Annotated in this window: 56 protein-coding genes (2 of these 56 running past the window's edge); 35 read left to right on the forward strand and 21 right to left on the reverse strand. The window is 55.2% G+C overall.

From position 1 onward, the window contains the following. The 3 genes in view from dapF to WA318_RS17120 are tightly spaced (at most 10 nt apart) and all read right to left on the reverse strand, a layout consistent with a single transcriptional unit that may run on beyond the window. On the reverse strand, positions 1–512 hold the 5' portion of the coding sequence (gene dapF, locus WA318_RS17110; protein WP_336083087.1) for a diaminopimelate epimerase. 370 nt of this gene lie to the left of the window's left edge; 512 of the gene's 882 nt are visible here — the first part of the coding sequence; it begins with the start codon at positions 510–512; the stop codon falls past the left edge of the window. A gap of 7 nt (positions 513–519) precedes the next feature. Further along, positions 520–1,212, reverse strand: a complete 693-nt coding sequence (locus WA318_RS17115; RefSeq protein ID WP_336083089.1) for a TVP38/TMEM64 family protein — start codon at positions 1,210–1,212, stop codon at positions 520–522. 10 nt (positions 1,213–1,222) lie between these two features. Then, entirely contained in the window at positions 1,223–1,993 is a 771-nt protein-coding gene (locus WA318_RS17120; RefSeq protein WP_336083091.1) for an SDR family oxidoreductase, read from the reverse strand. 92 nt (positions 1,994–2,085) lie between these two features. On the opposite strand from WA318_RS17120, the gene WA318_RS17125 reads away from it, so the two are divergent. Next, positions 2,086–2,670: a Crp/Fnr family transcriptional regulator gene (locus WA318_RS17125; RefSeq protein WP_336083093.1), complete on the forward strand. Its 585-nt coding sequence runs from the start codon at positions 2,086–2,088 to the stop codon at positions 2,668–2,670. Here WA318_RS17125 and WA318_RS17130 read toward each other — a convergent pair. Further along, positions 2,634–3,152: a hypothetical protein gene (locus tag WA318_RS17130; protein WP_114097081.1), complete on the reverse strand. Its 519-nt coding sequence runs from the start codon at positions 3,150–3,152 to the stop codon at positions 2,634–2,636. The genes WA318_RS17125 and WA318_RS17130 overlap by 37 nt on opposite strands. Positions 3,153–3,572: 420 nt before the next feature. Between WA318_RS17130 and ccoN the strand changes: the two genes are divergently transcribed. The 4 genes from ccoN to ccoP are packed head-to-tail and all read left to right on the forward strand — an operon-like array spanning position 3,573 to position 6,843. Further along, a complete protein-coding gene (gene ccoN / locus WA318_RS17135) occupies positions 3,573–5,030 on the forward strand; it encodes a cytochrome-c oxidase, cbb3-type subunit I (RefSeq protein WP_336083328.1) in 1,458 nt (485 codons plus the stop codon). A 14-nt stretch (positions 5,031–5,044) separates the two neighbouring features. Next, positions 5,045–5,776, forward strand: a complete 732-nt coding sequence (ccoO, locus tag WA318_RS17140) for a cytochrome-c oxidase, cbb3-type subunit II (RefSeq protein ID WP_336083096.1) — start codon at positions 5,045–5,047, stop codon at positions 5,774–5,776. Between the two features lie 17 nt (positions 5,777–5,793). Next, positions 5,794–5,955, forward strand: a complete 162-nt coding sequence (locus WA318_RS17145) for a cbb3-type cytochrome c oxidase subunit 3 (RefSeq protein WP_114097078.1) — start codon at positions 5,794–5,796, stop codon at positions 5,953–5,955. A 15-nt stretch (positions 5,956–5,970) separates the two neighbouring features. After that, complete coding sequence (gene ccoP, locus WA318_RS17150) at positions 5,971–6,843, forward strand: cytochrome-c oxidase, cbb3-type subunit III (RefSeq protein ID WP_114097077.1); 873 nt, start codon at positions 5,971–5,973, stop codon at positions 6,841–6,843. A gap of 100 nt (positions 6,844–6,943) precedes the next feature. Here the strand turns inward: ccoP and WA318_RS17155 are convergent, their stop codons facing one another. Continuing rightward, positions 6,944–7,453 carry an SRPBCC family protein gene (locus WA318_RS17155; RefSeq protein WP_336083100.1) on the reverse strand — a complete coding sequence of 170 codons (510 nt, stop codon included), beginning with the start codon at positions 7,451–7,453 and terminating at the stop codon, positions 6,944–6,946. Next, a complete protein-coding gene (locus tag WA318_RS17160) occupies positions 7,446–7,790 on the reverse strand; it encodes an ArsR/SmtB family transcription factor (protein ID WP_336083102.1) in 345 nt (114 codons plus the stop codon). Before WA318_RS17160 ends, WA318_RS17155 begins: the two co-directional genes overlap by 8 nt. Positions 7,791–8,079: 289 nt before the next feature. Between WA318_RS17160 and ccoG the strand changes: the two genes are divergently transcribed. From ccoG to leuB, 16 genes are all read left to right on the forward strand, one after another. Continuing rightward, the gene (ccoG, locus tag WA318_RS17165; RefSeq protein ID WP_336083104.1) at positions 8,080–9,567 is read left to right on the forward strand and encodes a cytochrome c oxidase accessory protein CcoG; all 1,488 of its coding nucleotides are present in this window, start codon (positions 8,080–8,082) and stop codon (positions 9,565–9,567) included. A gap of 34 nt (positions 9,568–9,601) precedes the next feature. Beyond that, positions 9,602–10,120 carry a FixH family protein gene (locus tag WA318_RS17170; protein ID WP_336083107.1) on the forward strand — a complete coding sequence of 173 codons (519 nt, stop codon included), beginning with the start codon at positions 9,602–9,604 and terminating at the stop codon, positions 10,118–10,120. Next, positions 10,117–12,537: a heavy metal translocating P-type ATPase metal-binding domain-containing protein gene (locus WA318_RS17175; RefSeq protein ID WP_336083110.1), complete on the forward strand. Its 2,421-nt coding sequence runs from the start codon at positions 10,117–10,119 to the stop codon at positions 12,535–12,537. The genes WA318_RS17170 and WA318_RS17175 overlap by 4 nt, the downstream gene beginning before the upstream one ends. A 4-nt stretch (positions 12,538–12,541) precedes the next feature. Next, positions 12,542–12,730 (forward strand): cbb3-type cytochrome oxidase assembly protein CcoS, encoded by a 189-nt coding sequence (gene ccoS / locus WA318_RS17180; RefSeq protein ID WP_114097073.1) that lies wholly within the window; start codon positions 12,542–12,544, stop codon positions 12,728–12,730. A gap of 78 nt (positions 12,731–12,808) precedes the next feature. After that, on the forward strand, positions 12,809–13,507 hold the full coding sequence (locus WA318_RS17185; protein ID WP_114097072.1) for a cyclic nucleotide-binding domain-containing protein: 699 nt from the start codon (positions 12,809–12,811) through the stop codon (positions 13,505–13,507). 214 nt (positions 13,508–13,721) lie between these two features. Then, entirely contained in the window at positions 13,722–14,567 is an 846-nt protein-coding gene (panB, locus tag WA318_RS17190; protein WP_114097071.1) for a 3-methyl-2-oxobutanoate hydroxymethyltransferase, read from the forward strand. 54 nt (positions 14,568–14,621) lie between these two features. Continuing rightward, a complete protein-coding gene (panC, locus tag WA318_RS17195) occupies positions 14,622–15,491 on the forward strand; it encodes a pantoate--beta-alanine ligase (protein WP_336083113.1) in 870 nt (289 codons plus the stop codon). A gap of 244 nt (positions 15,492–15,735) precedes the next feature. Then, positions 15,736–17,223 carry a signal recognition particle protein gene (gene ffh, locus WA318_RS17200; RefSeq protein ID WP_336083115.1) on the forward strand — a complete coding sequence of 496 codons (1,488 nt, stop codon included), beginning with the start codon at positions 15,736–15,738 and terminating at the stop codon, positions 17,221–17,223. A gap of 149 nt (positions 17,224–17,372) precedes the next feature. Beyond that, positions 17,373–17,783 carry a 30S ribosomal protein S16 gene (gene rpsP / locus WA318_RS17205; protein WP_114097069.1) on the forward strand — a complete coding sequence of 137 codons (411 nt, stop codon included), beginning with the start codon at positions 17,373–17,375 and terminating at the stop codon, positions 17,781–17,783. Between the two features lie 48 nt (positions 17,784–17,831). Beyond that, on the forward strand, positions 17,832–18,506 hold the full coding sequence (gene rimM, locus WA318_RS17210; protein WP_114097068.1) for a ribosome maturation factor RimM: 675 nt from the start codon (positions 17,832–17,834) through the stop codon (positions 18,504–18,506). A gap of 3 nt (positions 18,507–18,509) precedes the next feature. Then, a complete protein-coding gene (gene trmD, locus WA318_RS17215; protein ID WP_114097067.1) occupies positions 18,510–19,226 on the forward strand; it encodes a tRNA (guanosine(37)-N1)-methyltransferase TrmD in 717 nt (238 codons plus the stop codon). 3 nt (positions 19,227–19,229) lie between these two features. Further along, complete coding sequence (rplS, locus tag WA318_RS17220; protein ID WP_068519851.1) at positions 19,230–19,634, forward strand: 50S ribosomal protein L19; 405 nt, start codon at positions 19,230–19,232, stop codon at positions 19,632–19,634. A gap of 553 nt (positions 19,635–20,187) precedes the next feature. Further along, on the forward strand, positions 20,188–21,594 hold the full coding sequence (gene leuC, locus WA318_RS17225; protein WP_114097204.1) for a 3-isopropylmalate dehydratase large subunit: 1,407 nt from the start codon (positions 20,188–20,190) through the stop codon (positions 21,592–21,594). 11 nt (positions 21,595–21,605) lie between these two features. Continuing rightward, positions 21,606–21,794 (forward strand): hypothetical protein, encoded by a 189-nt coding sequence (locus WA318_RS17230; protein ID WP_114097066.1) that lies wholly within the window; start codon positions 21,606–21,608, stop codon positions 21,792–21,794. 4 nt (positions 21,795–21,798) lie between these two features. Beyond that, on the forward strand, positions 21,799–22,410 hold the full coding sequence (gene leuD / locus WA318_RS17235) for a 3-isopropylmalate dehydratase small subunit (RefSeq protein WP_114097065.1): 612 nt from the start codon (positions 21,799–21,801) through the stop codon (positions 22,408–22,410). Positions 22,411–22,502: 92 nt separating this feature from the next. Then, on the forward strand, positions 22,503–23,606 hold the full coding sequence (leuB, locus tag WA318_RS17240; RefSeq protein WP_336083124.1) for a 3-isopropylmalate dehydrogenase: 1,104 nt from the start codon (positions 22,503–22,505) through the stop codon (positions 23,604–23,606). 37 nt (positions 23,607–23,643) lie between these two features. On the opposite strand, the gene sigJ is transcribed toward leuB, so the two are convergent. The 4 genes from sigJ to WA318_RS17260 all read right to left on the reverse strand — a co-directional run bounded on the left by sigJ (position 23,644) and on the right by WA318_RS17260 (position 27,064). Beyond that, entirely contained in the window at positions 23,644–24,567 is a 924-nt protein-coding gene (sigJ, locus tag WA318_RS17245) for an RNA polymerase sigma factor SigJ (RefSeq protein ID WP_336083126.1), read from the reverse strand. A 146-nt stretch (positions 24,568–24,713) separates the two neighbouring features. Beyond that, positions 24,714–25,148 carry a carboxymuconolactone decarboxylase family protein gene (locus WA318_RS17250; RefSeq protein WP_336083128.1) on the reverse strand — a complete coding sequence of 145 codons (435 nt, stop codon included), beginning with the start codon at positions 25,146–25,148 and terminating at the stop codon, positions 24,714–24,716. Positions 25,149–25,279: 131 nt separating this feature from the next. Then, positions 25,280–25,702, reverse strand: coding sequence for a hypothetical protein (locus WA318_RS17255; RefSeq protein ID WP_336083130.1), 423 nt, complete (start codon positions 25,700–25,702; stop codon positions 25,280–25,282). Between the two features lie 138 nt (positions 25,703–25,840). Continuing rightward, positions 25,841–27,064 (reverse strand): SAM-dependent methyltransferase, encoded by a 1,224-nt coding sequence (locus tag WA318_RS17260; protein ID WP_114097202.1) that lies wholly within the window; start codon positions 27,062–27,064, stop codon positions 25,841–25,843. A gap of 446 nt (positions 27,065–27,510) precedes the next feature. On the opposite strand from WA318_RS17260, the gene WA318_RS17265 reads away from it, so the two are divergent. The 7 genes from WA318_RS17265 to WA318_RS17295 all read left to right on the forward strand — a co-directional run bounded on the left by WA318_RS17265 (position 27,511) and on the right by WA318_RS17295 (position 34,951). Further along, the gene (locus tag WA318_RS17265; RefSeq protein ID WP_114097061.1) at positions 27,511–28,533 is read left to right on the forward strand and encodes an aspartate-semialdehyde dehydrogenase; all 1,023 of its coding nucleotides are present in this window, start codon (positions 27,511–27,513) and stop codon (positions 28,531–28,533) included. Between the two features lie 193 nt (positions 28,534–28,726). Next, positions 28,727–29,677 carry a sugar-binding transcriptional regulator gene (locus tag WA318_RS17270; protein WP_114097060.1) on the forward strand — a complete coding sequence of 317 codons (951 nt, stop codon included), beginning with the start codon at positions 28,727–28,729 and terminating at the stop codon, positions 29,675–29,677. A gap of 199 nt (positions 29,678–29,876) precedes the next feature. Next, positions 29,877–31,187, forward strand: coding sequence for an ABC transporter substrate-binding protein (locus WA318_RS17275; protein ID WP_114097059.1), 1,311 nt, complete (start codon positions 29,877–29,879; stop codon positions 31,185–31,187). 154 nt (positions 31,188–31,341) lie between these two features. Then, positions 31,342–32,214 (forward strand): carbohydrate ABC transporter permease, encoded by an 873-nt coding sequence (locus WA318_RS17280; protein ID WP_114097058.1) that lies wholly within the window; start codon positions 31,342–31,344, stop codon positions 32,212–32,214. 10 nt (positions 32,215–32,224) lie between these two features. After that, on the forward strand, positions 32,225–33,055 hold the full coding sequence (locus tag WA318_RS17285) for a carbohydrate ABC transporter permease (RefSeq protein WP_114097057.1): 831 nt from the start codon (positions 32,225–32,227) through the stop codon (positions 33,053–33,055). Between the two features lie 39 nt (positions 33,056–33,094). After that, the gene (locus WA318_RS17290; protein ID WP_336083138.1) at positions 33,095–34,102 is read left to right on the forward strand and encodes an ABC transporter ATP-binding protein; all 1,008 of its coding nucleotides are present in this window, start codon (positions 33,095–33,097) and stop codon (positions 34,100–34,102) included. A gap of 78 nt (positions 34,103–34,180) precedes the next feature. Next, entirely contained in the window at positions 34,181–34,951 is a 771-nt protein-coding gene (locus WA318_RS17295; RefSeq protein WP_068519864.1) for an SDR family NAD(P)-dependent oxidoreductase, read from the forward strand. Positions 34,952–35,057: 106 nt separating this feature from the next. On the opposite strand, the gene WA318_RS17300 is transcribed toward WA318_RS17295, so the two are convergent. Further along, positions 35,058–36,299 carry a winged helix-turn-helix domain-containing protein gene (locus WA318_RS17300; RefSeq protein ID WP_336083140.1) on the reverse strand — a complete coding sequence of 414 codons (1,242 nt, stop codon included), beginning with the start codon at positions 36,297–36,299 and terminating at the stop codon, positions 35,058–35,060. Between the two features lie 203 nt (positions 36,300–36,502). Between WA318_RS17300 and WA318_RS17305 the strand changes: the two genes are divergently transcribed. Continuing rightward, entirely contained in the window at positions 36,503–38,497 is a 1,995-nt protein-coding gene (locus WA318_RS17305) for an SLC13 family permease (RefSeq protein ID WP_443082647.1), read from the forward strand. 64 nt (positions 38,498–38,561) lie between these two features. Next, positions 38,562–39,368 (forward strand): hypothetical protein, encoded by an 807-nt coding sequence (locus tag WA318_RS17310; protein ID WP_336083142.1) that lies wholly within the window; start codon positions 38,562–38,564, stop codon positions 39,366–39,368. Positions 39,369–39,421: 53 nt separating this feature from the next. Here WA318_RS17310 and folD read toward each other — a convergent pair whose 3' ends face one another. The 3 genes from folD to WA318_RS17325 are packed head-to-tail and all read right to left on the reverse strand — an operon-like array spanning position 39,422 to position 40,962. Next, positions 39,422–40,321, reverse strand: a complete 900-nt coding sequence (gene folD, locus WA318_RS17315; protein WP_336083144.1) for a bifunctional methylenetetrahydrofolate dehydrogenase/methenyltetrahydrofolate cyclohydrolase FolD — start codon at positions 40,319–40,321, stop codon at positions 39,422–39,424. After that, positions 40,314–40,649 carry a DUF167 family protein gene (locus WA318_RS17320; RefSeq protein ID WP_336083146.1) on the reverse strand — a complete coding sequence of 112 codons (336 nt, stop codon included), beginning with the start codon at positions 40,647–40,649 and terminating at the stop codon, positions 40,314–40,316. The genes folD and WA318_RS17320 overlap by 8 nt, the downstream gene beginning before the upstream one ends. Before the next feature lie 16 nt (positions 40,650–40,665). Further along, positions 40,666–40,962 (reverse strand): YggT family protein, encoded by a 297-nt coding sequence (locus WA318_RS17325; protein WP_114097051.1) that lies wholly within the window; start codon positions 40,960–40,962, stop codon positions 40,666–40,668. Between the two features lie 327 nt (positions 40,963–41,289). Between WA318_RS17325 and WA318_RS17330 the strand changes: the two genes are divergently transcribed. Together WA318_RS17330 and WA318_RS17335 are read left to right on the forward strand one after the other, a co-directional pair. Continuing rightward, the gene (locus WA318_RS17330) at positions 41,290–41,877 is read left to right on the forward strand and encodes a DNA-3-methyladenine glycosylase I (protein WP_336083148.1); all 588 of its coding nucleotides are present in this window, start codon (positions 41,290–41,292) and stop codon (positions 41,875–41,877) included. Positions 41,878–41,929: 52 nt separating this feature from the next. Then, the gene (locus tag WA318_RS17335) at positions 41,930–43,090 is read left to right on the forward strand and encodes a glycosyltransferase (protein ID WP_336083150.1); all 1,161 of its coding nucleotides are present in this window, start codon (positions 41,930–41,932) and stop codon (positions 43,088–43,090) included. A gap of 3 nt (positions 43,091–43,093) precedes the next feature. On the opposite strand, the gene WA318_RS17340 is transcribed toward WA318_RS17335, so the two are convergent. The 6 genes from WA318_RS17340 to WA318_RS17365 form a co-directional block, all read right to left on the reverse strand. Then, on the reverse strand, positions 43,094–44,140 hold the full coding sequence (locus tag WA318_RS17340; protein WP_336083152.1) for a LacI family DNA-binding transcriptional regulator: 1,047 nt from the start codon (positions 44,138–44,140) through the stop codon (positions 43,094–43,096). A gap of 110 nt (positions 44,141–44,250) precedes the next feature. Next, positions 44,251–44,862, reverse strand: coding sequence for an alpha-ketoglutarate-dependent dioxygenase AlkB family protein (locus tag WA318_RS17345; RefSeq protein WP_336083154.1), 612 nt, complete (start codon positions 44,860–44,862; stop codon positions 44,251–44,253). 103 nt (positions 44,863–44,965) lie between these two features. Next, complete coding sequence (locus WA318_RS17350; protein WP_336083156.1) at positions 44,966–46,417, reverse strand: TolC family protein; 1,452 nt, start codon at positions 46,415–46,417, stop codon at positions 44,966–44,968. 1 nt (position 46,418) lies between these two features. Beyond that, a complete protein-coding gene (locus WA318_RS17355) occupies positions 46,419–49,613 on the reverse strand; it encodes an efflux RND transporter permease subunit (RefSeq protein ID WP_336083158.1) in 3,195 nt (1,064 codons plus the stop codon). 2 nt (positions 49,614–49,615) lie between these two features. Beyond that, positions 49,616–50,776: an efflux RND transporter periplasmic adaptor subunit gene (locus tag WA318_RS17360; RefSeq protein WP_336083160.1), complete on the reverse strand. Its 1,161-nt coding sequence runs from the start codon at positions 50,774–50,776 to the stop codon at positions 49,616–49,618. 339 nt (positions 50,777–51,115) lie between these two features. Beyond that, positions 51,116–53,236, reverse strand: a complete 2,121-nt coding sequence (locus WA318_RS17365) for a methyl-accepting chemotaxis protein (RefSeq protein WP_336083162.1) — start codon at positions 53,234–53,236, stop codon at positions 51,116–51,118. A 359-nt stretch (positions 53,237–53,595) separates the two neighbouring features. Here WA318_RS17365 and WA318_RS17370 point away from each other — a divergent pair, with 359 nt between their 5' ends. Continuing rightward, on the forward strand, positions 53,596–54,489 hold the full coding sequence (locus tag WA318_RS17370; protein WP_336083164.1) for an AraC family transcriptional regulator: 894 nt from the start codon (positions 53,596–53,598) through the stop codon (positions 54,487–54,489). 71 nt (positions 54,490–54,560) lie between these two features. On the opposite strand, the gene speB is transcribed toward WA318_RS17370, so the two are convergent. Next, positions 54,561–55,613 (reverse strand): agmatinase, encoded by a 1,053-nt coding sequence (gene speB, locus WA318_RS17375; RefSeq protein ID WP_114097042.1) that lies wholly within the window; start codon positions 55,611–55,613, stop codon positions 54,561–54,563. 288 nt (positions 55,614–55,901) lie between these two features. Between speB and WA318_RS17380 the strand changes: the two genes are divergently transcribed. Both WA318_RS17380 and WA318_RS17385 read left to right on the forward strand, forming a co-directional pair. Next, complete coding sequence (locus WA318_RS17380; protein WP_336083166.1) at positions 55,902–56,810, forward strand: LysR family transcriptional regulator; 909 nt, start codon at positions 55,902–55,904, stop codon at positions 56,808–56,810. A 143-nt stretch (positions 56,811–56,953) separates the two neighbouring features. After that, on the forward strand, positions 56,954–57,671 hold the 5' portion of the coding sequence (locus WA318_RS17385; RefSeq protein ID WP_114097199.1) for an AzlC family ABC transporter permease. It continues 95 nt past the right edge of the window; the window shows 718 of its 813 coding nt (coding positions 1–718); the start codon lies at positions 56,954–56,956; its stop codon lies beyond the right edge, outside the window.

The raw sequence follows: 57,671 nt of genomic DNA on the forward strand, positions 1-57,671 counted from the left end.
TTGCCAACATTGACCCCGACCGCATCGGAAAGCGGGCCAAGCGACAGCGGAATGTGGTTGGTATCAACTGCCTCGGCAAGCGGGATATCGCGCCAGTCAAGTTTGACCTGCCCCATATCGACCGTCACCAGACCATTGGTTGACGCATTGGCATCAAGCAATCCGACAACGGTTTCAATGATCGCATCATTGCGGCCAAGCTCGCCCATCACGATGCTGGCAACACAGCGCGCAGCATTGCCACATGCCTCGACTTCGCCGCCGTCATTATTGCGGATACGCATAAAGGCGTCCGCCATATCATCGCGGGCGGGTTCAATAACGATCAGCTGATCACAGCCAACACCGGTCTTGCGATCTGCAATCCGGGCGGCTGTTTCATCATCAAGATCAAGCACGGCGGGATCGCGTCGTCCGTCAAAGACAACGAAATCATTTCCCAGACCATGCATTTTGACAAAAGGAATACCGTTCATACCCGCCTTATAGTCCTGTTTCCAAAGCCAGTCCATATGTCGCTTACCCGGATGTAGCACGCCCGGAGCTTTGTGCAAGCTTGCGTTTTTGACGACGGTGATGACCGATCAGAACAAACCAGGAAATCCACAGCACGGCCGACACAGCCCCGGCTCCCCAGATTGCAGGCATCGGATCGACAAGTGAACTTTGTGCGCCGATCCAGGCACACACGATCACATATGGCACGGTGCCAACAAGATAGGCCGAAACGAAATGGACTAACCGCATACGGGTCACACCGGCAAGACAGCATGATACCTCGGGCAGGATCGGCATTGCCCGGCAAATCATCAGAACAACCACGCCATATCGGGCGAAGACGTCCTCCATCTCGCTCAACCGTGCTTCATCGGAAATGACTCGCCCCAGCACAGGTCGACCGAATTTCCGGCTCAGGACATATCCCGTACCGCCCGCCAGTATCATACCTGTTGCGGCCGCACATGCGCCAGCCACCGGCCCCAGAAAATATCCCGCCAGTATGGTGATGGTCATGGTCGGTACCGCGACAAACAGATCAGCAACCAGCAAAACAATCACAAGCCCCGCGACGAATGCCGGATCAATCTGTTGCGCGACTTCAAGCCAGTTTGTCACGTCCTCGCGCTGCAAAACGCCCAGAGCAACCAGAACAAAGAATGTAAGAGCAAAGCAGCTCGCCAGAATCAGGGCGATTTTCAAAAGGTCTTTCATGATTCTCGCCCTAGCCCCTGCGCAGGATTGATTTCATCAAGGCAGGCGACACCCGGTTCAGAACGGGAATCCATCGCGCCTTGCCGACAAAGATTTCGTCCCTGTTTTCGGTGATACCATCCCAAATCTCGCTGGCAGCCTGCAGCGCAGATATTTTGCGCATATCGCGGCCCTTGGTCATCGGCGTATCCACGACAGGCAGGAACACTTCGCTGATAGCAATGGGAAGACCGGCCTCTGAAATCTGGTAGCGCAGGCTTTGCGACAGGCTGCGCAGGGCGGCCTTGCTGGCGCAATAGACGGCACTTCCAGTCTTGGGAAAAAACGCCAGTCCGGACGATACGTTTACAATCCGAATCCGGTCTTTTGCAGTTCCGCCTGCCAACATTCCGTGCTGCTTCGCCAAACGGGACATCACCGCGTGACAAATGCAAAGCGGTGCAAGAAAGTTGATCGCCATTTCCCGATCCGCATCACATGGATCGCACGCGCTCTGCGTGATCATGCCCGGCATCTGAACCGCTGCGTTATTGATCACAAGGCTGATAGCTGGATGTGTCGCCAAAACACCATCCATCATCTGCTCGACAGCACCAAGGTCTGCCAGATCACAGAGCACGGTTTGCACGCCCGGAAACTGATCGACAAGGGTTGAAAGTTTTAGCTCTGATCGCCCGTGGGCAATGACCTGAAAGCCCTGATCGTAACAAAGACCGAGAAGTTCCCGCCCGATTCCCGATGTTGCACCGGTAATCAGGACAGATGACGTCCGATTGGTCATAATGATGGTTCCTTGCGCTTTCTGTTAATGACAGATCAGCGTTCAGTTGCCACCTTGCGGCACCCTTTTGCATTAACCCGGGTTTATCAGGCATGGATTTTTGCGGACTGATCAAGCGGCTCGAAAACGATCCGCATCTTGATGGACAAATACGAATTGCCCGTCATGCCAAAGGCACCCGGATCATTCAGCAGGGTGATATCTGTCGCGACGTGATTTTCCTGCGCAAGGGGCTGGCCCAGATGTCCTATGTCACGTTCGAGGGCAAGGAATGGATCAAAAGCTTCTTTGCCGAAAATTCAGTGATGGGATCACGACGCTGTCAGATCATGAACGCGCCAAGCCATTTTGCCATCACCTGTCTGGAAGACTGTGACATCACGGCATTTCCCTATGACGGGATCAGAAAGGCTGCGGCGGCTTCGCCGGAATTGATGGCGCAGTTTTTTGATTTCAACGAGCAGGTCAGCCTTCGCAAGGAAAAGCGCGAATACGAGTTCCTGTGTCTGTCAGCTCAGGATCGTTATTTGGGGTTTCTGGAAGACTACGCCGCCATCGTACCCCGCCTGACACAGGCCCAGATCGCAAGCTTTATCGGCATTACACCAATCGCGCTTTCACGTATCCGCAAACGTCTTGCTCAGGCAGAAATTTTGGGCGTGGCAGGCGCACAATAACGCACTTTGCTTGGCACGAAACCCGCCTTGGCAAAGTAATCGCGCAAACGCCCGTCAAGTTCGCCGATGGAAACATAGACATTTGCGCATTTGTGAACCTGTGCAAGCCGGGTCATGGCATCGCGCATGGCATCAAGAACATAGGCCCCGGCAACAATTTCAACCGCCATCACATTGTCCACATGCAAGACGAGGCCGTCTTTCATGTCATCACGGACATAATAGGAAAACAGGCCGTGGATATATCCGCGTTCGTTTGAAATCACGATAATGCCACGCTGTCGCTGCCACAGAATCTGGTCGGCATCCGATTTCCTGCCGGTTCCGGGAACCTTTTCGCAGTCTCCAACCGGCAGGCAGTATCTGCCAACAAATGCCCTCCAGTGATCAAAGGACATATCGACCTGCATCATCTGCACCAGCGGATAAGTCATATCCGCAGTATGTGATGTAAGGGGATGTGCCTGATAGGCTTCTGACATGATTGTTGTCCTCTGGAATTTACCTGATCATGCCGCAAATAAATCCGGTCAACCTTGATGTGCATCAACACCTTCGGGTGAGTTGAAGCGCATATATTGCCGCAACACTTGAGGCATCACTTTGCCACCTGTAAGGTTTTCCTTGATTGAATTTCTGCCGCGAATTGCGCGCCGATATTGACGTACATCAATGGCTTTTGGCCCGTCAAACCGCATACTCGCGACTATGATTGGAAAACCTCACCGGCATTGATGTGCTTCTGCTGATTTCAGAAGAAGCACCATGGGGTGAGGCTTCAAGTGCAGGTGAATAACCATTCCAATATCCGGTTATTCATGGGGACGGATGAGACTGTCCGAGAGGGTCTGGACAGTTGCCCCGAACACCTTGAACGGGAGTCAAGCATGGGCCAAGGGAGCATGGCACAGACAGCATCACCTTCTGTTGCTGTTAATTATAATATGGACGTTGTGCGCTGGGCCGCACTCGCGACCGTATTTTGGGGAGTAGTCGGATTTCTGGTGGGCGATGTCATTGCCTGGCAGCTCGCATTTCCGGTACTCAATTTCGATACCGAGTTTCTGAACTTTGGGCGTTTGCGCCCATTGCACACCTCGGCAGTTATTTTTGCCTTCGGCGGGAACGCCTTGTTGGCGACTTCCTTCTATGTGGTTCAACGCACCTGTCGCACCCCGCTTTATGGTGGCACGGCGTTGCCTGCATTTGTCTTCTGGGGGTATCAGCTTTTCATCGTGATGGCCGCAATCGGCTATGTCACCGGTGTTACGCAGGGCCGCGAATATGCTGAACCGGAATGGTTCGTTGACCTTTGGCTGACGATTGTCTGGGTCGGCTATCTCGCGATGTTTGTCGGCACCCTGCTGAAACGTCAGGAACCGCACATCTATGTTGCAAACTGGTTCTATCTGGCGTTCATCGTCACGATTGCGATGCTCCATCTTGGCAACAACCTTGCCATTCCGGTTTCATTGACCGGCGCAAAGTCCTATTCGCTGTTCTCGGGTGTTCAGGATGCCCTGACCCAGTGGTGGTACGGACATAACGCTGTTGGCTTCTTCCTGACAGCAGGCTTCCTCGGCATGATGTATTACTTCATTCCGAAACGTGCCGAACGCCCGGTCTATTCCTATCGCCTGTCGATCATTCACTTCTGGGCGCTGATCTTCCTCTATATCTGGGCTGGTCCGCACCATCTGCATTACACCTCGCTTCCTGACTGGGCGCAGACTCTGGGCATGACCTTCTCGATCATGCTGTGGATGCCGTCCTGGGGCGGGATGATCAACGGCCTGATGACCCTTTCGGGGGCATGGGACAAGCTGCGTACCGATCCGGTTCTGCGTTTCATGGTTGCCGCTGTCGGTTTCTATGGCATGTCGACCTTCGAAGGTCCGGTCATGTCAATCAAGGCGGTGAACGGTCTTTCGCACTATACCGACTGGACCATTGGTCACGTGCATTCCGGTGCGCTTGGCTGGGTTGCCTTCGTGTCGTTCGGTGCGATCTACTTCCTGATCCCGGTTCTGTGGAACCGCGAGCGCCTTTATTCGATGCGTCTGGTTTCCCACCACTTCTGGTTGGCAACCATCGGGATTGTTCTGTACATCACCTCGATGTGGGTTTCGGGGATCATGCAGGGCCTGATGTGGCGTGCCTATGACGAGTTGGGCTTCCTGCAATATTCCTTCATCGAAACCGTTGAGGCGATGCATCCCTACTACATCATTCGTGCAACCGGCGGCCTGCTGTTTGTTCTTGGTTCGCTGCTGATGGTCTGGAACGTCTACAAGACGATCAAGGGCGATCTGCGTAACGAAGCTCCGATCGGCACACCTGCCACCGTTGCAGCCGAATAAGGGGGGAACGAGATATGCTTCTTAAAAAACACCATATCGTTGAAAAGAACGTCTTTGTTCTGATCCTCGGCATTTTCCTGACCATCATTATCGGTGGTATTGTTGAAATCGTGCCTTTGTTCACGATGGAACAGACCATCGAGAAGGTTCAGGGGGTACGTCCCTATTCGCCGCTCGAACAGGCCGGCCGTAACATCTATATCCGTGAAGGGTGCTATAACTGCCATTCCCAGCAGATCCGTCCGTTCCGAGACGAGGTCGAACGTTATGGCCATTACAGCCTTGCTGCGGAATCGATGTATGACCATCCGTTCCAGTGGGGTTCGAAACGTACCGGTCCGGATCTGGCGCGTGTTGGCGGCAAATATTCCAACGCCTGGCACGTCGCCCATATGATTGACCCGCGCGCTGTTGTGCCGGAATCGATCATGCCGGGTTATCCGTTCCTTGCTGAACGCAAACTGAACTTTGACGATGCCCAGGCCCATCTCGAAACTCTCAAAATGGTTGGGGTTCCCTATACCGACGAGATGATCGAGGCCGCCAAGGCAGACCTTTACCTGCAGGCCAGCGAGGATGCGGCCTATGACGATGACTTCCTTGCACGTTACCCGAATGCGGCAACGGGTGATTTTGACGGCAAACCTGAACAGCTTACCGAAATGGATGCGTTGATTGCGTATCTGCAGGTGCTGGGCCGGATGGTCGACTTCACCACCTACAATCCGCAGATGAACCTGCGCTAGTCGCAAAGGGGAACGTCATGGAATTCTTTACGCAACTCGCTGACTTTTTCCGCCCGCTATGGGGTTTGTGGCTGATGCTGTTGTTCAGCGCGATTATTGCCTGGGTCATGTGGCCAAGCAAAAAGCGCAATCAGGACATGGAAGCACACGCCCGAATTCCGTTGCAGGATCAGGATTAAGGGGAGAACTGAGCAATGTCGACAAAAGTCGAGAAAGATCAAGTGTCCGGGCGTGAGACCACCGGCCACGAATGGGATGGCATCAAGGAGCTCAATACGCCTTTGCCATCATGGTGGGTCTATGTCTTCTGGGTCACCGTCATCTGGTCGATCGGTTACTGGGTAGTTTACCCGTCCTGGCCGACCGCCAACGACTATCTCAAGGGGATGTTTGGTACCACCAACCGTACCCAGCTGCATGAAACCATGAACAATGTTGCCGCAGAGCGCGCACCATACATGGAACGCCTTGCAGCACTGGATGTTTCGGAAGTCGTCAATGACGCCGAACTCCTGAATTTCTCCATGGCAGGCGGCAAGGCAATCTTTGCTGACAACTGCGCACCGTGTCACGGCACGGGTGGTTCGGGCAATCCGGGCTTCCCGTCCCTTCAGGATGATGCATGGCTTTGGGGTGGCTCGCTTGAAGCGATCAACGAAACCATCCATGTTGGTGTCCGCTGGGACGCCAATGAAGACACCCGCATCAATGACATGCCGGCTTTCGGACGTGACGAACTGCTTGAACGGGATCAGATTGACGATGTTGTTCAATATGTTCTGAACTTGACCAACAGTGCGACCGACAGTGCAGCTGCCCGTCGCGGTGCCGTTGTCTTCGAAGAAAACTGCGCATCTTGCCATGGTGATGATGCCAAAGGCATTCAGGAACTTGGTGCTCCGAACCTGACCGATGCGATCTGGCTGTATGGCGGCGACAAGGCCACCATCACCGAAACCGTAACCAATTCTCGTCGCGGCGTCATGCCCGCATGGGAAGGGCGTCTTGACGAAGAAACCATTAAGATGCTGACGGTTTATGTCCACTCACTGGGTGGCGGCCAGTAAGCCGATAAATATCTGCGAAAAAGGCCCGTGATCATTGATCACGGGCCTTTTTTCTTTCGTAATTGCAGCGGTAACCGCCCGGAATCGTCGGGAACAGAGGTTACACCGTCGCCTTTTGGCTCCTGGCCGCATGCACCGCCAGCTTTTGCAGCGTCTGCGCCCCGTATTCGACAGCGCCAAAGCCGATGACAATGGCTCTGCGCGATGCACTTGGATGAAGTTGCCGCAAAGTGACAACCGTTTTCCCGTTGTCCTGTTCATCAAACGTGGCAAGCAGCCGGAAACGATCCGGATCATCATCAATATCCGAACCATGGATCGCCTCGATCATGAATGGGGGCTCAATCCGTACAAATTCCATCCGGTTCGAATATCGCGTGCCATCCGGTGCAACCATGTCAAATCGCCAGACACCACCGCTTCGAATGTCGATTTCATGTGTTTCAAGGCGCATTCCATCCGGCCCGAACCATTTCACGATTTGCGCAGCATCAGACCATGCGCGAAAGGCAAGCTCCATTGAAGCATCAACAACCCGGGCCAGCACGATCTCCCGATCCAGAGGCCATCCTTGCCAGTCCGAAACGTCATCGGTTCTGCGTTCAGTCATCGGTCTGCTCCTTTTTCATTGTTTCAAGATGCGTCTCGAACCTGTCAAGCCGGGCTTCCCATTCCTTGCGATGTGAAGACAGCCAGTCCTCTGCCTCACGCAGCGTCGTCGGGTTGAGTGCGCAAATACGACTACGTCCCTCACGGTGCGACACAATCAATCTGGCATTTTCCAGAATCCCGAGATGCTGGGTAAAGGACGGCAAAGCCATTTCAAATGGTTTGGCGAGCTCCGACACAGATGCAGGTCCCTGACTAAGCGCCTGAATAACCGCACGCCTTGTTGGATCCGCAAGTGCATTGAAAGTTGTTTCGATAGCTGGATTGTCGTTCATCATGTCGCACACCATAGGAGAGTTCATTACTTAGGTAAATACCTAAGTAATGAACTCTCCACGCACACCCTGCCGGGACGACATTTCATCTAATATCGGAGCGCAAATTGATATGTGTCATGGTGTGATTTCCAAGCGTCTCGTATTTTTTTGCCTGAGATTTGAATAATTAGAGTTTGCTCTGCAAAGTTGCCGGAAACTGAAAACATCCTGACAACGGGAACAACTGGCGGCTCGCCGCACCGAGAGCAGTTGTCCAGGCACGAGCAATAACCAGGTAGCGAACGTGGCCATGTCCAATTTGCAGCATCCCGATGTCGATCCGGCCTATGTCATTGAAGACGATGATCGCGATCAACCGCTTTATAAAACACGCGACAAGGTCTATCCGAAACGCGTCTCCGGCCGGTTCAGAAACCTGAAATGGTTTGCGCTGGTCACCTTGCTGGCAATTTATTGGCTGATCCCCTGGATCCGCTGGGATCGTGGTCCGAGTGCCCCGGATCAGGCTGTGCTGATCGACATGGATCTTGGCCGTGCCTATTTCTTCTTCATCGAAATCTGGCCGCAGGAAGTCTATTACATCACCGGCATTCTGATCATGGCCGCCATCGGGCTGTTCTTGGCAACATCCCTGTTCGGACGTATCTGGTGCGGATATGGCTGTCCGCAAACCGTCTGGACCGACCTTTTCATGCTGGTCGAACGTTACATTCAGGGTGACCGCAATGCGCGCATGCGTCTTGATCAGTCAAAATGGACGTTCGAAAAACTCTGGAAAATCGGCGCAACCCATCTGGCCTGGATTGCCATTGCCATGGCAACCGGTGGTGCCTTTGTTCTTTATTTCAACGATGCCCCGACCGTGATCACCGACGTCTTTACCGGTCAGGCAAGCCTTGGCGTTTATGTCACCATCGCGTTTCTGACCGGCTCGACCTACCTTCTTGCCGGTTGGGCCCGCGAACAGGTTTGCACCTATATGTGCCCCTGGCCGCGTTTCCAGTCCGCTATGCTTGATGATGAAAGCATGATCGTCACATATGAAGGATGGCGCGGTGAAACCCGAGGCCCGCTCAAGCGTAAAAACCTGACCCGTGGGGAAGTTCCCGAGACAGGCCACTGCGTTGACTGCCATGCCTGTGTCAATGTCTGCCCGACAGGTATTGATATCCGCGACGGTTTGCAGATGGAATGCATTGGCTGCGGCCTGTGTATTGATGCCTGTAACGACATCATGGACAAGGTCGGGTTCCCGCGTGATCTGGTGCGGTTTGACTCGGTTCAGAACACCCAGCTTCGCGCCCAGGGCAAAGCCACCCGCGTTCGCATCATTCGCCCGCGCACCATTTTCTATACGATCATTCTGGCTCTGGTCGCATCGGTGATGGCCTTCGGGTTACTGAACCGCTCGGTTCTTGAACTCAATGTTCTGCGTGACCGCAACCCGCTTTATGTACCCTTGTCTGATGGCGATGTTCGCAACGGCTATACCGTCAAAGTGCTGAACAAGGAACAGGCCACCAAAACCTACCGGTTGACCGTGACCGGCCTTGATGTATCTGATTTCCAGGTCATTGGTCAGACACCCAATCAGCAGGGTACTTTCGATCTTGAAGTCGCCCCTGACCGGGTCGGCAGTTTCCGTGTGTTTCTTGCCGCGAGCCCGTCAGCCCTTGACGGCGAGGCCACACCGTTTGAATTCACCGTGACCGATCAGGAAACCGGAAATTCGGAAACATATGATACAGTATTCGCTGGCCCCAAAACCGGCCACTGATCGTGCAAATGCTTTGGCACAGGAAAGACACGCAATGGCAACGCATATGACCACGCCTTCTTCCACCCGGAATGGCCCGCGCAAGTCGGACCGCTGGATCCCATGGTATTTTGTTGGCGGCTTTGCCGTCATGCTGATTGCCAATATCTCGCTGATCACCTTTTCAATGACCAGCTGGAACGGACTTGTGACCAAGCATGCCTTTGAAGAAGGCAACAATTACAATGCCGCCATTTCCGGCGCAGCCCGTCAGGCCGAACTTGGCTGGCGGAGCAAACTGACCGTTGGTGGCGTCATCAATCAGGCGGGTACCGTCACAGTCCTTTTCCGCGACAAGGAATCCCGACCGATCAGCGGGGCCAGGATGTCGGTGGTCATGACCCGTCAGGATCGCGACGATTTGGACCAGACCGTACCCTTGGCTGAAATCGCACCGGGCGAATATCGCGCAAGCGTAGAAATCCCGGTTTATGGTCGCTGGCAAGTTCGGACCATTGCCCATGCGATGGGTGATGACTACCAGATGCTTGAGAACGTCGTCATCAATCCATGACCCAATCCGCCCTTTGCCGTCATTGTCAGGAACCGGTGACCGCCGCGTCACCGGCCGGTCCTGATTTTTGCTGTTCAGGCTGTGCAGGGGCTTATGAGCTTCTTGGCGAATTGGGGTTGTCTTCCTATTACAAACGCCGTGCAATCGATCCGAAAATCCGCGCTCTTCGCCCGGACGAGGAACCCGTTGGCAGTTTAGATTTTACCGAACTGACCAGCACCGACAATGAAGGCACCCATCATCTTAACCTGATGGTTGACGGCATTCATTGTGCGGCCTGTGTCTGGCTGATTGAAACCCTGCTTCAACGCAACGAGGCCGTGATCAGGGCGCGGGTCAATATGACAACCCGGCGCCTGCGACTGAGCTGGCAGGGCGACAAATCCGATATCGGTGCCATCGTCGCCCCGGTTCTTCAGATGGGCTATCGCCTGATCCCGTTTGACCCGGCCGCCCTTGAACAGGCAACAGTGTCACGCAACAAGGAATTGCTGCGTTGTCTGGCCGTTGCCGGGTTTGCAGCAGGCAATGTGATGTTGCTGTCGGTTTCGGTATGGGCCGGATATTTTCAGGGCATGGGCGGGGCCACCCGCGACCTGTTTCACTGGTTGTCCGCGTTAATTGCACTTCCGGCTGCCGCCTATGCCGGCATGCCGTTTTACCGTTCTGCAATCGGGGCGATCCGCAATCGCCGGGTCAATATGGATGTGCCGATCAGCCTTGGAGTGATCCTTGCACTGGGCATGAGCCTTGCCCAAACCATCCGAAGCGAACCGCATGCCTATTTCGATAGTGCCATCACGCTTTTGTTCTTCCTGCTGATCGGGCGGTATCTTGATGGTCGCGCCCGTGGACAGGCCCGGTCCGCCGCCGAACATCTGTTATCTCTTAATGCCCGGTCCATCACCGTGATTGATGATGATGGTACGCGACGTCTGATTGCCCCTCACAAGGCCGAACCGGGTATGGTTGTTCTGGCCGCAGCCGGCGAACGCATCGGCATCGACGGCGAAGTCATCGACGGCCAGTCCGATATCGACACCAGCGTCATTACTGGCGAAAGCATCCCTGTTCTGACCCGGCCGGGTAAAACGGTGTTTGCGGGCACCACCAACATTTCCGCACCATTGCGTATTCGTGTCACAGCAACCGGTGGCAATACCTTGCTGTCCGAGATTGTCCGACTGATGGAAAATGCCGAACAGGGGCGTGCGAAATATGTCGCCATTGCCGACCGGGTTGCCAAATCCTATGCACCGGTGGTTCATTTCCTGTCATTGGCGACCTTTGCCGGATGGTGGTTGATTGGCGGCCTGCCCTGGCAGGATGCCCTGATGAACGCGATTGCGGTTCTGATCATTACCTGTCCCTGTGCCCTTGCCCTTGCCGTTCCTGTGGTTCAGGTCATTGCAACCGGTCGATTGCTGCGTGCGGGTATTCTTGTCAAATCGGCAACCGCCCTTGAACGCCTGACCAAGATCACCGGTATCATCTTTGACAAGACCGGGACGCTTACCACCGGCAAACCCGAACTCGTCAGCCAGACCGATCCGGATGCGCTGGAACTTGCCGCCCAGATCGCCGCCAACAGCAACCATCCCCTGTCACGTGCACTGGTCCGCGCTGCTGGCAATGTAACACCTTGTCCCAATGTGACCGAACAGCCCGGCCTTGGCCTGACCGCGCAAGGCCCGTCGGGACCGGTCCTGCTGGGTAGCCGGACATTTTGCAACATTGCCGAAAATGCCGATTTGCCATCCGATATTACCGGCCCGGAATTGTGGCTTGCCGAACCGGGGAAATCACCGGCACGTTTTGTTTTCCGCGATACACCGCGCAATGATGCCGATAGCGTGATTGAAACCCTGCGTGCGCGCGGGTTTGATATGACATTGCTTTCGGGGGATCGCAGCAGCACGGTGCGCCAGCTGGCCGAAACACTTGGCCTGCGGGACTGGCATGCCCGTATGTCACCAACCGACAAAGCCGCCTTTGTTCAAGCCCGTGCCGATCACGGCAAACATGACCTTATGGTTGGCGATGGCATCAATGATGCCCCGGCCCTTGCCTGCGCCCATGCCTCGATGTCCCCTGCTACTGCGGCCGAGATTTCGCAAAATGCCGCAGATATTGTCTTTCAGGGGGACCGACTGGGTGCGGTGATCGAGGCCATTGATGTCGCGCGCAAGGCTGACCGTCTGGTCCGACAGAACTTTGCCCTGTCCTTTGCCTATAACCTGATCACGATTCCGCTGGCGGTTTCGGGATTTGTCACGCCATTGATTGCCGCAATCGCCATGTCGTCGTCTTCACTGATCGTGATTGCCAATGCCTTGCGCCTGCATGCAAAATCGTCCAAACCAGATGACCATGGGTTCAAGGTACACCCGCAAACATCCCAACAGGCAGGAGCCTAATGGCATGAGCAACCTTCTTCTTCTGATCCCGATCGCTTTGTTTCTGGGGCTTTTGGGCCTTGGTGCGTTCCTTTGGTCGCTGCGTTCGGGGCAGTTTGATGATATGGAAGGGGCTGCCAATCGCATCCTGTTTGACGACGATGATGAAGCACTGGCGCACAAATCCAAGAAACTCAAAAAAAATGATAGTTAGAATAGCTTGAAACACACCTATCTGTTCGCATAGATTAACCCGATATAATGTCTCGACTCACCAGCATCGGAGTCTGCGATGGCAGTCCGCCCCCAACTTTGCGAAGCCTGTTCTATCAAGGACTTGACCTTTTGCTCGTCATTGCACGGGGCTGAACATGATCAGTTGCGCCAACTGCTGACCCACGTCCAGTTTGATTCGCACAGCACCATCTTCCACGAAGCAGAGGAAGCCGACTACGTTTTCAACGTCACGTCCGGCTCTGTGAAGCTCTATAAATTGCTGGGTGATGGTCGCCGACAGATCACCGGCTTCCTGTTTGCCGGTGATTTTCTGGGATTGGCGCTGAATGCCAATTACAGCTACACCGCCGAGGCGATTGAACCGGTAACGGCCTGCCGTTTCCCGCGGACCAAGCTTGAAAAACTGTTTGATCAGTTCCCGCATCTGGAAAAACGCATGCTGGGCATGGCTGTGGACGAACTCGCCGCAGCCCAAGATCAGATGCTGTTGCTTGGTCGCAAGACCGCCAAGGAAAAGGTCGCATCCTTCTTGCTGATGCTGGCCCGCCGTCAGGAACATCGCGGTGAAAACACCGATATGATCAATGTCCCGATGAGCCGGTCCGACATTGCCGATTATCTGGGCCTGACCATTGAAACCGTGTCGCGCACCCTGACGCAATTGCGCAAGGAAGCAACGATTTCACTCAAGGATAACCGCCATATCGAGGCCGTCGGTCTTGATATGCTCGAAGACCTTGCCGAAGGCCTCTGAGCTTTTTGTGCAACCGCACAATAAGACCCTTAACGTGCCTGAATTCAGATACGGACAAAGCATGAATTCGGCCAATTGATAAACTATTGGCCGAATTGCTTATTTCGCGATTGCGAAAAAATATTTCCCGAATACCGTCATCATATTGTAAACATGACGGCACGCTCGACACAGATCGGGCAGCCAATTCCGGTCGAACCGGGGGAGAAACGTCATGAGTGCCACCACTAAAAAGATGGGCCGGACCTCCGTCCCTGAACTTCGTGCCCGCAAGGGTTCTGAACCCATTGTCTGCCTGACCGCTTACACCATGCCGATGGCTCAGCGTCTTGATGAACATTGCGACCTTTTGCTGGTCGGCGATTCATTGGGCATGGTTGTTTATGGCATGGACAGCACGCTTGCTGTGACCGTCGATATGATGATCAATCATGGCAAGGCGGTTATGCGCGGCTCGAAAAATGCCTGCGTTGTCGTTGACCTGCCGTTCGGCAGCTATCAGGAATCCAAGGAACAGGCCTTCCGTACGGCATCGCGCATTCTGGCCGAGACCGGCTGCGCTGCCGTCAAACTCGAAGGCGGTGCCGAGCTTGCCGAAACCATCGCATTCCTAAGCCAGCGCGGCGTTCCCGTCATGGCCCATATCGGCCTGATGCCCCAGCAGGTCAACACGATGGGCGGCTTCAAAAGCCAGGGTCGCGGTGATGAGGCTGCTGAAAAGGTCGTCAATGACGCCATCGCGGTTGCGAAGGCCGGTGCCTTTTCCGTCGTGATCGAAGGCACGGTTGAAGCAGTTGCTCGCCGTATTACCGAAACCATTGATATTCCGACCATCGGGATTGGTGCATCGGTGGCCTGCGATGGTCAGGTGCTTGTGACCGAGGACATTCTTGGCCTGTTTTCCGATTTCACACCGAAATTCGTCAAACGCTATGCCAATCTCGGGGATGCAATCTCCGAAGCTGTTGGCACCTATGCCAGCGAAGTGCGCAACCGTCAGTTCCCGGCGGATGAACATTGCTTTGGTGTCCCCAATAAGGGTAAGTTGCGCGCGGTCTGAGAACCATTGGTTCTGACCGCCGCGATTTCTTGAAATTTCGATACGACGATCACGATGTCCCTTACGACTGTTCACACCGTCGCAGATTTGCGCGCGACTGTTGCCGACTGGCGCGCACAAGGCCTGCGTGTTGCCTTGGTTCCAACCATGGGCGCGCTGCATGATGGCCATATCAGCCTGACGCACCTTGCCCGTGAACATGCGGATCGCGTGATCGTGTCGATTTTCGTCAATCCGACCCAGTTCGGACCGAACGAGGATTTCGGGGCCTATCCCCGCACCCTGCCTGACGATCAGAAGCTTCTTGATGCTGCCGGGGTCGAGCTTTGTTTTGCCCCCTCGGTCGAGGAAATGTATCCCGACGGCTTTGCCACCAAGGTCAGCGTCGATGGTGCCATGACCAATGTGCTTTGCGGCGCATCCCGTCCCGGTCACTTTGACGGGGTTGCGCAGATCGTTACCAAGCTGCTGCTGCAATCCCTGCCCGATTGCGCAATTTTCGGCCAGAAAGACTATCAGCAACTGATGGTCATCCGCCGGTTCGCAGCCGATCTCAACATCCCGGTCGACATCATTGGTGCCAAAATCCTGCGCGAAGAGGATGGTCTGGCCATGTCATCGCGCAACCGGTATCTGTTGCCCGAAGAACGCGCTGTCGCCCCGACCCTGAACCGGGTTCTGGCCGACATTACCGCACAGGCGGCAAAGGGTGCCGCCCTTGCCCCGCTTCTTGCCAAGGGGCGCGAAGATATCCTTGCTGCGGGCTTTGCACCGATCGATTATCTTGAAGTCCGGGATGCGGAAACGCTTGAACTGGTGAATGATACCGTCAAGAAACCGGCACGCATCTTTGTTGCTGCCCGTCTTGGCAAGGCACGCCTGATTGATAATCATGCGATTATTCCGGGTGGTTCCGCGGCCTAAACATCTGGTTGGGACCACCTTGCCCTCATCAGAATCAGCGATTGGGTGCGAATTGACTCGAAAAGCGCAGAACATCGCGCTTTTGCGCCCGATTGCGCTTGACTCCTTACCCCCGATCCAATAAACCCTCCTCACCAACGGTCGCCCAAGGGGTGACTCCCCCAGTCCTCGAGTTTTCGAGCACTGGGTTTTAGTTTTTTGTGCGTACTCGGTGGAAACACCGGCAACACAGACGGGATTTGGAATGTTTGAAGGACTAAGCGATCGCCTTGGCGGAGTTCTCGATAAGCTGCGCAAACGTGGCGCGCTGAAGGAATCCGACGTCAAGGAAGCCATGCGCGAAGTACGCGTCGCCCTGCTTGAGGCTGACGTTGCGCTGCCGGTCGTCAAAGCCTTTATTTCCAATGCCACCGAACGTGCGGTTGGTCAGGACGTTCTGCGCTCGGTCACCCCGGGCCAGATGGTCGTCAAGATCGTCCATGACGAACTGAAAAACATGCTGGGCGAAGGCGAAGACATCAATCTTGCCGCCACCCCGCCGGTTCCGATCCTGATGGTTGGTCTTCAGGGTTCGGGTAAGACCACCAGTTCTGCCAAGATCGCGCTGCACCTGACCAAGAAGCGCAACAAGAAAGTTCTCCTGGCATCGCTCGATATCTATCGTCCGGCCGCACAGCAGCAGCTGAAAATTCTGGCCGACGATAACGGTCTTGGCGTTCTGCCGATCGTTCTGGGTGAAAAGCCGGTTTCGATTGCCAAGCGCGCGATGGATACCGGTCGCAAGGAAGGCTATGACGCGGTCATCCTTGATACCGCCGGTCGTCTGCATATCGACATGGAACTGATGAGCGAAGTCGCCCAGATCCGCGATGCAGTCAACCCGGTCGAGACCCTTCTGGTCACCGATGCGATGACCGGTCAGGACTCGGTCAATGTGGCCAAGGAATTTGCCGACAAGGTCGGTATCACCGGTATCGTTCTGACCCGTATTGACGGTGATGCACGTGGTGGTGCGGCCCTGTCGATGCGTCAGATCACCGGCTGCCCGATCAAGATGATCGGTGTCGGCGAGAAAATCGACGAGATGGAAGCTTTCCATCCGGATCGTATTGCCAACCGTATTCTGGGCATGGGCGACGTTGTCAGCCTTGTCGAGAAGGCGGCTGAAACGATCAAGGCCGAAGACGCCGAGAAAATGGCGAAGAAGCTGCGTAAGGGTCAGTTCGACCTGAACGATCTTCTCGCACAGCTCAAGCAGCTTCAGAAGATGGGTGATCTTTCCGGCATCATGGGGATGCTGCCGGGCATGGGCGCGCTGAAAAAACAGATGTCGCAGACCAAGCTTGATCCGAAACTTCTGACACATCAGGAAGCGATCATCCTGTCGATGACGCCGAAGGAACGTGAAAACCCGGCCCTGATCAAGGCATCGCGCAAAAAGCGTATTGCTGCGGGTTGCGGGCTCAGCGTTCAGGATGTGAACAAGCTGCTCAAACAATACCAGACCATGTCCACCATGATCAAAAAGATGGGCAAGATGGGTAAAAAGGGTCTGTTTGGCGGTATGCCGAAAATGGATCCGGCAATGCTCGAGGGCGGCGATATGCCGGACCTTGGCAATCTGCCAAAAGGTTTCCCCGGTGGTGCAGGCGGCTTGCCGCCCGGTCTGCCGGGATTGGGAGGCGGCGGTGGCCTGCCTCCGGGATTCCCGGGGTTTGGCAAAAAGAAATAGCCAGATCCCAGGTTCTTAAACGGGTTCTCAAGAATTCCTCTTAGGAACCGAAACGGCCCACAAGGCCGGATGACTACAAGACTAAGCGAATAGGCCCCAAGGGGTCCTGATTTAAGACTACAAACCCAAGCTGAAAGGAACTTATCCGAATGGCTGTCAAGATTCGTCTTTCCCGTGGCGGTGCCAAAAAGCGTCCGTACTACCGTATCGTAGTTGCTGACGCCCGCGCTCCGCGTGACGGCAGCTTCATCGAGAAAGTCGGTACCTATGATCCGATGCTCCCGAAGGATGCTGGCAATCGCGTTACCTTCAAAGAAGAACGCATTAAATATTGGCTGTCTGTTGGCGCACAGCCGACCGATCGTGTTGCACGTTTCCTGGGCAAAGCTGGCCTGGCCGATGCGTTCAAACCGACCGAACAGCCGCAGAAGTCTGCTCCGAAAGCGAAAGCTCAGGAACGTCTTCGTGAGAAAGCTGAAAAAGCTGAAGCTGCTGCTGCCGCTGCTGCGGAAGCCGCTGCCGAAGCAGCAGCACCTGCTGAAGAAGCTGCAGGCGAGTAATTCGCTGAAAGCACGCTTTGATCAGATACCGGAAACTTGTGAACCGAAATGGCTGATACCCGCAAATCCAAGAACGACGAAGCTTATGTCTGCGTCGGCATGATCACCGCCCCGCACGGGGTGCGTGGTGCCGTGCGCGTCAAAAGCTATACCGTCGACCCGGATAACCTTGTCGGTTACGGCCCGTTGTTCGACGCAAAAGGGCATGTGAAATACAAGCTCTCGCCCGTTGGACATGTCCGCGACCAGCTGATCGCCAAGATCGAAGGTGTGGACGACCGGGACGCCGCCGAACGGCTGCGGGGAACCAAGCTTCATGTACCGCGGACGGCACTGCCCGAAACGGAAGATGACGACGAATTCTATCTTGCTGACCTTGTCGGTCTGAAAGCCTTCCACATTGATGGATCGCTGTTCGGGACCGTACGTGGTGTGGCTGATTTTGGCGCTGGCGACGTAATCGAAGTCGCGCTCGAAGAAGTCCGGGGCAAGGTTGTCGTGCTTCCGTTTACCAGGGAAGTTGTTCCCGATGTGGTTCTTTCGGAACGCAAACTGGTGGTAAATCCGCCCGAGGGGCTACTGCAGGACGAGGAAGGACCCGGCAATCGCAGCCGTCGTCCCAACAAACCCCGCAAGGACTCTCAGGCCGACCGCGATTCTGATGCCGTCACTGCCGATGCAGTAGGCGCGGAAACCGCGACCGGCAGCGGGAAGGAGGCCTGATCGATGTCTGTGTGGCAGGCAAAAGTTGCAACCCTGTTCCCGGAAATGTTTCCGGGCGTGCTTGGACAGTCTCTGGCTGGCCGTGCGCTTGAGAACGGGATCTGGTCGCTTGATGTCAAAGACATCCGCGATCATGCAACCGACCGCCACCGCACTGTAGACGACAATCCCTTCGGGGGCGGGGCCGGTATGGTCATGCGCCCGGATATTGTCGACGCCGCCCTGCGTGAGTTGCGTGCAGATGCACCGAACTTGCCGCTGATTTACCTCAGCCCGCGGGGAAAAGTGCTGAACCAGAAACGTTGCCGTGAACTGGCAGCAGGTCCTGGTGCCATCCTGCTTTGCGGTCGTTACGAAGGTATCGACCAGCGGGTTCTGGATGAACATCAGGCCGAGGAAATCAGCATCGGTGATTACATCCTCATGGGCGGCGAACTGCCGGCCATGGTCCTGATTGAATCGTGCATTCGCCTCATCGAGGGAACAGTCAACAAGACTGAATCCGTCGACGAGGAAAGCTTTGAAACCGGGTTGCTTGAATATCCGCATTACACGCGCCCGGCCAATTGGAACGGGCGTGACGTGCCGGAGATCTTGCTTTCCGGACATCATGCCAAGGTACAAGCCTGGCGGCATGCACAGGCAGAAGAAATTACTCGTGAGCGACGCCCGGACCTTTGGGACCAGTATGTCGCAAACGGGAACATCAAAGAGGGTTAAACCATGACCAACATCATCCAGCAGCTCGAGAATGAGCAGCTCGACAAAATCGTTGCGCAGCGCGAAGTTCCGGAATTCGACGCCGGTGATACCGTTCGTGTACACCTGAAAGTCGTTGAAGGTACCCGTGAGCGTATCCAGCAGTTCGAAGGCGTTTGCATCGCCAAGAAGAACCGCGGCCTGAACTCTTCCTTCACCGTGCGTAAAATCGCATCGGGCGAAGGCGTTGAGCGTATCTTCCAGTCGTACTCCCCGGCCATCGACAAAATCGAAGTCGTTCGCCGCGGTGACGTCCGTCGCGCGAAACTGTACTACCTGCGTGGTCGTACCGGTAAGTCTGCACGTATCGCCGAGCAGACCACTGGCCACAAAGGCAAACTGACCGCAGCAGAACGCGCGAAGAAGTAATTCTCCGCCGTTTGGCTATGTCAGACGAAAAGACGGGCTCACCTTCGGGTGGGCCCGTTTTCTTTTGTCTGTTCCGACAGGGTGCCAAGGGAAAGAAACAGGCAAATACACGCTATGATTGCATTATAGCGAATCGCCGAAAATCCGGACCGGCAATCCTGACCCGCAGAAACCATACCATATTCCGATCAGCTTTTTTTATATCAGATATCCCTAACCTATATCGATTTCCGGTGATTTGGCTACTCAGGGATGCTGTATTTTTTGTGATTCAATTTCCGGATGCAAATCCGGGAAAAACACGCGCCCCATGCCTTGCGATTTAAAGGCTTGAGTGTATAAAGGCACTCCCGCGGCACAAACAATCAAACCCGCGTGGTTCTGGATAATAAAATTTCGCAAATCGGGTCAAACCGGTTGCGCCGGAGAAACCGCCAAGCCCGCCCGCCGATACCGGCATCAAGACTTGCGCACATTTCTTCGCGAAACTCCGGACCACTCAGACGGACGGTTGTTGCTGCTCAAAAGATCGATGTTTTATGAGGAGGTCGAGATGGGTCAACCTAAAACCCTTTTTGACAAGATTTGGGAAAGTCATGTGGTCGATACGCAGGATGATGGCACCTGCCTGCTTTATATTGACCGTCATCTCGTCCACGAAGTAACCAGCCCGCAGGCGTTCGAAGGTCTTCGCAATTCCGGCCGCAAAGTGCGCCATCCCGAGCTGACCCTTGCGGTTCCGGATCACAACGTTCCGACGTCTGATCGTACCCAGGGCATCAAGGAAGAAGACAGCCGCATTCAGGTTGAAACCCTTGACCAGAACGCCCGCGACACCGGCATTCATTACTTCCCGATGAACGACCTGCGTCAGGGTATCGTTCACATTGTCGGTCCGGAAGAAGGTTTCACCCTGCCGGGTGTGACCATGGTTTGTGGTGATTCACATACTTCCACCCACGGGGCATTCGGTGCGCTGGCATTCGGTATCGGCACGTCCGAAGTCGAACATGTTCTGGCAACCCAGACCCTTGTTCAGAAACCGGCCAAGAACATGCTGGTCAAGGTCGAGGGCGATCTGCATCCGGGCGTGACCGCCAAGGACATCACTCTTGCCATCATCGGCCGCATCGGCACCGCTGGCGGTACCGGCTATGTCATCGAATATGCAGGCTCGGCAATCCGTTCACTGTCGGTCGAAGGCCGCATGACCGTTTGTAACATGTCGATCGAAGGCGGCGCACGTGCAGGCCTGATCGCACCGGACGAGAAAACCTTTGAATATATCAAGGGCCGTCCAATGGCACCCAAAGGTGCCGCATACGAACAGGCTGTTGAATACTGGAAGACCCTGCCGTCTGACGAAGGTGCTCATTACGACAAGATCGTCGAGATTGATGCCACCGAAATCGTCCCGCAGGTTACCTGGGGCACAAGCCCGGAAGACGTCGTCCCGGTTACCGGTGTTGTTCCGGCACCGACCGATGCCAAGGATCCGGGCAAGCAGAAAGCCATCGCGCGTTCGCTCGAATATATGGGTCTGACCGCTGGCACCCCGATCGAGGAAATCAAGATCGACCGCGTCTTTATCGGTTCTTGCACCAACGGTCGTATCGAAGACCTGCGCGCTGTTGCCGAAGTGGCCAAGGGCCGCAAGGTTGCCGCATCGGTCAATGCGATGATCGTACCGGGTTCTGGTCTGGTCAAGGAACAGGCCGAAGCCGAAGGTCTGCATGAGATCTTCATCGAAGCCGGTTTTGACTGGCGCGAACCGGGCTGCTCGATGTGTCTGGCGATGAACCCGGACCGTCTGGCACCGGGCGAGCGTTGCGCTTCGACCTCGAACCGTAACTTCGAAGGCCGTCAGGGCCGTGGTGGTCGTACCCACCTCGTCAGCCCGGCCATGGCAGCAGCTGCTGCTATCACCGGTCATCTGACCGACATTCGTAAACTCGGTTAAGGACAGTTCCCATGGCCGACACTGCATTCATCAATTTCCGCGAAAGCGCACCACGTCTGGGACGTGCCCCTGTGCTTGAGCAGCTCCTGCCGCAGCTGACCGGGATCAACCTTCCCGATTTCGTCGCGCAGGAACTCGATGCTACCGAAGAATTGATCGAAGCACTGGGTCTGGCCTGGGAAACTGGAAGCAAGGGATAAGACAATGGATAAATTCACCAAGCTCACCGGTGTTGCAGCACCGCTGCCGATGATCAATGTCGATACCGACATGATCATTCCCAAACAGTTCCTCAAAACCATCAAACGTTCGGGCCTTGGCAAGAACCTGTTTGATGAGATGCGTTACGACGACAATGGCAACGAGATCCCTGATTTCGTTCTCAACAAGCCGGCTTATCGCAATGCCCAGATCCTTGTATCTGGCGATAACTTTGGCTGCGGTTCGTCGCGTGAACACGCACCCTGGTCGCTGCTTGATTTCGGCATTCGCTGCGTAATCGCACCAAGCTTTGCCGACATTTTCTATAACAACTGCTTCAAGAACGGCATCCTTCCGATCCGTCTGCCGCACGAAGATGTCGACAAGCTGATGGCCGATGCAGAACGTGGTTCCAACGCCACCGTGACGATTGACCTTGAAAAACAGGAAATCACCGGTCCGGACGGCGGTTGCATCAAGTTTGAAGTCGAAGAATTCCGCAAACATTGCCTGCTGAACGGTCTCGACGATATCGGCCTGACCCTGCAGAAAGGCGATGCCATCAACGAATTTGAAGCCAAACGCGCGGCCTCGCAGCCCTGGCTGTCGCTCTAATTCAAAAAGGGGTGGCGAACGGTTGCGTTTGCCACCCCTTTTCTATCGTTACGGGGTGAGCGGCCCCGAAAATATCTGGGAAGGATTCTTTTATGACCACCACCAAAAAAGTACTGATGCTGCCGGGCGACGGAATTGGCCCGGAAGTCATGCGTCAGGTTCAGCGCGTCATGGACTGGATGGCCAAGAAGCGTGATGTGAACTTCGAAATCACCGAAGGCCTGATTGGCGGCGCATCGATCGATGCGCACAACAACCCGCTGACCGACGAAACCCTTGCCGATGCAATGGCAGCTGATGCGGTTCTGCTCGGTGCTGTTGGTGGTCCGAAATGGGACAACCTTCCGTTTGATATCAAACCGGAACGCGGTCTTCTGAAAATCCGCAAGGAAATGGGCCTGTTTGCCAACCTGCGTCCGGCACTGGTGTTTGATGCACTTGTTGGTGCATCAACCCTGAAAGAAGACGTGGTCAAGGGTCTGGATATCATGATCCTTCGCGAACTGACCGGCGGCATCTATTTCGGCCAGCCGCGTGGCATCGAAGAACGCGACGGCGTTCGTTATGGCTACAACACCCTGGTGTATTCCGAGCCCGAAGTAGAACGCATTGCGCGCGTTGCTTTTGACATGGCCATGAAACGTGACAAGCGTCTGTGCTCTGTCGACAAGGCCAACGTTCTGGAATCCACCGTTCTGTGGCGCGAAGTTGTTGAACGTGTTGCCAAGGACTTCCCGGAAGTCGAAATCAGCCATATGTATGTCGATAACGCTTCCATGCAGCTGGTTCGTAACCCGAAACAGTTCGACGTGATGGTCACCACCAACATGTTCGGCGACATTCTGTCTGATTGCGCGGCCATGCTGACCGGATCGCTTGGCATGCTTCCGTCTGCATCGCTTGGTGCAGCAGACGCTGACGGCAAACGCAAAGCCCTGTATGAGCCGGTACACGGTTCGGCTCCGGACATTGCCGGTCAGGACATTGCCAACCCGCTGGCAACCATCCTGTCCTTTGCCATGATGCTGCGTTACTCGTTCGATATGGGCGATGATGCAACCCTGATCGAAACCGCTGTTCAGAACGTCCTGAAGGGCGGGCTTCGCACCGGTGACATCATGCAGCCGGGCATGGCCAAAGTTTCGACCACCGTCATGGGTGAGTCGCTGATCAACGAACTCGACAAACTTGTCTGATCTGTCGTTCTGATCTCGAAATTGAAAAGGCCGGGGTTCATTCCCCGGCCTTTTTGTTTGTCAGATCAATCTCGGTTGCATCGGCAATCACCGCGTTGAACCGTTCGAGCTTGTCGGGATTTCGATGGACAAACAGATCAACAATCCGTCCGTCGCGCTCCGACGCGCTGATCCCGGTTACAATCATGTCGTTCAACTGCATCAGAAGCCAGCATTCACCCTCAATGGTGATATGGAACACACGTTCGCGCGGATCACGCTTGCCCCAAACCCCGACGAAGAACCGGGAAACATGATCAGCCCCGAATAACGGATTGGCGGTTGCCTGTGCCTTGCCACCACCATCGGAATGCAGGATCACATCCGGAGCCAGCTGACTGACCAGCTGACGGATATCACCCAGACTAAGTGCCTTGATAAAGGCTTCTATTTTCGGCTGTTCCCATATCCGCCCTGCCGGATCGGGGGTGGCATCGCGTTCGCTGTCGCGTTTCATCTTGCCGCGCGCCCGAAACAGGATTTGCCGTGTATTGTTGGCAGTCCGTTCGATCACAGGTGCGATATCGTCATGGGACCAGTCAAACACTTCATGCAGGACAAGTGCGACCCGCTCGATCGGTGTCAGACGTTCAAGCATCAATAAATAGGCCTGCCCCAACCCGTCCTGTTCAATCAGATTGGCTTCGGCCTTGGGGGGCTCGGACGGCATCCAGGGTTCGGGCAACCAGTTGCCGACATAATTTTCGCGTTGTCGCCGGGCCGATTTCAAAACATCGAGACAGATATTGCTACAGACCCGCACCAGCCAGCCGGTCGCATCACTGATGATGTCATGGTCCTGCTTGCGCCAGCGCAGCCAGACATCCTGAACTGCATCCTCGGCATCGGCATGACTGCCCAGCATCCGATAGGCCAGTGCCGTCAGTCGTGCCCGGTGCTGTTCAAAAATCTGATCCGACATTTTGGGTCCATCAAACGGGTAAAGCGGCACAGGTTCACCCTGTGCCGCGCAAAAAGGTTTCGTGGTGCTGTTCATCCTGCCCGATGGGCGATGATCTTGCAAAGAGGCGATATCATCATCGACCTCCTTGCGCAAAGGCCCCCGCATCATGCAAATTCGTGCTGGGCAATTCCCAGACGGTTCCAGGCATTCATGGTCGAAATGATGCAGGTCAGCTCGGAAACTGCATCCGCTTCAAAATGTTCGACAAGCTGACGATGGGTTTGCGCGATGCGTTCCTGACTTTCAACCCTGGTCAGGCATTCCGCCCAGTCCAGCGCTGCCCGTTCGGCATTGTCAAATCCCTCTGCTGCACGCCAGACCGGCAAAAGAGCCAGTTTCACCGAATCTCCGCCATGTTCGGCAAAGCTTTTTGAATGCATGCGCAGGCAATAGGAACATTGATTGATCTGCGACACACGACACTCGATCAGATCACGCAACACGGCCGGGATTTTGGCGTTGTCACCAAGCGCTGTCGCAAGGGCAAGCATCGGTTTGAACAGGGACGGGCTGGCTTCGGGGAATGAAAAGCGGCTCATGACAAATCTCCTTGTGGAATACGGGATCATCTCCCTTCTGCCCACAAGGACGAAACGCGGATGGACCGCGTTACACGACCACACGTTTTTTTCGATATTTTTTGTAACCGGCTACGTTCTGTTCTGAAAACCTAGACCAGACCAAGATTTTCCATGGCACCTGCCACCTGCTCATGCATCACCCAGTTCCAGTCCTCACCATCCGATTGCTTGCCATCTGCAAGGGTAAAGATCGCGGCAAGATAATCACTGACATCGGTTTGGCAGATCGGCAGTCCGGCAGCTGTCGATATCTTGGCTGCCAGACGACCATATTTCTTAAGCCCCATCCGGCATCCGAAATGCCCGACGGTTTCGGCCAGTTCAAGTCCGGTTATTTCCCGCCCCGGCGCCTTTGCATGGGCGCGCAGCATATCGCGTTCACAGCTTGAAAGTTCGATTGCGCTCAATGCGCGTATATAGTCCTCGACCTGACCGATATGCGTAGCACCCGTGATCACAGACACGTCACGGGCACGCTGATTACGATCGTCCCGGTCCATCACTTTAAGCATGTCGTTTCCTCCCGACAAAATGACCGGTTAGTCGTTTTTTACATCTGTCGTGCCGGTCGACCACGCGATGTATATTGGATTTTGATTTGGCTGTTAAAACCGCCAGGGCGGGAAACCTTCGTTTCCCGCCCTGTGACATCAGGCATATTCAAAGCCCGGCTTGGTAAAGACAAACTGGCCGACCCGCATGCCGCCACCGCCCTCGGAATCGTCAAAGGCATTTATGCAACCCGCCAGATAGAACTCCCACATCCGCCGGAATTCCTCATCATATTTGGTCGGGTCCAGTTCGTCGCGCACCGCCCGGAAGCGTTCCCGCCATTCGACAAGGGTCCGGGCATAGTTGCGACCGGGGTGGAAATGCGATGCTTCAACCATCAGCTTGGCATGTTCAGCCGCCTCAATCACTTCATGCACTGCCGGGATATAGCCACCCGGAAAGATATATTTATCAATCCAGGGCGATGTGAATTCCGCGCGCGGCTTGATGATGGTGTGAATGACCGCCCGCCCACCAACCTTAAGCAGTTCACCAACCTTTTCGAAATAGGTTTTGAACTGATGGCGCCCGACATGTTCGAACATGCCGACCGAAACCACGCGATCATATTTACCGGCATTGGCATCGGCAAACACCCGATAATCCAGCAGATGATAATCAAGCCCGGCCTTGGCATTGTCGCCCAGCTCTGCGCGCTTCTCCTGCGCCCAGTTATATTGCTCGGTCGATAATGTGATCCCGTGGACTTCGGCACCGGTTTCACGATGGATGAACCGGCTCAGTCCACCCCAACCACACCCGATATCGACAATCCGCAAACCCGGTTCGTTGATTTTCAGGCGCTGGGTGGTCAGGCTCATTTTGCGGTGCTGGGCTTCTTCAAGCGTCTGCGCACCATCATCCCAGAAGGCACATGAATATTGCATCTCCGGATCAAGAAACCGGGTGTAAAGATCATTACCGATATCATAATGATGGCGCACCCGCTTGGAGGCGGCCTTGACAGTGGTGAACTGTGCGATCTGGAATTTAAGCGCCTGCAGTTTTTCAATGAAGGTGCCAAAACCGCTTGAGGAATGCCCGCCTTCAAAATTCAGGCGCAACACCCGGATCAGGTCTTCCATTTCGCCGCTGACGACATCAAAGCCGCCATGCATATAGGCTTCGCCAAATCCCGGATCGGGACTTAGCGCCATTTTAAGGGTATTGGCCCAGTCGGGTACGGTCATCCCGGCCCTTGGCGGCGCGCCATCCCCCAAAACGACTTCATGCTTGTCATCGACGCGAAAAACCAGTGTTCCGCGCGTTACATGTTCCCGAAAGAAATCGAGAACCTTTTTTTGTGTCCAATCCAAACTCATCGGGTACGTCATCAGGCCGTCCTTTTTGCAAAAGTCGGAATATTGATCGCCCCATATGCAGTCACGCTGCATATCTGTATCGAACCCTGTTCAGGATCGCTCTATCTTGCCGTTCGGAAGGTCTTAGATGGTGGCTGCGGCTACGCGATGCGGACCAAGCCGAAAACAGGAATCAACCAAGCAGGATGCAAAACGATTCTGATTTCGGGTTCGACACATGAACCCCACTGACGATTTTGCCAGATTTTTTTGCGATCTCAAGTAGTAATCGCATCAGCCATATCAAGGATACGCTTGCGCAATTGCTTTGAAAGCCTTACATCTCGCCGCAGATTATCCGAAATTATCCACAGGCATGTGTCCTGCGCCGTCCGAACCATAACGCGGATTTTCCACGTCGGTCCGGGTCTGGCCACCATGCCCACAAGACTGAAAAGAGGCACCTGATGGGCTACAAGATTGCCGTTGTCGGCGCGACCGGAAATGTCGGGCGCGAAATGCTCAACACCCTTGCCGAACGTAAGTTCCCGGCCGATGAAGTCTTTGCACTGGCATCGTCGAAATCCATCGGGCGCACCGTCGGCTATGGCGAAGATGACGAGATCAGTGTTCTTGATGCCGCAACCTTTGATTTCTCGCGCGTCGATATCGCCCTGTTCTCGGCCGGTGGTGAAACCGCCAGGAAACTGGCCCCCAAGGCGGCCGAAGCAGGCTGCGTTGTCATCGACAATTCAAGCTATTGGCGCATGGAACCGGGTGTTCCGCTGGTCGTGCCCGAGGTCAATGGCGATGCACTGGCCGGATACGCCAAAAAGAACATCATCGCCAATCCGAACTGCTCGACCATTCAGATGGTTCTGGCCCTTAAACCGCTTCATGACATCGCCACGATCAAACGCATCGTTGTTGCGACCTATCAGTCCGTGTCGGGTGCCGGTCGTGCCGCCATGGACGAGCTGTTTAACCAGACCAAAGGCATCTATGTGAATGACCTTCCCAAAAAGGAAGAATTCACCAAACAGATCGCCTTTAACGTCATCCCGCATATCGACAATTTCATGGATGATGGCGCGACCCGCGAAGAATGGAAAATGTCGGTCGAAACCCGCAAAATCCTTGATCCGGAAATCGCCGTTCATGCGACCTGCGTTCGCGTCCCGGTCTTTGTCGGTCATGGCGAAGCGGTCAATATCGAGTTTGAAAAACCGATCACCGTCGAAGAAGCCCGCAAGGCAATGAAAGACTTCCCGGGCGTTTCGGTTGTCGATTACCGCCAGGACGAAGGCTATGTCACCCCGCAGGAAGTCCAGGGCGAAGACAATGTCTTTGTCTCGCGCGTGCGCAAGGACCCGACGGTCGAGAACGGCCTGTCGCTGTGGTGTGTTGGCGATAACCTGCGCAAGGGCGCGGCCCTGAACGCGGTTCAGATTGCCGAAAAACTGGTCGCGGAATTCCTGCCCAGGAAATAAGGCAGACCAACAGTTTCATCTTCAAAACCCGCCCGTCACAAGGCGGGTTTTGTCGTTTATAGACATATGGATGCTGGTAAGAGTTTCCAAAAGGCGCTAGGGAAAAGTATAAGACTTCAGGGAAAAATAATCCGTCACACACCGGCCATATCCGGGACGGGTGACGCGCAAAAAGACATATCGGGGGACTCGGATGGTAAAACGAACCCGCAAGGAAGCGGCCCGTCTGGATGAAGCAGCCCGCGCTGGCTGGCTTTATTATTGCGCCGGCAATACGCAGGACGAAATCGCCCACAAGCTTGGTGTTTCGCGCCCGACCGCGCAACGACTGGTCTCGGCTGCTGTCAGCGAGGGCCTTGTGAAGGTTCGTCTTGATCATCCGATCACCCGTTGCATGGAACTGGGCCGGGCCATCTGCGAGAAATACGGACTGGCCAATTGCGATGTCGTGCCGACCGATCCCTCTGCGCCCGAGGCAATGTTTGGCATGGCGCAGGCCGCGGCAAACTATCTTGAACGCACCTTGCAATCGACCGATCCCAAAATCATCGCCCTTGGCACCGGACGGGCCATGCGCGCCATGGTCGATGAAATCGGCCGGATTGACGGAAGCCATCACAAGATCGTCTCGCTGGTCGGCACCATCGCCCATGACGGGGCGGCAAGTTTCTATGATGCGGTCACCGATCTTGCCGACCGCACCCGCGCGCCGCACTATCCGCTGCCGATCCCGGTCATCATCGAAGACCCGAAAATGCGCGAACGCATGCAAAAGCAGCCGCCGATGGACAATATCCTAAAGCTCGCACGCGAAGCCGATATCCGCTTTATGGGTGTCGGGCATCTGGGCGATGACGCGCCGCTTCATATTGACGGGTTTATTTCAAAGGATGAACTGACCTCCCTGCGCGACAGCGGTGCGATTGGCGAAGTCATCAGCTGGTCCTTTGATCAGGACGGCAATATCCTTGATCATCCGGTGAATAATTGTGTGACCAGCGCGCCCGCCTGCCAGCCGGCAACCAACACCATCGCCGTTGCCAAAGGGGCCAAAAAGGTCGCAGCGATTCGGGGGGCCATGCGCGGAAAGCTGATTTCGACCCTGATCACCGACGAGGCAACAGCTGAATCTTTGCTGCGCTAGCACGCCTGCGCAAGTCTGCAACAATCCAGCATAAAACCACCCTGCCAGATCTTCTGGCAGGGTTTTGTTTTGTGCGCCGCAAAAACGATTTCGTTTGACAAGATGAGGTAAAATTGAGTGAATGCTCATTACCTGAACAAATGATCAAGACGGGCAACCCAAGTTGCCCAACGGGTAGACAGTCCTTTTGGGAGGAAATATGAAACGCGTAATGGGAGCAGCGCTATGTGCGCTGTTGGCTGGCGGTATCGCACACGCCAATGCCGAAACGAAACTGACCATCGCAACCGTCAATAACGGTGACATGATCCGCATGCAGAAGCTGACGGATGATTTCACCTCCAAAAATCCGGACATCTCGCTTGAATGGGTCACGCTGGAAGAAAACACCCTGCGTCAGCGCGTCACCACTGATATCGCCACCAAGGGCGGTCAGTATGACGTCATGACGATTGGCACCTATGAAGTGCCGATCTGGGCTGAAAAAGGCTGGCTGGCACCGCTCGATCAACTTGGCCCGGACTATGATGTTGATGACATCATGCCCGCCATCCGTTCCGCAGTATCCAAGGATGACGCACTCTATGCTGCACCGTTCTACGGTGAAAGCTCGATGATGATGTATCGCAAGGATCTGTTTGACGCGGCCGGCATCACCATCAATGGTCGCCTGACCTGGGATCAGACCCTTGAGATCGCCAAAAAACTCCACAAGCCCGACGAAGGTGTCTATGGCATCTGCCTGCGTGGCAAGGCTGGCTGGGGTGAAAACATGGCGCTGATCACCACCATGGGCAATGCCTATGGCGCGCGCCTGTTTGATGAAAACTGGAACCCGACCTTCGATAGTGCCGAGTGGAAAGCGGCCCTGGACATGTATACCAATATCCTTGGTAACTATGGTCCTCCGGGCGCGACCTCGAACGGCTTTAACGAAAACCTGTCGCTGTTCAACTCGGGCAAATGCGGCATGTGGATTGATGCAACGGTTGCGGCATCCTTCGTAACCAACCCCAAAGAGTCCAAAGTGGCCGACAAGGTCGGCTTCACCGAAGCTCCGTGTGCGGCAACCTGCACCGGCGCCAACTGGCTCTGGGCCTGGAACCTTGGCATTCCGATGGGGTCCCAGAAAGTCGAAGCCGCCCAGAAATTCATCGCTTGGGCGACCTCGAAAAACTATCTGGAACTGGTAGCGTCGAAAGAAGGCTGGGCGAACGTACCGCCGGGCACCCGTATGTCGCTGTATCAGAACCCGAAATATCTCGAAGCCGCACCGTTTGCTGACGAGACCCTTCTTGCCATCGATAGTGCAGACCCGATCAACTCGACCATGAAACCGAAGCCCTATGTTGGTGTCCAGTTCGCTGCGATCCCGGAATTCCAGGGCATCGGCACCACGGTCGGTCAGCAATTCTCTGCTGCTCTTGCCGGTCAGATGACTGTCGAACAGGCTCTTGCCGCTGCACAGTCCGGTACCGACCGCACCATGCGTAAGGCTGGTTACTACTGATGCACCTCAGGCCGGATTTCATTTTATCGCACATCTGAAATGATTTCTGGCCTGCGCCTCCTTGACCTGATGAACTTGGGGCGGTGGTTGCAAAACGCACCGCCCTCTTTCCATCTGGAATAGGATCAGCAACATCAATCTCGGGGAGCACATCATGTCGACACGGGCCTCGACCCTTACCGGGCGTATCATGTCCGCGCCGTCGATCATTGTCCTGTTTTTGTGGATGGCCGTCCCGCTGGGCATGACGATTTACTTCTCCTTCCTGCGCTACAACCTTTTGTCGCCGGGAATGGAAGAATGGATCGGTACACTTAATTACGAATTTTTCCTGACAGATCCGGCTTTCTTTGCATCGCTTGCAAACACCCTTTTGCTGGTGGGCTCTGTTCTTGTCATCACCGTGGTTGGCGGCATCCTGCTTGGCCTGATGCTTGATCAGCCGATCTTCGGACGCGGTATTCTGCGTCTGCTGGTGATCGCACCGTTCTTTATTATGCCGACCGTGAATGCACTGGTCTGGAAAAACCTTTTGATGGACCCGGTTTCGGGGATGTTTGCCTGGATCGCCAGTTTGCTTGGCCTGCCCGCGATTGACTGGTTCACCAATGCACCGCTGACCTCGATCATCATCATGGTGTCATGGCAATGGTTGCCTTTTGCTGTTCTGATTTTGCTCACAGCACTGCAATCGCTTGACCGTGACCAGAAAGAAGCCGCCCAGATGGATGGTGCCGGTCCGGTCGCGATATTTTTCTATATTACCCTGCCCCATCTCAGCCGCGCGATCACGGTTGTAATCCTGATCGAAACCATCTTCCTGCTGACCGTCTTTGCCGAAATCTTTGTGACCACCGGGGGTGGCCCGGGTCTGGCAACGACCAACATCGCCTTCCTCGTCTATACGCAGGCGCTGTTGCAGTTTGATGTTGGTGGTGCTTCGGCTGGCGGCATTGTCGCGGTCATTCTGGCCAATATCGTGGCGATCTTCCTGATCCGCCTTATCGGCAAAAACCTGGACAAGTAAGGGGCGCGACATGGAACATAAACAATCTCCCCTTGGCTATATCAGCTTTTCGGTATTTGCCTGGATCGTCGGGCTTCTGATCTTCTTCCCGATCTTCTGGATGGTCCTGACCAGCTTCAAATCCGAACTCGAAGCGGTTTCGATCCCGCCCAGCTTCATTTCCTTTGACTGGACGCTGGAAAACTACGCCGAGGTTCAGGAACGCTCTAACTATTTCAAGTTCGCCCTGAACTCGATCATCCTGTCTGTCGGGTCGACACTGGTTGGTCTGGTCTTTGCCGTGACCTGCGCATGGGCAATGGCCTTTAACCCGACCAAGCGGACCAAGGACGCGCTTCTGTGGATGCTGTCGACCAAGATGATGCCACCGGTTGGCGTGCTTGTGCCAATCTATCTGGTCTTCCGCGACTGGGGCCTGCTTGATACGCGCTTTGGTCTGATCATGGTGCTGTTCCTGATCAACCTGCCGATCATGGTCTGGATGCTCTACACCTATTTCAAGGAAATCCCGACCGACATTCTGGAAGCCGCGCGGATGGATGGCGCAACCCTGCCCAAGGAAATCATCTTTGTGCTGTTGCCCATGGCTGTTCCCGGCATTGCTTCGACCATGCTGCTCAACATCATCCTGGCCTGGAATGAAGCGTTCTGGACGCTCAACCTCACAACGTCTGATGCCGCCCCGCTGACGGCTTTCATCGCATCCTATTCCAGCCCCGAAGGGCTGTTCTGGGCCAAGCTTTCAGCCGCATCAACCTTGGCGGTTGCCCCAATTCTGGTCATCGGCTGGTTCTCTCAGAAACAGCTGGTACGTGGTCTGACATTCGGCGCGGTCAAGTAACCGCAAGCCCGTGAAAATAGAGAAAGAAGGAACACCAAAATGGGTGCTATCCGACTGGAAAAAGTCAAGAAAAGCTTCGGAACGCTGGATGTTATTCCCGGTGTTGATCTTGATATCAATGATGGTGAATTCGTTGTTTTTGTCGGTCCGTCAGGCTGCGGGAAATCAACCCTGCTGCGTCTGATTGCCGGTCTGGAAGATGTCACAGATGGCAAAATCCTGATCGACGGAACCGACGTTGCCAACGAGGCACCGGCCAAACGCGGCCTGTCGATGGTCTTTCAGTCCTATGCGCTCTATCCGCATATGACGGTCTATAACAATATTGCTTTTGGTCTGAAAATGGCGGGTGAAAGCAAGGATGTCATCGACCAGAAGGTCCAGTCTGCGGCCAAAATCCTCAACCTGACCGACTATCTCGAACGGCGTCCCGGCGCCCTTTCCGGTGGTCAGCGTCAACGTGTTGCCATTGGTCGCGCAATCGTGCGCAACCCGGCGGCCTTCCTGTTTGACGAACCGCTTTCAAACCTTGATGCCGCCCTTCGCGTCAATATGCGTCTTGAAATCACCGGGCTGCATCAGGAACTCAAAACCACCATGATCTATGTGACCCACGATCAGGTCGAAGCCATGACCATGGCCGACAAGATTGTGGTTCTTCAGGCTGGCCGTGTCGAACAGGTCGGCAAGCCGATGGAACTCTATAACAACCCCGCCAATAAATTTGTCGCCGGTTTCATCGGCTCGCCAAAAATGAACTTCCTGGGCGGGGAGCTTGCAGCAAAACACAATTGTCATGAAATCGGCATTCGTCCCGAACATCTGACGGTCAGCACTGAAAGTGGCGTCATCGCTGCAACAGTCAAAATCGCCGAACATCTCGGAGCTGAGACATATCTCCATGTCGAAGCCGATGGCCTTGGTCCGATGACGGTCCGTGCCACCGGCGAAATGCCACTTGGTGAACATGACAAGATCTTCCTGACACCTGAACAGGATCGCATCCACCGCTTTGACGCCCATGGTCTGGCGCTTGGCGCATCCTGATACGTGAACAAACCGGATCGCAAAGCCCTTGGCGGCTTGCGATCCCGCCTTACCAATCAAGCTAACTGTGAGTCCAAAATGTATCTTAAAAAGTTCGATCTTTCCGGGCGTCGCGCCTATGTCACCGGTGGCGGTCGCGCCATCGGCCTGTCCTGCTGCGAAGCACTGGCCGAGGCCGGTGCCCATGTTGTCATCGGCGATATCAGCGAAGCTGTTGCCGAAGAAGGCCGTGATTACCTGAAATCCAAGGGTTACACCGCCGATATCGACATCATGGATGTCACCAACACCGATCAGGTCCGTGCCAGTGCCGAAAAAATGGCCAAGCAGGGCGGCATCGATATTCTGGTCAACAATGCCGGTATTGCGCGTTCGGAAACCCCGGCAGAAACCGTGACCGATGAACATTGGCTTAATGTCATTGACGTCAATCTGAACGGGACGTTCTGGTGCTGCCGCGAGTTTGGCAAACAGATGCTGGCCAAGAAAAACGGCGTCATCGTCAATGTCGGCTCGATGTCGGGCTTCATCGTCAACAAGCCGCAGGAGCAGGCCTATTACAATGCCTCCAAGGCAGCGGTCCATCACCTGACCAAATCACTGGCTGCTGAATGGGGCGGGCGTGGTGTGCGCGTCAACGCGGTTGCACCGACCTATATTGCGACCCCGCTGAATGAATTCGTGAAATCCAAGCCGGAAATGTATGACGCATGGATCAATGGCACCCCGATGGCCCGCCTTGGCCTGACCGAAGAAATCGGATCGGTTGTGCTGTTCCTGGCATCCGATGCTTCCAGCCTGATGACCGGATCCATTGTTCTGGCTGATGGGGGTTACACCTGCTGGTAAGGCCAGGTGCAACTGTTGACCATAATGTCCTGAAGCTTTTTATGGTCAAAGTCGGAACAGTGGTAAAACGGGGCGCAGATGTGGGACCTGCGCCCCGTTTACCCTTTCAGGAAACCGGAACACTCGCCAGATAGCGCGAAAACGCATTATTCCCCACGACCTCAACACCATTTTCAAGGCCAAGGAACGTTGCAAGACGCTGCAAATGCGCCATCAACGGGCCTGCAACATTACCTTGGGCAAGCCCGTCTTCAAGATGCGCGCCTTGCACCAGAAGAACGCCTTTCTTGCGCTCGGACTTCAAATCGACACGCGCAACAAATTCGCCATTGAGCATGAATGGCAGGACGTAATAGCCGTATTGGCGTTTTTCGGCCGGAACATATATCTCGATCCGGTAGTTAAACCCGAATATCCGCTCGACCCGGTCACGTTCCCACATCACCGGATCAAATGGCACCATCAGACAGGTCGGCTTTGCCCGCGCCCGCGGATTGACGTTCGGGCACAGATATCCTGCCTGTTTCCAGCCTTCGACATCCGCGCGCAGCAACCGTCCCTCTTCGACCAGTTTGACCAGACAGTCCTTCACATCAGCCGTCGGCAAGCGGAAATATTTGCGCAAATCGGCTTCGGTGGCGATACCCATCGCCGCAATCCCCTTGCAGATCAGGTCTGATTGCGCCTCCAACCGGTCCGGTGCCGGATCATGGGCCGCATCCCCGATGATCCGGTGTGGCAAATCGTAAATCCGCTCGAAACTTGACCGGCGCTTTTGCGCCATCACCTGCCCGCTCCAGAACAGATATTCCATGGCGGTCTTGGTTTTCGACCATCCCCACCATTGCGAACTGCTTGCACCCTTTTCTTCAAGGTCACTTGAACCGACCGGGCCGTTGCGTTCGATGTGATCAAGGATGCCGGTGACCAGTTCGGGTCTCTCGTGCCGGATGCGGGCGATCCGCCCCCAGGTGCCCTTGCCCTGCTCGGCATCCTCCATCCGCCAGCGATAGAGCGGATAATCCTCAACCGGGATCATCGATGCTTCATGGCCCCAATATTCGAACAATTTCCGGTCGCGCGATTTGCCCCAGACAATGTCATCAAGCATCGCCGGGTCATAGACACCCAACCGGCTAAAAATCGGCATGTAATGGGCGCGGGTAAGCACATTGACGCTATCGACCTGCAACATATTGGTCTGGCGGATCGCCTTCATGATCCGGCGTTTGGTCACAGGCTTGCTGTCATTCTGATCAAATCCCTGCCCGCACAGGGCAAGATTACGCGCCTGCTTTATCGAAATCTCGACCGGGGCATCGGGCATGGAAATACTGTCAACTGGCATGATCACTCGGGAAAATTGGTAAATAAAAACAGCGTGATGCTAACATATCCTCCTGACAGATATGGCAGGAGCCTGCAACACCGCAAAATTCTGTTGATCGGACCCTTTTCAACCCTGACCCCGCGCGACTTCGCTTGACCGATCAGGCTGCCTCCCCCTACGCTTTGGAACAGAAAACCCGTCACAAAACAGGACCGGCACATATGGACAGCCCGCAAATCATGATCCTGACGGTTCTGGTCGGTACAGTCGCCCTGTTTCTGTGGGGACGCTGGCGTCATGACATGGTTGCGATGGCGTCCCTTCTGGTCTGTGTGGTGCTGGGACTTGTCCCGACTGACGCCGCCTTTGTCGGCTTTGGCCATCCGGCCGTGATCACGGTTGCCTGCATCCTGATCCTGTCATCGGCCCTGCAACAATCGGGCGCGGTCGATACGCTGACCCGCACCGTTCTTCCGCAATCGGCGGGACCCTTCATTACCCTTGCCGCACTCAGCCTTTTGGCTGCCCTTCTGTCGGCCTTCATGAATAATGTCGGGGCCCTCGCACTTTTGATGCCGGTTGCCCTTCAGATCGCCAACAAACAGGGCGTGCCACCGGGCAAGATCCTGATGCCGCTTGCCTTTGGCTCTATCCTTGGCGGCATGACGACCCTGATCGGGACGCCCCCCAACCTGATCGTATCGGGGTTCCGTGCCGGACTGACCGGCGATGGCTTTTCGATGTTTGATTACAGTCCCGTCGGCCTTGCCATCGCATTATCGGGTTTGGCCTTTGTCATTATTTTCGGGCGGTTTCTGGTACCGGCCCGCGAACGCGCCGGGGCCGAAGGATTTGAAACCGGCTCCTACCTGACCGAGGCCCGCATCACCGAGGGCAGCAAATCGGTTGGCATGTTGCTGCGCGATCTTAATACCGAGCTCGAAAAATCCGACGCACAGGTCATCGGCCTGATCCGCCATGAACGGCGAATTCCCGCCCCAAGCCCCTATCGCGAACTTCATCAGAACGACATTCTTCTGATCGAAGCCGAACCTGAAAGTCTGGCCTCTGTGCTTTCCGCCCTTGATCTGACCCTTGAGGCCGAATGGCGAAGTGCTGAGGCCGAACGCAAGGCTCAAGAGGCAAACGAAGCTCAGAAGGAGGCGAAAAAAGAAGCCCAGAAGGAAGCAAAGAAGGAAACTGGCAAGGAAACCGCCAAAGCCCAGAAGGCCAATAGTGCCGAAAAGAAAGTTGATCTTCCCGACGACGTAAAAGCCGACAGTAAAAGCACCGCCAAAACAGATCGCAAGAATGACGGATCAGATCAGGATGCAGAACATAAAAAGGCCCTGCAATCTGATGATGTGTCCCTGATCGAAGTTGTCGTTTTGCCCAATGCCGCCTTCATCGGACGGTCTGCTGCCGATATTCGCATCCGAAGCCGCTTTGGCATCAACCTGCTTGCCCTGTCTCGTCAGGGGCAGCGATCCATGACCCGGCTGCGCACCATGAAGATGCAGGCAGGCGACGTGCTTTTGATGCAAGGTTCGCCTGCCGCCATTGGCGAGTTTGGCAGCCGGATGGGCTGCGCCCCGCTTGCCGAACGCTCCCTGCATCTTGCCGACAAGTCCCAGGCATTCCGGGCCAGCGCCATTATGGGGATTGCCATTCTGCTCGCGGCCTTTGGCATCCTGCCTGCCGCCGTATCCTTTGCGCTCGGCGTTCTTGCCGCCATGCTGTTCGGGGTGGTGTCACCGCGCACGCTTTATGACGCGGTAGACTGGCCTGTCGTGGTGCTTCTCGCCGCCCTGATACCGGTTGCCAATGCGATGGAAAGTACCGGCAGTGCCGATCTGATCGCGCGCTTCCTGCTTGAAACAATCGCACAGGGCAATGCCGTCATTGCGGTCGGGCTGATCCTTGTCGTCACCATGACGCTATCGGATTTCATGAACAATGCCGCCACCGCAGCCGTCATGTGCCCGATTGCGATTGGCAGTGCCGCCCAGCTCGGTGCGAGCTCCGACCCGTTCCTGATGGCGGTCGCCATCGGCGCATCCTGCGCCTTCCTGACCCCCATCGGCCATCAAAACAACACGCTCATCCTCGGCCCCGGCGGCTTCCGCTTTGGCGACTACTGGAAACTCGGCCTGCCGATTGAAATCATCGTGGTGGCAGTTGGGGTGCCGATGTTGCTTTGGGTTTGGCCTTTATAGAATCTACTTATTCCGCGGGCACACCAGATTGTCCAACAGCTCTACTTAAGGAACTCTTCCGGAGATGGGCGAAACACCAAATCAGAGAGAATGTTGCGACATCGTGGTTCGCATTCTAGAGAGTATAGAAAATGATATTGGGCGGGACCAATATGCACCAGATGAACGTCAGCAAGAGACTAAGGCTGCCGACTGGCATGTCTCTATTGCAGGAAAACACTACTGGATTGAGCACACTCAAATTGAGCCATACGAAAAAGCGATCAAAAGCGATGCGAAGTACCTACAATTTCTTAAGAAACTGAAAGAAGCCAAATTTCTGTCTCTTCCCGATCATGTGGGCCTTACAGTAAGCGTATCTCACAACACGTATGACCTTCAAAACAGAGATATTGCGGAGACAGCTCGAAAAGCAGTTGTCGAAATAAACAAAAGAATTCCTAGCTTCACAAACCTCAATGATGACGAGTTTTCCAAGCAAATTCGCTTTGCAGTTGGCCCTATCGAATTTCGACTGCTCGCCACAACAAAGACTCCTCACCAAGGTATAGTCTGCTTCACACGACTTTCTCCATCCGATTTGGAAGCATTACGCTTTGCCCGAATAGAGAGAGCTCTATCGGAGAAGATAGAAAAATTTCGGACCGTCTCAGGAGATGGGAACAATACTGTGTTGGTGCTCGAATTTAAGGACCAAAGCATCTCGAATCATTCAGTCATTATCTCCAAAATAGAAAAAATTTGTGCCGATGGTTCAAACGTCCCCGATGAGCTCTTCTTGATCGATACTTCGCAAGGGCGTCGACAAATTTGGCACGTAATTAGCAACCGGAAGATCAAATCAGACAGATATCTGCGAGCTAGCCATTAAACGAAAAAGGGCAGCCATTGGCTGCCCTTCGCATTTCGAGATGGTCGTGTGGCTTAGCTGTCAAAACCAAGGTTCGGCGCGTCAAGGCCATTGGCACGGCAGGCCGAGATCAGGGTGTTGTTGAGCAGGCAGGCAATGGTCATCGGCCCGACTCCCCCCGGAACCGGGGTGATGGCACCGGCAACCTTGGCGGCACTTTCGAACTCGACATCGCCGACCAGCTTCATTTTGCCCTCGGCCCCTTCAACGCGGTTGATACCGACGTCAATCACCGTGGCACCCGGGGCAATCCAGTCACCCTTGACCATTTCCGGGCGGCCGACTGCGGCAACGACGATATCGGCACGACGGACTTCTTCGGGCAAATCGCGGGTACGCGAATGCGCAATGGTCACCGTGCAGCTTTCCTTCAGCAGGAGCTGCGCCATCGGCTTGCCAACGATGTTGGAACGGCCAACAACCACCGCACGTTTGCCCGACAGATCACCAAGGGTATCTTTCAGAAGCATCAGGCAGCCATACGGGGTGCAAGGGGCAAAGCCCTCTCCGCCCGTGGCCAGTGCACCGGCATTGACGACATGGAAGCCGTCAACATCCTTGGCCGGGTCAATCGCGGCAAGGATCGCCTGTTCGTCGATATGTTTGGGCACCGGAAGCTGGCAGAGGATACCATGGACGTTTTCGTCGGCATTGAGCTTGGCGATCAGGGCCAGAAGGTCTTCCTGGCTGGTATCGGCCGAGAGCTTGTGCTCATAGGAATTCATGCCGCATTCAAGGGTCTGTTTGCCCTTGTTGCGCACATATACCTGACTGGCCGGGTCTTCGCCCACCAGAATGACGGCAAGACCGGGGGTCACACCGTGGTCCGCTTTCAGCTTGGAAACTTCTGCGGTGATGTCTTCGCGCAGTTTGGCAGCGAATGCCTTGCCATCGATGATTTTTGCGTCACTCATGTGTCTGTCCGCCCGTAAGTTGGGTAATTTGCGCCGTCAGCTCTGCGGGATTGCCGGAAATCACCAGCACCTTGTTGCGGTCTGTATGCCCGGCAACGATCCCGACCGAGGATTTAGGCCATTTGGCCGCTTTTGCCAAAAGTTTTATCAGGGCCTGATTGGCTTTGCCGTTTTCCGGCACTGCGGTGACCGACACTTTAAGCTGTGTGCGGCCAGTCGCATCATTCATCAGACCATTGATCGCATTGCGCGAGGCTTTTGGCGTTAAACGCACAAACAGACGGATCCCGGTTTGGTCAGAGAGTATCTCGCAAACGGGATCAGTCATTGTCTAAATGAGACATCTAGTAACCTAAAAGAGCCATCCGCACATCGGTCTGGATCAGCATATTGGCAAATTGCAGAACCAGGATCAGAACAATCGGCGAAAGATCAATGCCGCCAAGGTCCGGCATGACGCGCCGGATCGGGCGCAGGGCCGGTTCGGTCACACGATAGAGGAAATCACCGACCATATAGACGAATCGGTTGCTGGTATTGATGACGTTGAATGCCACAAGCCATGACAGGATTGCAGAAGCAATCAGCATGAAAATGTAGATACCAACTACAGTATCAATAAGCCAAAAAATCGCCAGCATCGCCGCTCCTTACTATCGCCGGGGCATATTCGATTTTTGCCCGGTAAGATGTTTGCACGCTGCAAAACCTAGTCGGCAATGGCCGGTAACGCAAGCGCAGAGCGTTGATTTCACCCGTTACCGGGCCAAGTTTTCATCGTTTTGTGATCCCTGTCACCTGACAAGGTGGTGCGATTGACATCACCATACGCCGCCTGGTTGCATTGTGCCCTTGCCAGAAACTGTCAGGAGATGTCAGTCACATCTGCTTATCGACTTGCGGGCATGATCGCTTCTTGCCAACAATGCGCCTCGCGCCAACACGCCGTGCCATTGAAAGGAACCAGCATGCCCCACCACGATCATCCGCGCTGCGGCTGGGCAAACATCCATCTCGACAAGCCGTTTTACATTGATTACCACGATGCGGAATGGGGTGTTCCGGTCCATGATGACCGGCTTTTCTTTGAAATGCTGATCCTTGAAGGGGCGCAGGCGGGGTTAAGCTGGCTGACGGTTCTGGCACGGCGCGATACCTATCGCGCGGCCTTTGATAATTTCGATGTTCACAAGGTCGCGGCCTATGACGAAGCCAAACAGGAATCGCTGATGGCCGACCCGGGGATTATTAGAAATAAATTAAAAATCGCCGCGACTATTAAAAACGCCCAAACATTCATTGCCATCCAGAAAGAGTTCGGAAGCTTTGATTCCTATATCTGGAACTTCGTTGATGGCAAGCCGGTGATCAATCACTGGAAAACCATGGGTGACTGCCCGGTTTCGACCGAGCTTTCCGACCGGATTTCCAAGGATCTGAAAAAGCGCGGCATGAAGTTTGTCGGCACGACCATCATCTATGCCTTCCTTCAGGCCACCGGCCTTGTGATGGATCACACCACGGATTGTTACCGCTACCCGCAGCTTGCAAAATAGCCATCTGTTCTGATGGGCAAAGGCCTGCTATAGCCTTGGTATGGCAACCGTAATGCATATCATCAACGAACTCGACGCCGGGGGTGCTGAACGCGTCCTGACCCGGATTGCGTGTCATAACGCGCAAAATCCGGGGCCTGATATCCCGCGCCAGATCGTTGTTTCACTGATGGATAAAGGGGTATACGGCCCCGATCTGATGGCGGCCGGTGTTGAGTTGCATTGCCTTGGCATGGCATCGGGCATTCGCGATTTGCCCGGCGCGATCATCCGGCTTTCACGGCTGATGCGCCGCACGCAGCCCGACGCCATCATGTCATGGCTGTATCATTCCGATTTCATCTCCACCCTTGCTGCCATCCTGTCAGGACGCGGGACCAAAAGGCTGGTCTGGAATATCCGCTGTGCGGAAATGGATCTTGCACAATACGGACGTTCGACCCGCATTGTTCTGGGATTGCTGGCGAAACTGTCCGGTCGTCCAGCCGTGATTGCCGCGAATTCGCATGCCGGTCAGCGTCATCACATCAAATGCGGCTATCACCCCAAAAGATGGGCCTATCTGCCCAACGGTTTTGACACCGATGAATGGCACCCCGATCCCGGTGCTCGAAAAAGACTGTGCGCCGAACTTGGCATTGAACCGGCCAAACATTTGATTGGCATGGTCGCGCGCAAGGACCCGGCCAAGGATCACGATACCCTGTTTGAAGCGATCAGGCTGCTTCGCGCCAAAACCCATGATGCGCATCTGATCCTGATTGGTCACGATACCGAAAGCCTTGCCGTACCCGCGGAGCTCGCCCCACATGTTTCAGCCCTTGGACTAAGGCGCGATGTTGCCAAGATCGTGCCTGCCCTCGACATTGCGGTTCTGTCGTCAAGCTTTGGCGAAGGGTTTCCCAATGTCATCGGCGAGGCCATGGCATGTGGTGTACCGGCAATCGGCAATGATGTTGGTGATGTTGCAGAAATTCTGGGCGGTACTGGCAAGACTGTCCCGCTGCGCGCACCAGATAAACTTGCCAACGCCATCGAGGAACTTCTGACCGAAGATCGCGATAGCCGGACCTGTCGCAAGACCGCTGCGCGCAAACGGATCATTGATCATTACAGTCTGACAGCAATGAATGATCGTTATCTTGCCCTTTGGAACGGACTGGCAGGCAATCGCGCAATGCCGGATTTCAATTTCCCGAAGGATGGGAACTAGACGCTAGGCGGGTTTACTGGAACCGCGCAGCAACAGGGTGGTTTCAAGGGTGATGGTTTTACCGCCGCCGTCTGACAGGGCCATTTCCGCAGCCAAACGTCCCTTTTCAACTGAGTCCTGATACATGGTGGTTAGGGGCGGGTCGGTACGTTCACCCGCAGCAATACCGTCAATCCCGATCACCTTGAGATCGTCGGGCACCTTGCGGCCAGACGTGCGCGCGGCATCAATCGCCCCGATCGCAATCACATCCGACATGCCGAGAATGCCGTCGATTTCGGGATGCTGTGCCAGCAATTCCGTGGTCATTTTTGCGCTATGGCCTGACTGGTTGTCGCATTCGACATGGATAATGTCGGAGGCAGAAATCCCGGCTGCCTGCAGGGCATCGTGATAGCCCGCCAGACGTTCACGGACGACCCGGTGGCTGGCCGCCCCGATCCGGTTAGCATTCATCGGGCCGAAATGATCATGCTCGGTCGCCTGAAGCGACAGGATGCCAAAACGTTTTGCCCCGCAATCTAGAAGATGCCGGGCGGCATTTCTGGCCGCCCCGAAATCATCAAGCACCACAGATCCAGCCGCACCGGTAATGTCGGTATCGATGCTGATCAGCGGCTGGTTACGGCGCTGAATGGCGGCGATGATGTCATTATTGTCGGAATAGCAATGGACCAGAAAGGCATCAACAGCGGCATTATTGACCGCCTCGATTGCCTGTTGCTGATTTTGCGCAGAAATGATCATGACATTGACGCCATGCTGCGCACATTCGCGCCCGATCCCGCGCAGCAACTCAATCGCTGCCGGATCGCTAAAGGCATATTCAAGGTTATCGGGAAACACCACACCAAGCGCACCAGCCTTGCCCGTGCGCAGCATCCGGGCCATGACATGCGGCCCGCGATAGCCAAGTTCCCTGGCGGCAGCAAAAATGCGCTCGCGTACTTCGGGTCGGACCAGATCGGGTTTGCCAAAGGCATTTGACGCTGTTCCTTGCGAAACCCCGGCCGCCTTTGCGACATCCAGAAGTTTTACGCGTTTTGCCATGCGCCTGTTTTCCCCGAGCCCGTGTGTTTCACACTGATAGTGATTTGAAGCGGTTACACTATAGCCAAAAGCAATGTTTCGCTACCAGAAGACATTGAAGTTCATAAGCCTTATCTGTTTTCCGGCTGGGTATGGCGGAACGTCAGATTGATCCGCTCATTTACCTGACGGGCGGTTTTGGGAATTTGATGCAACCAGAAATGCTGGGTTTGCCCGGCCATGATCAGGGCCGAGTTATGCGGCAAATCGATGCTGATACGATCACCGGTTTTTTTATGCCGTAAATGAAAGCGCCGTTCCTCGCCAAAGGACAGGCTGGCAATGACCGGATTTTCCCCCAGCACGTCTTCGTCATCGGCATGCCAGGAAACACTGTCACGACCATCCCGGTAATAGTTCAGAAGAACAGTATTAAACGATGCACCGGAAAGGTCTTCGGCAAGTTTGCGCAAGGGTGCAATTACGGATGGAAACGGTGCCGCCGGATGATAGACGCCGCTATAGCGATAGGCGACCTCGCCATACCATGCGGTCAATCGGGGAACGGGGATTTCCTTGCCATGGATTTTGGCGATTTCCTGTTGCCAGACGATCCCGCTTTTCAGGCGCGAAAATGTCCGGTCCGCAACATCCGGGTCCATGATCTCGCGCAGCAGCAAAACTTCCCCGTCAAAGGGCAAAAGATTGCGTGGTGGTTCATTGGCAAACAGATCGCCGGTCATGATCATCCCCGGAAGTCATTCTGCCAAACACCTATGACGAACGGTTGCGAAACTCAAGCCACAGTTCGCTGATATATTTGTTTTCACAGAAAACCCGGGCCCGTTAGCCATTCACCAGAGTGACACCTTCCTGGGATGCATATCGTTCGACATCCTCGACACTCAGTCCCGCAGCGCTATAGAGATTGATGGTTTCAAGTTCGAGATCGGTTTCGGCATCGGCAAGCGATTGCAGGGAACCGGTCAGGCTGCGCTGGGAATCAAGCACGTCGAGAAAATCCGAAAGCCCCTGCACATAGCGGACCCTGGATTGTTCAAACGCATCACGGTGATATTGCACCGAGGCAATCAGGGAGTCCCGTTGCTGCATGGCACCGACATAGCCGTAAATCGCACTTTCGACTTCTTCAATCGCCGCAAGCAGGGTCTGGCGATAGGTCAGGAAAGCCTGTTCGGCCTCTTCTTCGGCCACGGTGATGTTCGCACGACGTTCACCACCATCATACAGCGTCGCGTCCAGAAGTGCTCCGATGGCCGCCATGGCTGTGCGGACAATCGGCCCGGTGCCATATCCGGTCGCCCCCAGTGCCAAAGACCCGCTGAGCGTCAGTTCCGGATAAAGTGTGGCGGTTTCGACCCCGATCTGCGAGGTCGCAGAAATCAGTGCCAGTTCCGCCGCGCGGACATCCGGCCTGCGACGGAGCAAGTCCGCAGGAATGCCAATCGGCGGACTGCTTTGGAATTCCGGCAAGGGCGAGACGTCAAGCAGCAGGTCGCGATGGGAGCCGGGCTGTGCACCGACAAGGATCGAGATTGCATTGATCGACCGGTCAATACTTGTCTGCAAGGTCGGGACGGTGGCCTCAAGATCGGCGACCTCGGCCCGCGCACGCGAAAGATCAAGCTCCGATCCCAGACCGGTCTGAAGCCGAACCTGTACGATGTTGCTGGTCTGGCGTTGCAGATCAAGGGAGTCCTGCAACAGGGCCAGCCGTTTCTGCGCGCCGCGCAGTTCGATATAGTTGCCGATAATGTCGGCTATCATGGTGCGATAGACATCTTCGCGCAGATAGACCTGACGCAGATAATCGGCCTTGGCGACTTCTTCCTCGCGGGTCTGTCCGCCCCAAAAATCCACCGTCCATGACAGGTCAATCCCCGCGCCAAAGCCAAGGTCATCGACATGATCGCCACTGGCCCGGCTTGAGGTTGACCGATCCGCCGAACTGTCAAGGGTTGCACCAACCGTCGGACCATTGGCCCCTTCGACACCGCGTGCGGTTGCAGCGGCGGCACGAATACGACTGATCGCAATTCTGAGATCAATATTGTTGGTGACACCCTCGTTGATCAGTCCCTGCAAGACCGGATCGGTTGTGCTTTCCCACCAGCGGCCGTGATCGGCCTGTGATGCGGTGATTACGGGGATTTCAGGGGTATAGGCCCCCACCAGGTCAAAACTCGGTGCCGTGTAATCAGGTCCGACAGACTGGCAGCCGCCAAGTGCGCCGAGCAAAGCGATTCCCGAAACTGCAAAAAGACGACGCGTATTCATGTTATTTCGCACTTCCTTCAATACCGCCCTTGGCATCTGATCCATGGGGGAGTTCGTCGGGAATCTCGCCCGTGTCGGGAATGGATTCTGCGGCGCGCAACTGGGTTTGCAGTTTCAAACCACCATCGGCACGTGCCGATACCAGTGGTGCCAGCAACAGATACAGTACCGGGGTCAGGAACAATGTAAATACGGTGGCAAAGCCAAGCCCGCCAAATACAACCCAACCGATTGCAGCACGGGCCTCTGCCCCGGCGCCGGAACCAAGCACGAGTGGCAAACCGCCCAGCACCGTCGAGATCATTGTCATCATGATCGGACGCAAACGCACCATCGCCGCATCATGAACGGCCTCGCGCACGGACCGGCCGGCATCGCGCAGCTGGTCGGCGAATTCGACAACCAGAATGCCGTTTTTGGCCATAAGCCCCACCAGCATCACAAGCCCGATCTGGCTATAGATATTGATCGAGGTACCACTGAGACTAAGTGCAAAGATCGCCGCGGCCAGACCAAATGGCACGGTCAGCACCACCACAAGGGCGGACATGAAACTTTCGAACTGGGCTGCCAGAACAAGAAGCACGACCAGAACCGCAATCAGGAAAGTGATCTGAACATCGTTTGATGTTTCACCCAAGGCCGCGGCATCGCCCAGGAACAAGACACCGACACCCGGCGGCAGGACCTTGTCGGCCGCAGTCGTGACGTCATTAACCGCATCGTCAAGCGTGTAGCCCGGCGCAAGGTTGGCAGAAATACCCACCGCACGTTGCTGACCTTCGCGTTCGAGTTCGGAAGCAACGGCTTCTTCGCTGAGCGTGATGACCGATGACAGTGGAAGAATACGGCCATTGGTTCCGGTGACAAACAGGTTCTCAAGATCGGACGGGTCATTGATGCTGCCAACTGCACTGCGCAGTTTGACCGGGATGCTTTGGTCATCGACATTGATGTCGGTGACTTCATATCCCTCGATCATCGCACGCAGCGTCGTATCAAGTTCGTCAATCTCGATGCCAAGATCAAAGGCGCGCTTGCGGTCGATATTGACCAGAAGCTGTGGCTGGGTGGTCTGGTAGGACACCCGGATACCGGTCAGTTTCGGATTGTTTGCTTCAAGTTCGGCCTGAAGGGCACGGGCATTGGCCGCAAGATTGCGATAGTTCGTTCCTGTCAGGGCAAATTGCAACCCTTCGCCGGTTCCGCCACGCAAACCAAGGCTGTTAGGTTGCCAGACAAAGGCCTGTACGCCCGGCAAGGCATTCAGCTTGCCCCGGATGCTGTTGGTGATTTCCTGCTGGCTGCGATCACGTTCATCCCACGGCACCAGCGGTGCGATCACCAATGCACGGTTGGGGTCCCAAAGACCAACGATGGTATAGATGTTATAGGCATCCCCGGCATCGACCACCGGTCGCAGAATGTTTTCGACCGCTTCGACCTGACGGTCCATATAATCGATACCGACCCCGTCCGGACCACGCAGGGATACCAGAATGCGTCCGCGATCCTCGTTGGGCAGCAATTCCTTGGTCACCGCGTTATAGGCACCGAACGCCAGACCACCGGCAACAATACAGATCATCAATGTGACGACCGGGTTGCGCAGTACCCATTCCAGAATGACGCGGTAAATCCCCGCAAAGAAAATGCCGACCCGTTCAAGCATATTGGGTTCGACATTTGCATCACCGTCATGGGGATCAATATGTTTGAGACGCGATGCCAGCATCGGACACAAAGTCAGTGCAACAAAGGATGACACCGCCACCGAGAAGGCCAGAACAAAACCGAATTCACGGAACAGACGACCGGCCGTACTGGGCAGGAAAGAAATCGGCACAAACACCGAAATCAGGGTCAGCGTGGTCGCAATTACGGCAAAGAACACCTGCCGGGTACCAAGCACCGCAGCCGCCATTGAGCCAAGCCCCTGATGACGGCGACGCTGAATGTTTTCAAGCACCACAATCGCATCATCAACGATCATCCCGGTCGCCAGAACCAGCGCCAGCAAGGTCAGGATATTGATCGAGAACCCCATCGCCCAGACAGCAGCAACTGTGCCGATCAGTGCAATCGGAATGGTTACCGTCGGGATCAGGGTTGCAGTAAAGGAGCGCAGGAAAAGATACAGCACACCAATCACGATGATGATCGCAAGTGCGAGGCTAAAGATCACTTCCCACAATGCACCTTCGATAAATACCGCATCGTCGGAGTTAACAAAGATTTCGATGCCATCGAACTGTTTGTTCAGACGGTCGACCGCGTCGCGCACACCATTGGAAATCGCAATGGTGTTTGATTGGGCCTGTCGCACAACGCCAAGCCCGATTACGGCCCGGCCATCAAGGCGAACATAGGACGTCGCATCATCGGGGCCGTAATAGATATCGGCAACATCGCCAAGCAGAATACCGTCACGTACCAGCATCTGATTGAGCTTTTCGACTTCCCAGACCGATGCATCGGCACGCACAAACAGTTTCTGATCAGCTGATTCAAAGCTGCCTGCCGGGATGTCGAACTGTGCTGTTCGCAAAACATCGGCAATATCCTTTACCGACAGTCCGTAACTTGCGATACGCAGCGGATCAACGCGGACATGAAGAACCTTTTCGCGATCGCCGTTGACCGTGATTTCCGCAACACCCGGAACGGCAAGCAAGGCCGGGGTGATCTGGTCATCGACAATATTGGCGAGTTCTTCCTCGGTCAGGCGGGTGGTGACAACCGCCATGCGCATGATCGCACTGGCATCTGCATCGGCCTTGACCACACGGACTTCCTCGACCTCGTCCGGAAGACTTCTGGTCGCGCGGCTGACGGCTTCGCGGATGTCACTGGCAGCATCATTGATTTCAACATCCGGATAGAATTCGATGCGAACCCGCGAGCTGCCTTCCTCGCTTTGGGAATTGATATTCTTGACGCCACTGACGCGCGAAGCAGCACTTTCAAGAACCGAGGTGACTTCGGCGTCAACGGTTTCCGGAGATGCGCCGCGATAGGTTGCGCTGATCGTCACAGTCGGCCGATCCACGTTCGGCAATTCGCGGATTTCCACGCCAAGCATCGCAGCCAGACCGGCCAAAATGATCAACAGGGCGACAACACAGACCAGCACCGGGCGACGGATACTAAGGGATGCAAGATCATTCTGATCCTGATTGCCGGAATGATCGGTCATGGTCAGGATCCCTCACCTGTACCCTCGCGGGCGGCGACACCGGGTTCGTCAATGGTGTTACGAATGGTTGCGTCAACCTTGCGGCCCGGACGCAGGCGCAAGACACCCTCGACAACAATAAGATCCCCCTTGGCGACCGGACCATCAATCAGGATACGGCCGTTGGTGCGTTTGACGACACGAACGGGAACACGCGATACCTCTTCATCGGCGATCCGCCAGACATAGGTGCCACCATCCCCCCAAAGGACGGAAATCTCGGGAACGGAGGGATATTGTTTGCCTTCAATATCGACGTAAACGGCAAAGGACATCCCGGCAAGCAAGCGACCATTCGGGTTGGGCACGCGCGCACGCACATTAAAGGTCCGGCTTTCCGGATCAATGCGGCTTCCGATTGATTCAACAACCCCGGTGAAAAGTTCGCCCGGAAGGCTCCATGTTTCAACGCGCAGCGACTGTCCGGGTTTGACATTGTCAAACCGGGTTTCGGCAACTTCGAAATCGACCAGAATGCTGTCGATATTATCAAGGGTCACAAGCATGGTGGAGCTGTCTACACGGTCACCGGCCTCGATCTGGGGAATGCCAATGATGCCGTCAAATGGCGCAAGAATGGTCCGATCAGCCAGATCAACCTCGGCCTGATCGAGTTGAATTCTTGCTTCGGCCAGCGCGGTCCGGGCGCTGTCGACCTCGCTTTCCGCAACCGCACCAAGCGGGCGGGCCTGCTCATAGCGGGCAAGAAGCTGTTCGGCATCCTTGACCTGAACGGCTGCAAGATTGCGGGCAAGGCGTTCGCGTTCGGAATTGAGAATGACAAGAACCTGACCCTTGGTGACCTTGTCGCCAGCACGGACCAGAACGTCTGCAACTTCGCCGGAAACTGCGGGATAAATCGAAACTCCAAGGGCAGATTTGCCCGTCCCCACGGACTCAACGACGGTTGTTTCATCCATCAGGCTGGCATATTCGGCAATCACCGGAAGCGCACGATCACTACCCCCGCCTGAGCCACCACCGCCACTGCGTTGCTGGCCCTGTTCGGATTGACCGCCCGACGATACGAGCGCGACAATTTCGTCTTTGGCAAAGATATAGGCAGATGCGGCGACTGCAAGGAGTGCGACACCTGCGATCAGAAGCGTTGATTTACGCGCCATCACATTGATACTTCCAAGTCGGGCAGATCACGTGACCTGCCCCAAGAGAGCCCTGTTCCCTACCGGGAAAATTTCTGTATTTCAGTTTCTTGCCCGCATCGGGAGATTGTTGTTTTTTGAAACACTTATACCGGGAAAGATATTGCAACCGGTTGGTCAGAACCACAGAAAAAGTGTATCAGAAACGTCGCAGTTTGTATCTTGATCCCGACAAGAACCGTGGTTTTATACGCACCCGGATCAGAAACAGACCGGCCCGCACATCTGTCATGATGCACGGGCCAGCAGAATGGCTATCGGGTCTGGTTGAAAAGCAGTCCTGCCGTCTGGTATCCCAGATCAGGCTGCCCCCAACATCGTGTTTTGCGGAAAGGCGACAAGATTATCCTTGCGCCAGTCTTCGATGACTTCCTCTGTGCCCGGCTCATCGGACAGGTCAGCCTTTTCGCCATCATCCGCAGCCGAGGCCACCGCACGATCAAGTGATGCCGTCAGTTCGGTCACATTGCGTTCAACCTCGTCCGCACGACGGTTCAGATCGAGGCTAAGCTTGCGGGTGACTTCGATATCGTTGGAAACCTCGACAATCGCCACACCGACATGGCGGACCGCATCGCCCGCGAGCGAGATGGCGCCGGTGATTTCCTCGGTCTCGCGGCGCTGGTGTTCGACGTCACCGGCGACCTCGTCAGAAATCGACATCATGGAACGAACTGTCACACCGACTTCCTCCATCGAGGCGACACAACGATCGGTTACAGCCCCCATCGCATTGACATGCTCGGTAATCTGTTCGGTTGCACGTTCGGTCTGACCGGCAAGGTTTTTGACCTCGGCAGCGACCACAGCAAAGCCCTTGCCGGCTTCGCCTGCACGCGCGGCCTCGATCGTGGCATTCAGGGCCAGAAGGTTGGTTTGACCGGCAATACCACGGATCAGATCGACAATCTGTTCGATGCTTTGAGCGACTTCGCGCAGATCATCAACCGCCTTGGCCGACTGTTCGGTCGAGCCGACGGCATTCTGGGCGATTTCGCGCTGATGTTCGACACGGTTGGCAATCGAACCGATGGCATCCGTCAGGCGGATGGCGGCATCGCTGATGGCATTTGAATGTGACTGGCTGTCATGGGCGGCACTGGTTGCGGCCTGTGTCTGGGTGGTGACACGTTCGGCGGCGGCGGCAACTTCGACCACAGCTTCACGCATGCGGGTAACCTGATGATTGACCGATTTGACAAGACCCGTGGTCTCGCCTTCGATGGTTTCGGCCATGGCTCCAAGGGATGCGCGGCGTTTTTCTTCCTCGATCCGCTGCAGGGTGATGCGTTCCTCGGCCATTTGTTCGATCTTCAGCGCATTTTCACGGAAGATCGCAACCGTGCGCGCCATCGCACCAAATTCGTCGCGGCGATCAGTATCGACCAGATCAATCTCGGTGTCATTTTCGCTCAGTCGCGTCATGTCACCATTCACCCGTCCGAGCGGACGCAGGATGCTCATGGCGATCCCCAATGCCAGGGCAAGGGCGACCACAACACCAATGGCGGCAACCAGAATATTGGTCAGTGCCGAGCTTTCAGATTCTGCATGTGCAGCATCCACCAGAAGGGTCTGGTTTTCCATGGCCTCGGCGCGGATATTCTGGGTGATGGTCTGGACTTCGCGGACGGCCGCCTTGAAGTCATCCATCGACTGACGGAAACCGCCAATCGATCCTTCAAGCTGGTTTGCCCCCTGTTTCAACAGATCATTGTCGCGCACGGCATAGGCAAACAGCTTTTTGTCATTACGCGACAATTTGCCAACCGCATTTTTGATTTCATCTTGCAGATCGGTCAGCGCAGATGTGTTGGAGCGCGCCTGATCAAGGGATTCCGGTGTGCGCAGGATTGAATATTGCAGGCTGTTGACGATGGCGGCCAGATTGGCCTCGCCCAGCTTGTCTGCATATTTGCTGGCGATCCCGGGATCGCGCTTGCCGATGAATTGTTCAAGCTTTGCGGCAGACTGGCCAAGCTGATTGGCACCAAGCAACATGGTATCGGATGCGGCGGTCAGGTTTTCCGCACGCAAGACAAGCGGTTCCAGAGTTGCGATATAATCGGCACTCAGGCTTTCGAGGGTATCGGCACGACCGGCATCACCCGATGCGCGCAGCGCCTCGACCAAGGTGGCACCGCTTTGCTCGGCCGATGCACGAATGGTTGCAATACCCTCGCGATCAAGCGGATCGACGGTTTGTGCAAACAACAGCACCTGATTTGAAAGACGTTCAAGCTTAAGCGCATAGTCATTGGCAAGCCCGACAAGGCCGGTACTTTTGGCGATGCGATCAGCATGCGCGCCAAAACCAAGCAGATAGGTCGAAGACAATGCGCTAAGCCCGACCAGCAGGACGACCAGCACAAAGAAGCCTGCGAAAATGCGCGAACCGATGCGAATTCGATCAAGAAACATGTAAGTTCCAAACAGAAAATGGGACGTTTGGCGCGATCCTTACAGCAGCGCAGGGCTCAGTTTTGTAACACTTAGATGAAATCCGCATTTGTCTAGATAAGCGTGACCGTTCCTTTTAATTTGCGCGCTCGAAACAACAACAATGACAGGATTAAATGTTCATATGAACATCACCCTATACATCTGTTGAGGATGATCTATGCCATCTGGAAAGCCGTCTTTTCCGCAATTTGCAGCCAGGCGCCGTCGAATCGTCTGTTTCTGTCACTTCTGACGTCACAGCTGTTGCAGCCATCGCGAAAATGTCACCATGACAATATTGTACAAGCCGGGTGCATTTTTGGCGCTATACTTGGGTTATGGGATCAGCATCGCCTCATAACACTGCGCCACGGCACCGAACATCTGCGGTCCGGCGCCCCCGCGAGATTGCCCGCCACTGGCGTGCAGCCGACGGAATTGATCTGTTTGAAGCCGATTACAAGAATTTCAGCTTTCCCAAGCACAGCCATGACTATTACGCGTTTGGCACCATCCTGAACGGCGCCGAACAATTCATGACGCGTGGCACCAATTATGTCGCCGCACGCGGACAGATTTTGATGATGAACCCGATGCAGGTTCATGACGGTCGTTCGGCATCCGATGATGGCTATCACTACCAGATCATGTTCATTGCGCCGGAAATCTTTGGCAATCTGGTCACCGAGCTGTCGCCCAACAGCACCGGCCTGCCATTCTTTGGCAATTGCGTGGTTGATGATCCGGCATTGCATCTGCAATTACAGCAGCTTCACCACATGTTCCGGCCCGATTGTGTGGCCTCTACCAGCTTGCTCGAACGCGACAGTACACTGCTTTACAGTGCGGCCCGTCTGGCGTTGCGCCATGCGGATGCCCCGCCCTTTATCTATCGTCCGGGGTCAGAGGACAAACGCGTGCAAGCCGTGATTGATTACATGGCGGCCCATCTGGACGAAAATATCGCGCTTGAAGATCTAGCGACGATTACCGGGCTTAGCCGGTTTCACTTGCTGCGCGTGTTTCGCGAGGCCACCGGTCTACCCCCGCATACCTATTTCAACCATATGCGGCTGCGCCGGGCCAAACGCATGCTGTTTGACGGGGCCAGTATTGCCGATGCGGCAGCCGCCACCGGCTTTGCCGATCAAAGCCACCTGCACCGGCATTTCAAAGCCATGTGGGGTGTCAGCCCCGGTGCCTTTATCGCAAGCCTTGATCACAAAGCCTGATCGAAACCAAGAAGACAGCCAGCCTGTCAGGAACAGATATTTCTCCCGCCCCGACAGGCCGGCAGCTCGTCCTATGCGGCCCCTTTGCGACGTTTAAGCGCGTCGGTCACCAGGCACAATTCTTCAAACAGTATCTGTGCGCCAACATGGGCAGTATTGGTTGTTGCGTCATATTGCGGAGCAACTTCGACGACATCCGCCCCCACAAAGTCCAGCCCCTTAAGCCCGCGCAAAATAGCCAGTGCCTCGCGCGAGGTCAGGCCACCGATTTCCGGCGTGCCGGTTCCCGGCGCAAAGGACGGATCAAGGCAATCAACATCAAAGGACAGATAGACCGGACCATCGCCAACCACTTCGCGGGCTTTGGCGATTACGGCTTCAACACCGATCTGCGGGACTTCTTCGGCATGAATAACGGTCATGCCGCTGTCATAGGAAAATTCCCACAGATATTCAGCACCCCCGCGAATGCCGATCTGAATGGTGCGTTCCGGATCCAGAACCCCGTCCATCACCGCTTGGCGGAACGGACCACCATGATGGAATTTGGCCCCTTCATATTCACCACTGGTATCGCAATGGGCATCAAGATGGATCATGCCGACCGGGCGATCCTTGCCAACCGCGCGCTGGATCGAATAGCTGATCGAGTGGTCCCCACCAACAGCAATCGGGATGACACCGGCATCAACGATTTTGGTGAAGTAGTCGACGATATCTTCGTGACAGCTTTCAAGCGAGAAGCGACTGCGGAACGGAACATCCCCGATATCGGCAACATTGCAATGGGCACCGGGCACCATGCGCAGGACATGTTCATAGGGGCCGATACGTTCAATATTGCGTACGGCGCGCGGTCCAAGGCGCGCCCCGGCCCGGTTGGTCACACCCAGATCCATCGGCACACCGACAAGGGCAACATCAAGGCCGTCAAAATTGGTTTTTGCAGCATCCGGCGCAAATGGTGCATCAAGGAATGTCGGCACCCCGGCAAAGGGCCATTTACGTTCACCACTTGATGAAAACTGTGTTTCAGCCACTTCCCTGAAATGCGGATCGAACATATCGCCGCCTTTGGCGTTGCCGTATTTTTCGCGCAGTTTTGCAAGCTTTTCACTATTCACGATGCTGGCCTCCTTGGACCCTTTTGGATATCGCTGATATCGGGGACGTCTGTGACGTTTCTGATTATTTGAACTATCGGGTTCAGGGTGCTGCATCTGTCCACATTGCAGGTGTGAAAGCAGGAAACTGCCCCAAACCCGGCCAATCCAGTCACAAATCTGCTGCCATGATACATGCAGGCCTGAAACCACCTGCACAGCAGATCAAATTGCGCGGGCTGGAAAAATCACGTAATGCTGAACTTTACTTTGGCATTTTCCAAAGTAAACAATACGGACCCCCGTGCCATGGCGATTGAACAAACCGATCTGAAGCTTTTGCGCATCTTTCTGACCATTGTCGAAGCTGGCGGATTTGCTGCGGCACAAAGCGATCTCAACCTGTCACTTTCCACGATTTCAAGTTATGTCACTGCCCTTGAGACAAGACTTGGATTTAGCCTGTGCAAACGCGGGCGCAGTGGATTTTCCCTTACCCGTGAAGGACAGGTCGTCTTTGAAGAAGCCCACCGCCTTTTTAAATCGGTCGCGCATTACGAGACCAAAATGCGGTCGCTTCGCGATAAGCTCAATGGCACATTGACCATCGGCCTGACCGACAACACCATCACCGATCCCGGCGCACGCCAGATCGAACGAACCATCGCGCGCTTTGTCCAAAAGGCCCCGGATGTAACATTGGATGTTGTCACCTATCCGCCCAATGATTTGCTGCGCGAAGTCGTGACCGGCGCCATTCAGGTCGGTATCTGTGCCTTTCCCAAAACGGTATTGGGGCTGAGCTACATTTCGCTTTATCCGGAAATGCACCGGTTTTATTGCGGGGTTGATCACCCGCTTTACACCCAGCCTGACAGCGAGATCGATATTGACGAAATCCGCCGGTTCCGGATTGTCGGACGGAAATTCTGGCTTGGTCGTGACCTTAAGGATTTCGCGATTGCCCGGCCCCATGCCATGGTTTCGGATATGGAAGCCGAAGCACGGCTGATCCTTTCGGGTGCCTTTTTGGGCTATTTGCCCGAACATTATGCCAAACAGTTTGTCGAGGCCGGTCGCATGCGCCCGATCCGTCCCGATCAGTTTTTTGTCGAGGCACTGTTTCAGGCAAGCTTTGATTCCAACAAGCAGCTTGATCCGGTCGCAGAGCTGTTTCTTGATCTTTTGATCGAGGATTTTGGCGCCAAACGCGACTAGGAAATCACCAATAGCAATATCGTCCAATACGCCCTATTTCCTGTGTCCCATATTGGAGCCTGTATGATCAGGCTCCTCGCCTACCACCAAAATTGCCGGTCGCCCCGAATGAACCGGCAAACAACCAACAGGAAACGTCGGAAATGTCACGCCCCGGACCTGCCCAAATCGGGCATTTCGACTCTGATACCATCAGACGCGGCGCACTTGCCTGTCTGCCGCTTTTGCCCAGCACCATCATCTTTGGTGCGGTGCTTGGTGTTCTTGCGTCCCAGCGCGGCTTGTCGCTGGGCGAACTTTTATTCATGAGCCTGACGGTCTTTGCCGGATCAGCGCAATTTGTATCGGTTGATCTGTGGCGCGAAACCATCCCGGCCGCGACCATCATCGTTGCCACGGCTGTGATCAATATGCGCTATATCCTGATTGGCGCATCGCTTCGCCCGGTTTTTAAAGGCCGTCCGCTTTGGGTCAAGATTTGCGGCATGCATATGGTTGCCGATGAAAACTGGGCCGTCTCAATGACCCAGGAAAATCTTGCCAATCCGGGATTTCTGCTCGGTGGCGGTATCTTCCTTGGTGTGGTCTGGGCGGCAGGCAACATGATCGGGTATCTTCTGGGCGGCGGCATTCCCGACCCGGAAGTCTATGCACTTGATTTCGCCTTCACCGCTGTTTTTGCGGCCCTGACCATTGGCATGTGGAAGGGCAAGGTTGACCTTCTGCCATGGGTGGCTGCCGCCATCGGATCGATCATCGGACATTACACCTTGCCCGGCACCTGGTCGATTTTGGCCGGTGCGGGTGCCGGTGTTGTCACCGCCGCCCTGACCTGGCGTCCGGATATGGATGACGACAGCC

The sequence above is a fragment of the Thalassospira sp. CH_XMU1448-2 genome, from assembly GCF_037027285.1.
GTDB lineage: Bacteria > Pseudomonadota > Alphaproteobacteria > Rhodospirillales > Thalassospiraceae > Thalassospira > Thalassospira profundimaris_C.

Excerpts from the sequence above, each read along its gene's own strand:
- WA318_RS17325 (WP_114097051.1), bottom strand. The coding sequence starts at position 40,962 with ATGCTGGCGATTTTTTGGCTTATTGATACTGTAGTTGGTATCTACATT.
- WA318_RS17305 (WP_443082647.1), top strand. The coding sequence starts at position 36,503 with ATGGACAGCCCGCAAATCATGATCCTGACGGTTCTGGTCGGTACAGTC.
- rimM (WP_114097068.1), top strand. The coding sequence starts at position 17,832 with ATGGCTGATACCCGCAAATCCAAGAACGACGAAGCTTATGTCTGCGTC.
- WA318_RS17230 (WP_114097066.1), top strand. The coding sequence starts at position 21,606 with ATGGCCGACACTGCATTCATCAATTTCCGCGAAAGCGCACCACGTCTG.
- ccoN (WP_336083328.1), top strand. The coding sequence starts at position 3,573 with ATGGCACAGACAGCATCACCTTCTGTTGCTGTTAATTATAATATGGAC.
- WA318_RS17155 (WP_336083100.1), bottom strand. The coding sequence starts at position 7,453 with ATGACTGAACGCAGAACCGATGACGTTTCGGACTGGCAAGGATGGCCT.
- WA318_RS17275 (WP_114097059.1), top strand. The coding sequence starts at position 29,877 with ATGAAACGCGTAATGGGAGCAGCGCTATGTGCGCTGTTGGCTGGCGGT.
- WA318_RS17370 (WP_336083164.1), top strand. The coding sequence starts at position 53,596 with ATGGGATCAGCATCGCCTCATAACACTGCGCCACGGCACCGAACATCT.
- WA318_RS17250 (WP_336083128.1), bottom strand. The coding sequence starts at position 25,148 with ATGAGCCGCTTTTCATTCCCCGAAGCCAGCCCGTCCCTGTTCAAACCG.
- ffh (WP_336083115.1), top strand. The coding sequence starts at position 15,736 with ATGTTTGAAGGACTAAGCGATCGCCTTGGCGGAGTTCTCGATAAGCTG.
- WA318_RS17335 (WP_336083150.1), top strand. The coding sequence starts at position 41,930 with ATGCATATCATCAACGAACTCGACGCCGGGGGTGCTGAACGCGTCCTG.
- leuB (WP_336083124.1), top strand. The coding sequence starts at position 22,503 with ATGACCACCACCAAAAAAGTACTGATGCTGCCGGGCGACGGAATTGGC.
- WA318_RS17290 (WP_336083138.1), top strand. The coding sequence starts at position 33,095 with ATGGGTGCTATCCGACTGGAAAAAGTCAAGAAAAGCTTCGGAACGCTG.
- WA318_RS17125 (WP_336083093.1), top strand. The coding sequence starts at position 2,086 with ATGGATTTTTGCGGACTGATCAAGCGGCTCGAAAACGATCCGCATCTT.
- WA318_RS17160 (WP_336083102.1), bottom strand. The coding sequence starts at position 7,790 with ATGATGAACGACAATCCAGCTATCGAAACAACTTTCAATGCACTTGCG.
- WA318_RS17255 (WP_336083130.1), bottom strand. The coding sequence starts at position 25,702 with ATGCTTAAAGTGATGGACCGGGACGATCGTAATCAGCGTGCCCGTGAC.
- WA318_RS17365 (WP_336083162.1), bottom strand. The coding sequence starts at position 53,236 with ATGTTTCTTGATCGAATTCGCATCGGTTCGCGCATTTTCGCAGGCTTC.
- WA318_RS17185 (WP_114097072.1), top strand. The coding sequence starts at position 12,809 with ATGGCAGTCCGCCCCCAACTTTGCGAAGCCTGTTCTATCAAGGACTTG.
- WA318_RS17355 (WP_336083158.1), bottom strand. The coding sequence starts at position 49,613 with ATGACCGATCATTCCGGCAATCAGGATCAGAATGATCTTGCATCCCTT.
- WA318_RS17265 (WP_114097061.1), top strand. The coding sequence starts at position 27,511 with ATGGGCTACAAGATTGCCGTTGTCGGCGCGACCGGAAATGTCGGGCGC.
- rpsP (WP_114097069.1), top strand. The coding sequence starts at position 17,373 with ATGGCTGTCAAGATTCGTCTTTCCCGTGGCGGTGCCAAAAAGCGTCCG.
- leuC (WP_114097204.1), top strand. The coding sequence starts at position 20,188 with ATGGGTCAACCTAAAACCCTTTTTGACAAGATTTGGGAAAGTCATGTG.
- WA318_RS17360 (WP_336083160.1), bottom strand. The coding sequence starts at position 50,776 with ATGGCGCGTAAATCAACGCTTCTGATCGCAGGTGTCGCACTCCTTGCA.
- WA318_RS17170 (WP_336083107.1), top strand. The coding sequence starts at position 9,602 with ATGGCAACGCATATGACCACGCCTTCTTCCACCCGGAATGGCCCGCGC.
- WA318_RS17120 (WP_336083091.1), bottom strand. The coding sequence starts at position 1,993 with ATGACCAATCGGACGTCATCTGTCCTGATTACCGGTGCAACATCGGGA.
- WA318_RS17320 (WP_336083146.1), bottom strand. The coding sequence starts at position 40,649 with ATGACTGATCCCGTTTGCGAGATACTCTCTGACCAAACCGGGATCCGT.
- WA318_RS17175 (WP_336083110.1), top strand. The coding sequence starts at position 10,117 with ATGACCCAATCCGCCCTTTGCCGTCATTGTCAGGAACCGGTGACCGCC.
- WA318_RS17350 (WP_336083156.1), bottom strand. The coding sequence starts at position 46,417 with ATGAATACGCGTCGTCTTTTTGCAGTTTCGGGAATCGCTTTGCTCGGC.
- WA318_RS17340 (WP_336083152.1), bottom strand. The coding sequence starts at position 44,140 with ATGGCAAAACGCGTAAAACTTCTGGATGTCGCAAAGGCGGCCGGGGTT.
- WA318_RS17310 (WP_336083142.1), top strand. The coding sequence starts at position 38,562 with ATGGGCGAAACACCAAATCAGAGAGAATGTTGCGACATCGTGGTTCGC.
- WA318_RS17295 (WP_068519864.1), top strand. The coding sequence starts at position 34,181 with ATGTATCTTAAAAAGTTCGATCTTTCCGGGCGTCGCGCCTATGTCACC.
- ccoP (WP_114097077.1), top strand. The coding sequence starts at position 5,971 with ATGTCGACAAAAGTCGAGAAAGATCAAGTGTCCGGGCGTGAGACCACC.
- trmD (WP_114097067.1), top strand. The coding sequence starts at position 18,510 with ATGTCTGTGTGGCAGGCAAAAGTTGCAACCCTGTTCCCGGAAATGTTT.
- WA318_RS17330 (WP_336083148.1), top strand. The coding sequence starts at position 41,290 with ATGCCCCACCACGATCATCCGCGCTGCGGCTGGGCAAACATCCATCTC.
- WA318_RS17280 (WP_114097058.1), top strand. The coding sequence starts at position 31,342 with ATGTCGACACGGGCCTCGACCCTTACCGGGCGTATCATGTCCGCGCCG.
- WA318_RS17145 (WP_114097078.1), top strand. The coding sequence starts at position 5,794 with ATGGAATTCTTTACGCAACTCGCTGACTTTTTCCGCCCGCTATGGGGT.
- ccoS (WP_114097073.1), top strand. The coding sequence starts at position 12,542 with ATGAGCAACCTTCTTCTTCTGATCCCGATCGCTTTGTTTCTGGGGCTT.
- WA318_RS17380 (WP_336083166.1), top strand. The coding sequence starts at position 55,902 with ATGGCGATTGAACAAACCGATCTGAAGCTTTTGCGCATCTTTCTGACC.
- folD (WP_336083144.1), bottom strand. The coding sequence starts at position 40,321 with ATGAGTGACGCAAAAATCATCGATGGCAAGGCATTCGCTGCCAAACTG.
- WA318_RS17130 (WP_114097081.1), bottom strand. The coding sequence starts at position 3,152 with ATGTCAGAAGCCTATCAGGCACATCCCCTTACATCACATACTGCGGAT.
- panC (WP_336083113.1), top strand. The coding sequence starts at position 14,622 with ATGTCCCTTACGACTGTTCACACCGTCGCAGATTTGCGCGCGACTGTT.
- WA318_RS17270 (WP_114097060.1), top strand. The coding sequence starts at position 28,727 with ATGGTAAAACGAACCCGCAAGGAAGCGGCCCGTCTGGATGAAGCAGCC.
- WA318_RS17115 (WP_336083089.1), bottom strand. The coding sequence starts at position 1,212 with ATGAAAGACCTTTTGAAAATCGCCCTGATTCTGGCGAGCTGCTTTGCT.
- WA318_RS17345 (WP_336083154.1), bottom strand. The coding sequence starts at position 44,862 with ATGACCGGCGATCTGTTTGCCAATGAACCACCACGCAATCTTTTGCCC.
- WA318_RS17285 (WP_114097057.1), top strand. The coding sequence starts at position 32,225 with ATGGAACATAAACAATCTCCCCTTGGCTATATCAGCTTTTCGGTATTT.
- sigJ (WP_336083126.1), bottom strand. The coding sequence starts at position 24,567 with ATGTCGGATCAGATTTTTGAACAGCACCGGGCACGACTGACGGCACTG.
- panB (WP_114097071.1), top strand. The coding sequence starts at position 13,722 with ATGAGTGCCACCACTAAAAAGATGGGCCGGACCTCCGTCCCTGAACTT.
- ccoG (WP_336083104.1), top strand. The coding sequence starts at position 8,080 with ATGTCCAATTTGCAGCATCCCGATGTCGATCCGGCCTATGTCATTGAA.
- rplS (WP_068519851.1), top strand. The coding sequence starts at position 19,230 with ATGACCAACATCATCCAGCAGCTCGAGAATGAGCAGCTCGACAAAATC.
- WA318_RS17260 (WP_114097202.1), bottom strand. The coding sequence starts at position 27,064 with ATGAGTTTGGATTGGACACAAAAAAAGGTTCTCGATTTCTTTCGGGAA.
- leuD (WP_114097065.1), top strand. The coding sequence starts at position 21,799 with ATGGATAAATTCACCAAGCTCACCGGTGTTGCAGCACCGCTGCCGATG.
- WA318_RS17300 (WP_336083140.1), bottom strand. The coding sequence starts at position 36,299 with ATGCCAGTTGACAGTATTTCCATGCCCGATGCCCCGGTCGAGATTTCG.
- ccoO (WP_336083096.1), top strand. The coding sequence starts at position 5,045 with ATGCTTCTTAAAAAACACCATATCGTTGAAAAGAACGTCTTTGTTCTG.